This window comes from Algoriphagus yeomjeoni (assembly GCF_003259505.1).
GTDB classification, from domain to species: domain Bacteria; phylum Bacteroidota; class Bacteroidia; order Cytophagales; family Cyclobacteriaceae; genus Algoriphagus; species Algoriphagus yeomjeoni.
The window spans coordinates 57,672-115,342 of sequence record NZ_QLLK01000012.1; the positions used below are offsets into that span (position 1 = coordinate 57,672).

The window sequence follows — 57,671 nt, forward strand, 5'->3', positions numbered from 1 at the left end:
AGCCATTAAATGTGTTTGAACTGTCTTCTCTTAGCTTGGCTAATTCAAGGATATACCTTTCTTTATCCCCTGAGAAAAAAAGAGACTTGCCTTTGAAATATTTTCTCACATCCTTCTTATTGAGCCCCAGACTTTTAATGGCTTGTTTTTTCCGCCTAACAAGAACAAATTCACCTCCATACCAATAGAAAAAGTCTGAGAACTCTTCGAATTTGTGAGTGAATTTGCCTACCTCCTTTATTGGATCTTTAGTCTTATAATATTTTTTCAATACTTTGATCTTGCCATCACTCTCCACCCTATAGAACCCATTCTTATCGTGCAGATAGGTTTCATTCCCTACATACTTCCTAAAAACGCTCCCATCTTTAAGTTGAAATTCTTCCACCTTTTCAGCGTTTATTAAAATCTTTTGACGGTGAATTGGATGAAAAGTAATTACTTCATCAGCGTTTTCATCATATATCAATGGGACCTCTGTGTACTTAATTTTATTGATGGACAGTGTGCCTTCTCCAAAAGTCCTGTCCAAATAATACGGGTCGCCTTCATAGTTTCTTGGCGATTCTTGATATTGGCCTCCCGTGATAAGCTCCTGAAAATAGGGAAGCTGATCTTTGTATAAAGACAAATAGGTCTGAGACTGCCCAAACGAGTTGGCAGCAATCAGAAAAAACAAAAGAAAAGGTGTGAAAAAGTTTATTTTTAGCATATGTTCGGCGCTATACTAGAGTAGAATATCCTCTCTTTTTCAAGGAATCATCTGAACGGTAAAAATAGTACTTAAATGGATTAACCCCCTCAACTTTCAATAAACCAATAATGGAAAGAAGAAACCTACTTAAATCTATGGCACTTGGTGCGACAGTTTTGCCTGTCGCCTCAGCGTTTGCTACCCCTACGAAGAAAAAGGAATCAACGATACAATTTTCTCTAAACACAAGCACCTTACGTGGCCAAAAACTGGACTTACATCAAATGATCGAAGTTGCCGCCAAGGCAGGTTATGATGGAATAGAACTATGGATCTCAGAATTGGAAGCATATCTAGCGACAGGAAAATCTTTGGCCTCCCTAAAGAAACTTTTCTCGGATGCAAAGCTGATCCCTGTAAACGCTATTGGCTTTGCCCCCTGGATGGCTCAGGATGTGGCCAAGAGCAAAGCAGGCTTTGAGCAGATGGAAAAGGAAATGGGAATGCTGGCGGAAATCGGATGTAAAAGAATAGCTGCCCCAGCGATAGGAGCAACCAATCCTGTTGACTTGCTGGCTGCGGGTGAGCAATATGCTAGACTATTGGAACTAGGCCGAAAAACCGGCGTAATGCCTCAATTGGAGTTTTGGGGAGCTTTCGAACCCTTTCATCAGTTGGGTCAGGCTTTGGCCACAGCAGCAGCAGCAAATGATCCCGATGCCCGTCTCTTGCCTGATGTATATCACTTATTCAGAGGAGGATCTGGATTCGAAGGATTGAAACTTCTCAATGGAAATGCCATCGAGGTATTTCATATGAATGACTTTACTTCCAAACCGAGGCTAGACCAAAAGGACAGTGATCGGGTTTATCCAGGTGATGGCATAGGCCCGATGAAAGAAATAGCTGCTACTTTAAAGGCAATGGGTGGCGATAAATTCCTATCACTTGAGCTTTTCAATGAAACTTATTGGGCGCAGGATGCTCAGGAAGTCGCCAATACCGGTTTGAAGAAAATGAAGCAGTTTTTTTAAGTCTAACGAAATCGAATACAAACGAAAAACCCTTTCAAATTCAATTTGAAAGGGTTTTTCGTTTTCTTAATCTTCCTTTTTATCTACCTCTTTCAAAAAAGATATCAGACCTGGAAAGAAATGCTCCGGATCGTCGTACTGACTGAGGTGGCTACCATTTGGACAAAGTAAAAATTGCCCATTCGGCAACTCCTCTGACATCCACTCCAAATGAGCTGGATCCATGGTGTCATGAGTGCCCGCTATGACTAAAGTAGGCACGGTAATTTGCTTTAAATCTGCCTTTCTGTCCCATCCTTCCAGCGAAGCCCCTGGCGTAATCCCAAATTCGCTATACCCCTGCATATAGACATAGACTTCTGGGTTCATCTCTCCCATCATCTTGTTTATTTCTGCTGGCCATTGATCAGCAGGCTTGCGAAGTACATGATAGGGATAATGATGCTCACCCAGCAATTCCATGTAGCGAGGATTTTCGAAGTCATTGTTCTTCTCTATTTCCATCAGCTCAGCAAATACTTCTTGAGGCATTTGAGGACCTAGAACTTCCTTAGCATATTTTTCATAGTCATCTAGGCTCGCCATCATATTGGAAATGATTAATCCCTTGAGATTTTCCTGATGTTGAAGTGCGTATTCTATCCCCAGCATGCCGCCCCAGGATTGTCCGTAGAGATAGAAATTATCTTTGTTAAGCCCCAGTGCAACTCGCACTTGCTCCACTTCATTCACAAAACGGTCGATTGTCCAAAGTGTGGAATCACTCGGCTGATCTGAAAATGCCGATCCCAACTGATCGTACCATATGAATTCGATTCCTTCTTGGGGTAGAAAGTCTATGAAATTCGAATATTGCTGATGAGTCATCCCTGGTCCACCATGAAGTAGCAAGACTTTAATGTCTGGATTGTCCCCTACTCGCTGGGTAAAAACATTGAATTCTCCCTTTGGAGTTTGTATTGGGATCATCTTGATACTTTCCTCAAACTCATCTAAAGTTGATTCTGACTCGATAGACTCAGTTTGATTGGATGCTTGACAGGAAGAAAAGATAATTGCTGCAGAAAGAAGTAGAAACCAACCCGTTTTCATAAGTAAGCCATTTTGTGAGTTGTTAATCTACCAGAAAGAAATCATAGATTCAACTTGAAATGAGGTTGATTTTTTTAAAGGACGCGGTAGTTTCTTGAATTAAGGAACATTGGGCATCATACTTTACTAAAGTCGATTAATTGTCTGTATCCTTTAATTTGAATTTCAGAATATGGGAAATAACTGATAAATAGATTTGAAGTATGCTGAAGTCATGTCCTTTGAGTCAATTTCACGATAGTAACTTTATCAGAAATTATACAATCGAAATCTTTGAATTTAATATTAGGATAAACACTCATAATTCCTTCTTCTAAATTATCCTCTAATTCAAAATATGAATTTGTCACCACTAAAACAGGAAATACATATAGGCAACCTGAAGGAAATTCAATTCCAAGATTTTGAAATTTTTCGTTCAACTTCGATGAAATAGTTTCATCAATTTCTTGCATGGAAAATCTTTCATCACTTTCAATTATCGCAGTCGAAATTTTTTTATCATCAGAGATAGATAAAACCAAAAAATAACCCTTGTACTTTTTCTTAAATTGTTCATTAGGCCTAATTTCCAAGATCAAATTTTGAATGATTAACTTCTTGAAATCTTGAGGAATTGCATATTCTTCTATTTCCTGCCCAAAATTCTGGACAGGAAATAGAAATAAAATTAATATGGTTATTATAACGGATCGCATGCAGTTCTTTTAGCTTTTTTATAATACTAATACCCCAATCCTATGAACTTGGAGTTAATTAGATTTTCAATCAAATGATAACCAAGTTATCCGCAAATAACACCTGGAAGAGTTCAGATTTATAAATATTTTTTCCTCTAATAACTATGTCTTCAATTTTGTTTGAGGCAAATAGATTGTTGAACAATTGAAATTCAGGAAAGAAGCCTTCGCAGCACTTAATCAACATATTAGCAAAATAAACTTGTTCCTCAGAATAAGGGTAATAACTGATAAAGGGATTGATCGATTCCTTGGAAAATTCATCAACCGTAGCAGTGAATTCTTTAAAAGGAATTATTGCTTGTGGCTTTTGACTGGTAAAATATATACCAACCAACTTCCCAATTTGACTGATGCAGAGGCCAATTCCCAAATTTCTTTGAAGAAGAATTTCTAGCTTGAATGAATAGGAGTGAGCTCCAGAAGAGCGATCCGTCACCCTTTTAAATTGGTCATTTTCCTTAATGCAGGCAACAAAAGAACACCAAGATTTTTCCAATTCAATTCTTTCATTTGCTAACTTTTCAAAGTTCCTCTGTGTCCTTTCGATATCGAATTGGTCTCTTTGATTGATTTCGATAAATTCCTCGTCGTTTTTTGCATAAAGATCATCTCTATGCATTGGATAAGAATAGTTTACTAACTCTTTGATGTAGAAATTCATATCAAATTAACAATTTGGACTATAGATGGAACTACAATTCGTGACATTCCTTTTAGGAAAGTTTGATGTAGTCGAACCTGGCGCGAAAACTTTGAGAAATTTATCAAAATACTCCACAAAATACGCTTTAGTATTAGTGTTTAGCGGGTTATGAGGCTGAGGAACTGTTTGAATTACACCAAGAGCTGATGCATTAGCAGAAAATTGAAGAATTCTTTCAGCTCCATATTTTGTAAAATACCAGTATGTCCCTCCATTTTCTGATCTTGAATAAAGATCTCCACTTAAAATTATATCAGGAAAAAATTGAAGCAAATAATCAATTGCAGACCCACTACCTGCAGTATTTATAATTGTTCCCGAATGTTCATAATTCATAGCAAAATCGCTAATTCCATTACTTAATGCAAAATAAAAATCAAATTGATTAATAGATTGACCATTTTCAAATTTTACACCATTCAAATTCCCTTCCCAAAATGAATTATCTGAACCTCCGGAAATATTTCCAAATGAATTAATGCAAAGTCTATCTCCAGGCCCTTCCTCTTCCTCCTCTTCGCAATCCACTGTCACTCCTTCCAAATTTCCTTCAGGAACTTCGCACTCTTCATCAGTTGGAGTGGGATCACCTCCACCACCTCCGCCCCCACCAGTATCACCAGGAGTAGGAGGAGCCATCACCAATTCACATTCCATTCCATTCGTTGTAGTACCAATTTCTTCCGGGGTTGTACACCCAATACCCTCAAAACAAGTATATTGGAACCAGGTGGTCTCAACTACGTAACAATAAAGTTGAAAGTTGGAGGTTCTTGCAGACGTTCCTGACCCCTTCTTTTCTTGGTTTTTTAAATCCTTAATCCTATGGGTTTTTACCCCATCTTTAATCCTCCAGCCACTGATGAAATCACCATTCCATCTGTAAAAACGATACACCCCAGAGAAATCCGTCAGAATTTTTTGATATCCACCCTCCATAAAATCTTTCAATTTGAATTTCTTATCCGGGCTATCTGGATAAATATTCAAAAAATAAGGGACATAACTCCCATCTTGCTTTGGAAAGAGAATTAAGGTTTGGAGTATTGATGTTTTTTCCAGCTTAGCTGTTTTCAAATGCTTTGGAATGGCAATTTCCTCAAAATCAAATTGAACCTCAATAACCTTCTTTCCATCCGATTGATGGTACACTTTGGATTTAGACCAGTCAGGCTTTCCTTTTCCATTTTTGAGCTTTCTTGCATTTTCGTGATCTTGAATTTGATTTTCAAAGCCTTCATACCAAGATTTAGCCGCTATTATATCTGAGTTTTCAAGCTCAGAAACATCCTCAATTTCCTGCTCAATACAGGAAGACGCAAGCAACCCCATAAAGACTGCCATCAAAATTCCAACTAACCTAAATAATGGTTTGGTTTGGTTTGGTTTGGTTTGGTTTATATAACATAGTATTAAAAATTTAATATCTCTAAGAACTTATTTTGGTTTCTATTTTGCAAGAAAAAACTAAAGAAATCTTTAGAAAATAAACTAACAGCATGTTTTTAAATATAAATGAGAAAAACCCAGATATAAAAAAATCCAAGCCTCTCGACCTGGATTTTTTAGACTTCTGACTTTATATTTCAGACCTTTTCAATCCAATCCACTCCAGTATCCTTCCAAGCTCTCTCATTTGCAGAGTTGATTACTGCTTCGCAAACTTTCTGCGTTTCAAATGCATCTCTGAACGTAGGATGGCAAGCTTCGCCTGCTTCTAAACTATGGAAGAAATCTGCCACTTGGTGAATAAATGAGTGCTCATAGCCAATAGAAGTGCCAGGAATCCACCATCTATCCATATATGGATGATCTCCATCTGTCACGTGAATTGATCTCCAGCCACGAACTTCTCCTTCGTCACTGTGATCAAAATACTCCAAGCGAGTCAAATCATGCAAATCCCAGCGGATGGAAGCATGCTCACCATTAATTTCAAAGGTATAAAGTGCTTTATGACCTCTAGCGTAACGAGTTGCCTCGAATAAACCCAGAGAACCATTATCAAAGTGGCAATGGAAAACACAGGCATCATCAATAGTTACCTTCTTCTTTTCTCCAGTACTTTGATGAACGCGCTCTTTGATGAAAGTTTCTGTCATGGCAGAAACATCTTTAATCCCACCATTCAGCCACATCGCAGTATCAATGCAATGTGCAAGCAAATCACCGGTAACACCAGAACCTGCAGCATCAGCATCCAATCTCCAAAGTGCATCTCCACCTTGCGGCAGATCTGGGCTAATAGTCCAGTCTTGCAGGAAGTTTGCCCGGTAATGGAAAATCTGTCCTAGCTTGCCAGAGGCTACGATTTTCTTAGCAAGTGTCACCGCAGGAACTCTTCTGTAATTGTACCAAACGGTGTTTTTCACACCCGCTTTCTCCACAGCTTCCACCATTCCTTTTGCCTCAGCAACAGTTCTTGCAAGGGGTTTTTCGCATAGAATCATTTTACCCGCTTCGGCCGCGGCAATTGCAATCTCAGCGTGTGTATCATTTGGAGTACAAATGTCCACCGCATCGATATCATCTCTTTTTAAGAGTTCTCTCCAGTCGGTTTCCACAGATTTGTAGCCCCACTGATCTGCAAAAGCCTGTGCTTTTTCCTCTCTTCGTGAGCAGCAAGCCTGCAAAACCGGAACGTATTCATATTCTGGAAAAAAGTCAGGAACTCTCTTGTATCCGTTTGTGTGGATTCGGCCCATTAGTCCAGTACCGATGAGTCCTATTCTTATATGTTTCTTATTCTTCATTATTGTAAAATTTTAAAATTGAAAGATTGGAAGATTGGGTTGAAAGTTGCAAAGTAGGAAGGTTGAAGAGTGTTGAATCGACTAAGGTTTGATTTAGAATTAGTGATTCAAAATTCCCCAGCCACACCCATCTTCGTTCGCATATTTTTCAGATTTCTGATTTCTGATTTCTGATTTTAGCTTTCAGCTTTACCAACCGTGTGCATTTCTCACTTTCACCAATGCCGCAAGGATGTCATTCCAGGTTTGTTGACTTTCCATGACAGAATTTGGGAACATACAGCCATCCCAGCAGATATGCTTGAAAGCTTTGGTCAATTCACCTTTATCATCACGTAGCCAATAACCCGCATCATGAGCAATATCTAAAACTCCATTTGGATCGGTAGCTTGACAATGTCTTCCTGTCTTGTCATGTGAGCCTTGTCCGAATACTGAACCATCGTTTTGAGCAACATGAAAATCAATTGTCCACGGTCTAAGTGCATCAGTTACGGTTTTCAAAGCAGCTTTTACTGCCTCACGGTCATTCAGATCTGCATCCTTTGGCAGGATTCTATGCTCAGGAGCATTATAGCCCATGGTATAAAGAAAAGTATGCGACATGTCTGCCTGGAAACCAATGTTCGGACGATCGACCATCTCAAGTAGCTCAACCATGTATTTCCAGCTGTGCATCGCACCCCAGCAGATTTCACCTTCTGTTGCAAGTTTCTCGCCGTAGCCTGCAGCCACGTCACATGCCTCTCTAAATGTTTCTGCAATGATTTTTGTGTTTCCAGCAGGATCCTTAGCCCAGTCTTCTACACCAGCAGCAGAATCAATTCTTATTACTCCATAAGGGCGCACTCCAAGATCTCGAAGTTTTTTCCCGAATTCACAGGCATTGCGAACCATGTCAACAAAAGTCTTACGCTGATCAGCCGTTCCCATCGCAGAGCCCGCCCAAATCGGAGCAACTAATGAGCCTGCAACCAAATTATGTTTTTGGAGCTTTTCTGCAAGGATCTTGGTTTCATCCGAATTATCCAATTTGAAATGTGGCTCTAGCAAACCTAGATCTACTCCATCAAATTTCACCCCATCAACTTCAGCTGCTGCTGTCATTGCCAGAAGGGAATCGAAAGGAATTACAGGTTCAGAATCTGCTCCTTTGCCTACGATTCCAGGCCAGGTAGCATTGTGTAGTTTTGGGTAATTGTTCATTGTATGTGGTTATTATGTTAAAGGTATTTTTTATTGTATTTGTCACCATGATCAAGTTGAGAGATGTCGACGGTCCACTGACCACAGTCCACCGAGGCTCAGTGGACTATGGACTGTTGACCGTGGACAATCCTATTTCACAACCAAATCCGGATTATCAGGACCAAAATGCTTCAGCATGACAATAGGGTCAGTCTTAGAGTGGTTGGTAATTTTCACACCAGCTTGAGCAGCTTTTTCAGAGACAAAATACTCATCATGTGTCAATTGGCCAAAGCGGATAAGCGCAGGAGTTTCAATGTCCCAATCATTCATTTTCCCAAAGCCCTGCATCATGATCATCCCGTATGCTGCTGCATCTTTGATCGTTACCGATTGCCCAGGGAAAACAGTTAATTCCTTGGCACTGTAGTCATGAGAACGGTAGCAAATCCATTTGTCATCGTATCCTTTTGCGTTCATTTCCGCTCTGTCTTCCACTGGAATTGGCTCCATGTAATGGTTATCCATGATGTTCGGATTCACATTCAAATCCCAATCAATCATCTCTACCAGCAATTCATAGTCTCCCCAGCGATCTTTTGGTGTAGCATTCCAAAGCAAATCATCTGGAATGATAGCTTCGTTCACCAATGACTGATACATCGCAAAAATATCTGAAGCTTTCTGTGGTTCGTAAGTACACAAGCTACCAGGAGCATGAAGCATTCCCGGAGGAACGTTCCAACCCGTTCCTGGCTGAAGTCTGAAGGCCTGAGAATAGTTGGTGATTTTATTATCGCCTTTGTTGAAATTCTTTAGGCACTCAAGAATGGTTTCCTTAGATGTTCCTGGAGCGATTCCAAAGAAAGTATATGGAAAGTCTCCGCCGTGATTATTGACTTGAGGAGGAAAATAATAGGCCTCAGGCTTACCATTTTGTCCAGTCAATTTCCCAAACTCATCACTCGGGTGAATATGGTGCGGAAGTGGCCCCATGTTGTCAAAAAACTTAGAGTACATAGGCCAAGACTTGTACTTATCCCAAAGTCTACTACCAATGATCTCTGCCCCTAGTTCGTCAATCGCATCTTTCAAGAGGAAAAGCTCTGTTTTTCCTCCATCTTCCAAAGCAATGTGACTTAGGCCTTCATTCTTGCTGGTCAGCGGGCCATTTTCCGCCGGCGTTGTAGAAGAAAACCAACGTTCGTCAATTCCTCCACGCTCACCTCCGAGGCTGTAATAATCATCGGGATGAAGTTTGATCCTTCGTCCTGGCACACAAAATGACCGAGGCACCCAAGTTGGGGTTAATCTTAGTATTCCTTCTCCCTGTTCGAGAGCTTTTTTTGCTAAACTCATGGGTTTATTAATTTGAGATTTGATATTGATTGAAAAATTGGAATATTGAAAAATTTGAAAATTCTTCATACCGCCCCAATTTTAAATTTTTGCCATTTTACATTTTAAATTCTTTTACTGAAGCCCCCTTTAGCACTTCCATCTTGATTTCATAAGTCCTGCTTTCTCCAGGCTCAAGCAAAATCAAAGTGTCATCTTTCCTTGCAGCAGCTTGACCGATTGGAGGATTTGTTGCCGGTTCGAGTGCAGTCACGTATTCATTCTTACCCCAATGCTGCCAATTGATAAGCCATGGCATTTGCTTTTTGGAAAAAGAAATGCTTAAACCCAATTCCAATGCATCGTTCATATAGCCACAAGTGACTTGGTCGTTTTTGTCTGATTTTGGATCAATGAAAGCTACATCTTCACCAAAAGCCGAGTGGGATTCCAAAGGAGCCGAGCATTTAGTGAACCTATTTTTCTTATTGAAATCAGACATGGAATCGTCTGATTCTCTTTTTTGGATTTCTCCATTCCAGACTATCCGAGTTCCTTCATTGATCAAAGGCCAACCGCAATTGATATGATATAAAACCATATGGGGAGCAGGGGAATTACCTCGGTTGAAAACCTCATCCTTTATGGAGATTTCAGCCTTCCCTAAGGATCCGGAAATAGTTCTTTTCAATTCCAGACTTGGACCAAAAGTCGTTGTCTCGCGAATTATTCCGACGATTTCAAAATTCAGATCTCCAGAATAAATATCTGGTTGCTTGATGGAAACCAATTCTGCTGGAGTATTACTGTAGTTTCCATGCAAGCCTCTGCTTCCAGTTTCATCTTCGTTCGGAGGTCCCATGGAAGATATTCCGCAAGTAGTAAGCAGTCCACCGCCAAATGTTCTCAACCAATCTATTCCTTGATTGGAAAAAGGTTGGGAAGATACATGACCTGCATTGCTGATCCATGACAGGCTATGCTCATTGTGAAAGGCATCCAGAATATCCATTCCCCGATCCAACACCACTTTATATCGAAGTCCTGAACCAGTATTGATCCATGCGATTCTAGTTCCACGTCCTGCTCCGTTATCTAGAATTGAAGTTTCTATTCCGCCAAGCTGACGAAAATTGGACAATTTATCTTTCCAATTGGATGGATCTGAGAGGTTCATTAGTGGGTTTTAGACTAGTCTGTAATCTATTAAAAAGGCCTTCCGACACTGTCCTGCCCTATATGGGTCAGATTTGAAAGCACGGGAATAAGTTATGCAACTTATAAGAGAGAATGTAGCCATTAATAAAAAAATGGAGAGACTTTTGGTTGGATTATCTGCGTCACTGCGAGGCCTGAGGAAGGAACAACGAAGCAATCTGCTGGGTTGGGTTCAAGTCTTCAGACTTGGACCAAAAATATTGAAGTCTTCAGACTGCTAAATATTCTATCTTCTTAATAAAAAAACATTCCCGTTTTAAGTACCTTAATCTTAGCCTAGCTAAACTTTTTAAATGAGCAGAAAATACAAAATCCAAGACCAAGACAAGCTTTACTTTGTGACCTTTACGATTGTGGAATGGATCGATCTATTTACACGAAAAGCTTACAGAGACATTCTTATAGATTCTTTAAAATACTGCCAAAACAATAAGGGCCTAGACTTATGTGCCTTTTGTATCATGTCAAGCCATATTCATTTGATAATGGGCAGAAATGGTGAACAGACTATTGAGGCAATTATTAGAGATTTCAAAAAGTTTACAGCAATCGAAATTCTGAAATCCATTCAAGGAAGTCCTGAAGAAAGTAGAAAAGAGTTTTTACTTCATCACTTTAGGCAGGCCGGAGCTAGAAACCCAAATAATTCGACCTTTCAAATTTGGCAGCAACACAATCATCCAATTGAACTTAACTCAAATGACAAAATTTCTCGTTGCCTAAACTATATCCACCAAAACCCAGTAGTTGCAGGTATTGTGTTTTCTGCTGAGGATTATGTTTACAGCAGCGCATCCAACTATGCGGGGTTACCAGAAAAGTTAATTGAAGTGCTTTTAATTGAATAAATCAGCAAAGCTTGTTTCTAGTCTCCCTGGCTTGGACCTGATGCAAATGCAGCCTTCAGACTGTTCTTTTGCAGTCAGGAGACTGCATTAAAATAAGTCCAAGTCTGAAGACTTGAACTAAAGCAAGATTAAAAAAATGGCCCAAGTTTTTAAACAAGGGCCTTTAGAACATTGTAGCTAAAGTTCAACATAAACAGTCGGCTACTGTTACTTGGGTTAGGAAAAACTAATTTCCAATCAATCCTCGCTCTCTTCCTCTTCGAATAGATGTACCTCCGCATCAAATTCAGCTTCCATAAACTCATCTCGAGCAATCCAGTATTCTGAAGTGATTAGCTGATATTGTTCACCTTCTATTTTTCTCAACACCCAAATAATGGAATCCGCTTCTTCGAAATTGACTTTGCCTTCCAATTGATCTGGAAAAAGACGTTTAATCAAGTTGCTATCATTTAGCGTGTGCTGCAACGCCTTCAACACAATCTCTTTGGTGATTTCTTCAGCACCTTCATCCTTGCTATTAATTTCAAATTCAGCAATTGTCGCTTTGGCACTTGGAAATTTACCGTTGTAAGCTTTGTGCAAAAGCTGGTTGATATTGAATAACTGATGATGCAAGTCTATTTTCGGATATTCTTCAGAAATTTTATCCAAAACCATATCGTGAGACATCTGATCAATCTGACCTTCATTGAGTTCTTCTGACAGCCTATAATCGAGCAAAATCGCAGCTGCTTCAGCAGGTTCAAAATCAGAGATTGCCATATTCAGCAACTCCTTTAACTCCGCAGTAGAGGAATTAGCTGCATCAGGAAAACCAAAACGGTCAAGTAATTCAATCAAGTCTTGATTGCTCCAACTTCCAGGTAATTCATCTACTGTTTGTACTTTATTAATGATGATATGGTAATTCATGGTTTGTGGTTTAGATAATAAAAAGTATCCCCAACAAGAGATACTACTAGCTCAGCTTACGCCTATTCTTTTCAACGAAGCTTTCAAGATGGTGTTCAGAAAGACTGGGGAGTTTGGTTAAAGTAACTATCTTTAAAAACTATAGGTTTAAGAAACTTTTTACCTTTATGATACCGGAGAGGAAGCATACAATGATTGCTCAGTTGGATATTTGGGATGTTTTTTTCCATAATGTATAGATGTTGATTAGGGTTTTCATTTGCACAGCTACATAACTTTTCATTTTCAGGTCATGCTTTTCGAAGGTGCGATTAATTAAGTTGCAGTAGGGGTTAACCTGGTATTTGATCATTCGAAAAGTCTAATCTTTCCTCATTATTCTCATTCAGGTCAAAACCACCAATCGTCTGATTGCATTCCTCTAAATCCAAGCAACTGACCGTATCCAAATTAGACATTAATATCAGAGCTTTTCCCATATCAATTAAAAGGTAGCTTAGAACTTAAGCTAGTCCAAAGCTGGTTTGATCCCAAATTGACGAAAAAAAGGTCCAAGTCCGAAGACCTGAACCTCTCAAAATTTTAAAGAAGAAAGATTTCAGCTTAAATCAACGTTATCTTAAACTTCAAATCCCCTTCAACTGGCCCTATTGGTTTGTATTTAAAATTAAATTTATTGGAATAATAATCGCCGCGAATCAGAGTATCTATTCTTCCTTTGGCCTTAAACTTATAGATATTTAGAAGGACTATTTCCCCATTTAATTCTCCCTCAATATCCAATTTATAGTAATGGATATTATCCCCGCAACCCGCAAAGTCAATTTCTTCTTCATAAGGAGTATTCAAATCAAATTGAGGCACTTCATACTGGCATTCTTCTAAACCAGAACACCCAATACAGCACAAAATGGCAATTAAACTTATTATATTTTTCATATTAATTGCAGTTTAAATCACAACCAACTCTTTGAGAATTAGACATCAATCTATTACCAGAATCTAGAGGTTAAATCCAATTCTTTTTCTTTTTCGTCAGCCGCCCAGAATTCATGAGCGTCCGCAACTCCTTTAGCTAATTTCCCGGAACTGAAATAACATTTAAAGCAGTCCAATAGGCAAGCCTAAAAGCATCAGCACAATTATTCTGCGCTTCTTTTACTTCAGAAATACTCTATAACCTATTTGAAGTTTCATCAGCATGAATACTATTCCTGGAAACTTGATAGATAGTAAAAGATCGAGGTTATTCCGTATTATCTCTCTTTCACAAGAATTAATTTTTTGAATTAATCTTTCAAATTTTGCAAAAATACCGTAAACATATTCCTCACAATCCACCCTCAGCCCTATGATATTTTCATCAGGAACTTCACAGGGATCAGCTACAGATAGTCCAAGTCTTAAGACTTGAATTAAAAAAAAAAAAATGGCTCAGGTTTCTCAACCAAGGCCAATTTCTATTCATTTTTACAACTTAATTACTGCTTCAGCATAATATCCTTGTACTGAACTGTCATCGGCGGACCTACATGAACCTGCACACCAAGGTATCCTGAAGCCAATCTGTTTTTAGGATCTTCATCATGAACTTCTGACATCAATTGGCCATTTACATAATGCTTCAGCACATTGCCTTTGGCTACGATGTGAATACTGTTCCATTCACCTGCTTTGATCAAAGAACCAAGCTCAGCTCGGTCGCCGATTTCCTTTTCTACATTAAGACCTTTCCAGGCATTTCGCTCTACAAACTCACGAACTCCCACACCATCAGGCTGAGGAGTAATTTTAGTTTCTTGACCTCGGTAAGCAAGAGTGGCCCTCTTACGCTCTTCATAGTTCTGACCAGTATAATTATTCTTACCGTCAATATCAGCTTGGTAACCTTTCAGTGCAAAGGGAACGTCTTCTACTAGTTCACTTCTATAGTTAATTCCAGAATTCCCACTTTCAGAGATTTTAAACTCAGCCTTCAGCTCAAAATCTCCCGGCTGTCCCCCTTGCCAAATCAGGAAGGTATTGGCTTTCAATAGCGTCTCTGGAGTGATTGTACCAGTAATTGCTCCATCTTCTACAGTCCAATAAACAGGATCTCCTTCCCAGCCAGCTAGTGTTTTTCCATCGAAAATAGGCTCAAACTCAGCTTCTGCACTAATCATTGATTCGACAGCAGTAGTTTTCTCCGAAGGCTGCTGGCAATTCACCAATCCAATCACCATCATTGCTCCAAATCCAAGCGCTTCAATTCGTAACCATTTAGACTTTAATAGATTTTTCATTCTTCTGCTTGGGCTTTAGTTTGATACACTTCATGATTTGGATTGCCGCCTGAAACTAAATAGGCCATCAAATCCTTCAGCTCTTCCTCATTCAATCTATTGATCATGCCAGGCATCATGATGGATATTTTAGAATCTTTGACAAGTACCACATTACTTTTCTCCACTTTACGCAAAACATCTGGAGAGAATGGATTCTGAGAAACTGAGTAGCTGGTGCCATCTTCGTTGATTATTCTACCCATCACTGAGCTTCCATCTTTCAACTCAATCACACTGGCTACATATTGCTCAGAGATCTCATCACTTGGGTTGATCGTAGCTTCCAAAATATCTTTTGTAGAAAATCGTGTTCCTAACTGGGATAAATCAGGTCCAATGATTCCACCTTGACCCCCCATCGTATGACAAGAAAGACACTGAGACGCCGCAAACATTTCTTTTCCTCTAGCCAAATCTCTTCCGCTCAAATCTGCCATTAATGGTTCTGCTTCCTCCACGGTCCATCTTCTGCCAGGCCCTTCTGGCTGAATATCCGTATTGATCAGGTCATTTCCATTTCCTGTCAATAGTGCAGCTCCAGAAAGTTCATTGTATTTATCGAAATCACTTTTCGCTACATGCGACAATGCCATCTTTCTAGCTCTATCAATAAAGCCAACATAGCTACGGCCTCCTTTATATTTGAACGCATCCTGAATCCAAGAAAAATATTTCTCATGAAGCTCTGGTGTCCAACCCTCTTCAGCCCCACCAAGAACTGTAGCAAGATATGTCTGCTGTGCTGGAGGTACATTTGCCAGCATATTTGCTATGTCCAATCCGTACTGAGGGTTTCTCATGATTAAATCGGAAGATGATGTAAATGTCTTCTGATAGTCAGGATCATCCTTCGCATTTTCAAGTAAAGCCAACGTCTTTTCCACAGCACTTGGAGCATCCAAATACACTAAAAGTACAGCTAATGCCCGGTCAAGATTATTATTGTTTGCTGGGAAATTACTGTCCAAATATGCCACTAAATCAGATTTCAAAGAACCTGTTGGCTCACCTTGTCTAGCCAAAATCAACTCAAAAGCTCTAAGTAAATTCTGTTTTCCTGTTTCATTCAAACTCTTATAATCAATCCCCATCAAAGCTCGGATCATTGGTTCTCCAGCTCCTTTGTCCGAATGTCTAGCCAAGGCAATCATTGCCATGGTTAATTTTGCAGGATCAGTTTCTGCCAATGCTTTTGCTTTCCAAGTACTAACTGGCTGATGTTCTACTGCAATACGGGCAGCGTACTGCACAAATCTATCCGGGCTATTCAAGTGTGACCAAGCCAGCTCAAGTCCTGAAGCAGGGGCTCCATCTACATGCAATGCTTCCAGTTCACGACGGGTTTTTGCTTCAGCAGGAAGATCGGCCATAGTCAATGAATCTTCGTCTCCTTCTATGTCTCCTTCATAATAAACTCTGTACAGATCTGATTCTAATCTCCTACCGCCAGTCATAAAGTACATGGCTCCGTCAGGGCCAATAACCCCATCTGTCAGTGGCAAAGGAGAACCAGAAATAAATTCTTCTGCATTGGCTTCATAGGTACCTCCTTTCGGACTCAAAGTCATAGAATAGATTATTCCAAAACTCCAATCAAATGCAAACAGCGAGTTTCTGTATTTAGCAGGGAATTTAGCACCTGTACCAAACATCACATTGGTAGGAGATCCCTGTCCGATATTCTGTGTCGCAGGTAAATTATCAGGGTAGTTTGGAGACCATTTTTGATTACCTGTTCTCCAGCCATATTCACTTCCCGAGGTCACATGACAGATTCTAGTTGGACGGTACCAAGGCATTCCAAAGTCCCACTCCATATCAGAATCGTATGTAAATAGATCTCCAACTTCGTTGAAGGCAATATCAAATGGATTTCTATATCCAGCTGAAATCAGCTCCCAATTTTTACCTTCTGGGTCAATATTTGCCACCCATCCACCTGGAGCCATTCTGCTGTTTGCGTGTCCTCTTGGATCTTTGATTTCCGGGAAAAGATTGTCTTCCTGCCATACATTTGGAAGTCTGTAAGAATCCATTTCTGGCACATCTGTATGATTTCCAGCTACTATAAAAAGAGACTGGCCATCTGGTGATAGCTTGATGCTATGAGGTCCATGCTCACCTGGCTGACCAGTGAAGCCTTTGATCTTAGTCACCGACTCATATTGATCATCCCCATCCAAATCCTGAATTCTATATAAACCAGTACTTTCTTCAAAAGTCTCATTCCCATTGTGATTAACCATCACATATAGGCTATTAAACGCGTACAGTAATCCTTGGGCATAGCCCATTCCTACCTGTGGCTCTGCGACATTACCGATGATAAGTTTTTCTACTTTCGGGGTTAGTGAGTCACTTCCTATTTCAGGGATTTCTAGCCTGTAGAGAAAGCCATATTGATCTGCAGTGATCAGTCGATTCTTATCATCGAAAGTCATCGCGACCCATGACCCCTCGTCCATTTCTCCTGGACTTAAGAGGTGCTCCGCCACAAAGCCATCGGGCAGGTTTAGCTTATCTAATTTTGGGTTTCCAGTAAGCTGTCTTGTTTTGGATTCTTCTTCGTTATCAGACGCGCAGGATACTGAAAAGAGAGTCAGCACTGATAAGAGAAATAAATTCCTTATTGAATAATTTAGTCGCATAGGGTACGTGTTAATTGATATCAGTAGTTAGAGTTTTAAGTTGAACAATAATTATTCTATTGTAAAACCATACATAAATTAAATGAATCTATCGGAAAATTAATCTCAGAATCCAATAGCAAACCCAAGCTATAGCTCACTCCCAGATAGGTTCAACTTTGGTTAAAAGAAATTTTCTGGTGAGTTTATGACAAACACTGCCATTTTCTATCCTGCACCATCCTGCGATCACCTAGTGTAAAATAAGGACCATACCCTGTGATACCAGTAACCCAACTTATCTGCATGTTGGGCTAGAAGACAAAAGACCTCCAGATACCTCTATTGAGTTAGTCTAATTGCTAGTTAGCTCAATTCCTTTGAAGCCTTACCCTTATTTTCGCAAAATTCGCATAGAAATAAGCAGGACATTTCACAGATAGAACAGGACAGATAAAACAAATTTTCAGAGCTTTATTGGTGACGATTTACCATTTATGAAAAACTCCTAACTCAATTTTTCCCTACTAGGCAAAAGCCCTAATAAAGATTGAATATCCGCAGGTTTATCCCTATTATTAAATCCCTAATGCTTATATAAAGAATATGCTTCGACAGAAACCCATAAACCTCTTCGTCCTGTTACTACTAGGACTGATTTCTTTTCAATGCACCCAGAAAGAAACAATTGAATTAAAACCAAACGCAAGAATCGCCCTAATAGGAAACAACTTAGCGTCTAGAATGATGGACTATGGAAATTTCGAGACGGAAATGCACCTCCGACATCCTGAGAAAAATCTCTATATCAGAAACCTTGCTGACCCGGGAGACACGCCAGGCTTTAGACCAAGATCAGGAACCAATGATCCTTGGGCTTTCCCCGGGGCTGAAGCCTTTCAAACAGAATATGCTACGCCTTCGGGCAGCATAGGTCATTTGGAAAAACCTGATGAGTGGTTGACCAGACTGCAGGCAGATATAATCATTTCCTTTTTTGGATACAATGAATCATTTCAAGGTGTAGATGGAGTAGAAAACTACAAGGCTGAATTGGACGCATTTATCAAGCACACCCTGCGTCAGAAATATCACGATACGCTTTCTCCCAAGTTGGTCATCGTGTCACCTATAGCTTTTGAGGATCTCTCCGAAAAAATCGACGTCCCAGACGGCAAAACTGAAAACGAAAACCTGAATCTCTACACTGTAGCAATGCAGGAAATCGCAGAGAAAAATGAAGTAATGTTTGTAGATGCCTTCAACCCAAGCAAACAATGGTATCTGGAATCTGAAGAAGACCTTACAATTGACGGTTCGCAACTAAATGAGGCAGGCTATAAAAAATTAGCTGTGCTTCTAGCAGATGAGATTTTTGGTGAAACACCAATCAAAAATGAAGCTAACCGTGAATTGGTGCATGAAGCTGTTCAGGAGAAAAACTGGTTTTGGAGAAATGACTATAAAATCCCCAATGGAGTCCATGTATTCGGAAGAAGATACGATCCTTTTGGTCCGGATAATTACCCGTTTGAACTGGAAAAAATCCGCCAAATGACAGCCATACGCGACACGGCGATTTGGATGGCAAATCAGGGGGAAAGAAAAGACTTGGCTGCTGCAGATGCAAAGACTAAAAAATTGCCTGAAGTAGAAACGAATTACAATCCGGAGAGGAATGGAAATCTGGAATACCTGTATGGAGAGGAAGCACTTTCCAAGCTAACCGTGGCGCCTGGCTACAAAATCGAACTTTTCGCATCCGAAGAAGAATGGCCAAATCTTGCTAACCCAGTGCAGCTTTCCTTTGACAACAAAGGCCGGCTTTGGGTAGCAACCATGCCAAGCTATCCTCATTATAAGCCGGGAGATTCACGTCCAGCAGATAAATTGTTGATCTATGAAGACACAGACAATGACGGGAAAGCGGACAAAGAAACAGTGTTTGCTGATGACCTTCATATCCCTGTTGGATTTGAGCTAGCGGCAGAAGGGGTTTATGTATCTCAGGGAAATAATCTGGTGATTCTATACGACGACAATAACGACGATAAGGCGGACCGAAAAGAAATTCTACTCAGTGGATTTGACGATCACGATACCCACCATGCGATTTCGGCATTCACTACCGATGAGTCGGGAGCGATTTACATGGCAGAGGGCGTTTTCCTTCATACCAATGTGGAAACTTCCTATGGTCCAGTCCGAGCGACAAATGGTGGTTTCTACAGATATACACCTAGCAGACATAAGCTGGAGCGGGTAGCTCAAGTAAGCATTCCTAATCCTTGGGGAATTGCCTTTGACGAATGGGGACAAAACTTCTATGCAGAGACCTCTGGTCCAAATGTGAATTACATGATGCCAGCTTCCTTACTCCCCCGCTATGGTAACGCAAACAATAAAGGAAGAAACCTGATTCAGAAGGATCAGATGGTTCGCCCTACTTCAGGATTGGAATTTATTTCCAGCAGACATTTCCCAGATGATGTTCAGGGTGACATGATAATAAATAACACCATTGGTTTCCTTGGGACTAAACAACATCAGATGATCGATGAGGAAATCGGTTTTTCTACCAAGTGGAGACAGGATTTGCTTTCATCTACAGATAGAAACTTCCGTCCGGTGGATATGGAAATCGCTCCTGACGGCTCACTATATGTAGTCGATTGGCACAATATCCTGATCGGTCACATGCAGCACAATGCCCGTGATCCTCTCAGAGATCACCAGCATGGTAGAATCTATAGAATCACCTACCCTTCCAGACCATTAGTCACTCCTGCCAAAATCGACGGGGCAAGTATTCCGGAATTATTGGAAAATCTCAAACTTCCTGAATACAGAACCCGCTACAGAACTCGCCGGGAACTGCGCGGAAGAGATCAGCAGGAGGTCTATGATGCAGTCGCTGATTGGGTAGAAAAACTGGACAAAAACGATCCTCGCTATGAACATCATGCCCTTGAAGCACTTTGGGTTAGTTGGGGAATCAACAAAGTAAATACCGATCTCTTGGAGCAATTGCTACAAGCAGATGACTATAGAGCCAGAGCCGCGGCAGTGAGAGTGCTACGCTACACGGGTCATCAGGTTACCAATCAAAAAGAACTGATGACCGAGGCGATCAAAGATGAAAATGGACGTGTACGTCTAGAAGCAATTGTAGCAGCATCTTGGATGCCACGAGAGGCAGGTCTCGAAGTACTTTCCGCTGGAGAAGATACCGAAATGGAAGAATGGATCACACCAGCTTATGAAGCGGCAGTTGCCCATATTTCCGGATTGTCTGTGAAAGAGAAAAAAGAAGAGGATATCAAGTCCTCTTTGACGGGTTCAGATCGAGAACTATTTGTTCTGGGAAAAGAAATATATGCCAGAGAAGGATACTGCAGTACCTGCCATCAGCCGGATGGCCAAGGGCTTTCTGCTTCAGGTTTCCCTCCACTTGCCGGCACTCCTTGGGTAACTGGCAACGAAGAGCGTTTGATCAAAATAGTATTGAAAGGTGTAATGGGACCAATTACAGTACTTGGGAAAGACTATCCGGGTCAAGTACCAATGACACCATTCGAAGGAATGTTGAATGACTCAGAGGTAGCAGCAGTACTCACTTTCGTAAGAAACTCCTTCGGCAATCAGGCTTCGGCTATTTCTCCTGATTTGGTGAAGAAAGTAAGAGAGGAAATCAAAGACCATGAAGGTTTCTACCAGCCTGCGGATTTGCTGAAAGTGCATCCTATGGAGAAGTAGTTTTCAGTGGGCAGTTTTGCAGTGATCAGTATTCAGTCTCAGTATTCAGTATTCAGTATTCAGTATTCAGTATTCAGTCTCAGTATCCAGCATACTGCGACTGCTCACTGCGACTGTTCACTGCGACTGTTCACTGCGACTGATCACTGCGACTGATCGCTGCGACTGATCACTTATTTCACTATCATTGCACCCATGACGCTTTTAGAACAAATTTCCCTCGCCCCAAAGACTATCGCTTTCACAGACGTGATGGCCCATATAGACGCCAATTTCAACTTCACTCCTACCCGCTTCACGAATGGCGACACTGTAAATGAAGCTGGCCAAAATAGTGGAAGTTGCAAGATTTTTTCCCTTGCGAAGCTTGAAAAATTAACTCATGAACAGACACTGGCTCTTTTTGGAGATTATTATCGATCAGACGTTTTAGGAAATCCAGAAGGTACGGATCACCAAAACATCCGAAACTTTATGAAAACAGGATGGGAAGGAATCAGGTTTGAAGGGGAGGCTTTGGCGGAAAAGTAGGGCTCAGTGGTCAGATTTCAGTATTCAGTATTCAGTCTCAGTATTCAGTATTCAGTCTCAGTATTCAGTATTCAGTCTCAGTATTCAGTATTCAGTATTCAGTCTCAGTATTCAGTATTCAGCATACTGCGACTGATCACTGCGACTGATCACTGCGACTGCTCACTGCGGCTTCGACTGACTACTTAATCTTCCCCCGCTTCCAGCCATTTCACAGTATTATTAAAAATTTCCCGCATTTCAATAAGCTTATTTTCATAGCCTTTCTTTCCAGCTAGATTGTTTTTCTCCAAGGGGTCCTTCTTAAGATTATATAATTCTTCATGGCCCAAATCATCTTGGTACCTGAAATATTTCCACTCCTTGGTTCTGACACCTTCGCTAGCGGCGATGATCTTGACTTTCCAGAGATGCTCAGCGACGAATTCATTTCGTTCGATGGCTGGATTTTCCCCAACTACATAGTCAGCGAGGCTTATTCCCTGGTATTGTTCTGGCAAAACACCATTTGCAAACTCAAGTACTGTTGGCGCTATATCTATATTCAGCGCAAAGTCCGTGATCTCTCTATGGCCTGGGTTTCTTGGGTCATAAATAATCATCGGCACGCGAAGGGAATTATCATACATCAGCCATTTTCCAGCGAGCTGCCGCTCACCTTGGAAGTAGCCATTATCTCCCATGAAGATGATCACCGTATTGTTATCCATCCCTTTTTCCGCCAGCGTCTTCCGGATTTTACCGATTTCCAGATCTACTTCTGAGATCATTCGGTAGTAGCCCTTCATACTTTGTTGGTATTTTTCCGGCGTATCATATCTCCAATACCAGCGTGTCCTATTCTCCCCAGTTTTCACATATTCTGGCTGCTCATCAAAGTACTTATCCTTGGCCAAAAGTGGCTTTGGAAACTTCACATTCTCATACAAATCAGCGACATCAGAAGACCAGAAGTATTGATCGGCTGCAGGGTCGTGGGCATGCGGCGCAGAGAAACTCAGCGAAAGCATAAACGGCTTATCTGCAGATTGATTCTTGATGAATTCCTGCGCTTGGTAGGAGGTGTATTTTGTTAGATGCACAGAATCACCATTGATGGTTTTGTAGAAATACCCTCTGCGATCCGGGTATTTCACGTCCCTATCGTAAGAATCTCCAACATCAAACAGGGTAGAAAACCCAGGGTAGTTCACTCCAAATTTTCCAAAAAACCCTGTCTCATAACCCAGCTTTTTTAATTGAGCAGGATAAGAATTTTGGGCATATCCTTCCTGCAGCTCTTGCCCGAAAGTATATCCGTGCGTCCTTTCGTATAGCCCTGTCAACACGCTTGCTCTACTTGCTGCGCAAATCGGAGTTGTGACAAAGGCATTTTTGAAATAGATTCCTTCCGCTGCCAGCCGGTCCATTTCTGGAGTTTGGATCAAGTCATTTCCGGAAAAACCTAAGGCATCCCAACGCTGATCATCGGTGAGGATAAAGATGATATTGGGTCTTTCCTGCTGCGCAAAAGAGTTGAAACTCACCAAAAACAACACGTAAAAAAGAAGATTGGGAAAGGGGCTATTATTTTTCATACGTTCTAAAATAGAAATAATAATGGGGATGAAGTGTCCTGTAGAATCCTATTCCGCTTGTAAAAACTCGTTAGATCTCAATAAAAAAAGACTGGCAAAACGCTCCAAGCCTAAGGCTCTCTTGCTTGTTTAATTTTTAGTTGTCTCCGGACTAAAGTCCGTCGTTACAAAATTTATCGAGGCTATGGCTTTTACTCAAGTGTCATCCTTTAATCCAAGGAAAAGCACTTAGGTATAAAAACTAACTCAATAAACATTCTCTCTGCTAATCCTCAAACAATACCTAGTTCATCCAAAGTCAGTAAGCTTGATATATATTGGTATGCTGGACTTCAGTCCAGTCAACTTACTATAACTATAAATCATCAAAGTGCCATAGGCAGGGCACATTGTCTCAATCGAGCTAAAACGACTATAATAACACTTAGTCCTATTCAGACCGATTAACATTTACTATTTTAACTTGCCCAAAGCCTGAAAAATGAAACCAAATAACCTCGCTCTCCTACTTCTTGGATTACTAGTTCTTAGTTGCTCCAGCGGAAAAAACTTAACCTCTGACTCCTCCACAAACAACTTTACTAAAGAAAACTTCCACCTCTATCTCCTGATGGGTCAATCCAATATGGCAGGACGCGGAAAAGTGGAAGCAATCGATACCCTAACCCATCCTCGCGTATTTATGCTCGATAAGGCTGAGAATTGGGTTTTGGCAAAAGACCCTATCCACTTCGACAAACCTGCTGCAGGCACAGGCCTAGGCCTGACTTTTGGGAAAATCATGGCCAATGAAGACAGCAATATCAAAGTTGGCCTAATTCCCACAGCAGTCGGTGGAACTCCGATTAACGCTTGGTTTGCTGATTCTCTATATCAACAAACCAATACCTATCCCTATGATGACATGATCCGAAGGGCAAACAAAGCGATGGAAACTGGTACTTTGAAAGGAATAATTTGGCATCAGGGAGAATCAGATTCCAATTCTGAGCAAGCAGTTAATGAATACACTAAAAAGTTTGATGCGATGTTGAATGCTCTCAAATCAGACCTAGGTCTATCATCAGTGCCTGTAGTGATGGGTGAAATTGGCTATTTCTTCTATCCCAAAGCAAAATATGCAGAAGATATGAATGGAGTAATTCGTCAAATAACCAATTCAAATGACTGCATTGGCTTAGTCACGGCAGAAGGGCTGAACCACAAGGGAGATGATACGCATTTCGATGCCGACTCTTACCGCGCACTTGGAGTACGATATGCCAGCGAAATGCTAAAACTGCAAACAAACTGTACTACCATTTTCAAATAAAAACAACTGTCAACCCAACCTATGAATTACTCAAAATACTACTTAAGTATCGTCTTCATTTTATTGTCAACAAGCATTTTTGCGCAGCAGGACCTAAAAGCATCCCACAATTACGGGAAATCTGTCGCGGTTTTTGGAGGTTCGGTTTCTGTCATACCAGAGAGTGATATAGCTAAAAACATGTGGAAAGAAAAGCTGGGAATGACCGTGACCAATTATGGTGTCGGGGGTGCTGGCTTCTCTTCTCTTCAGGGGAAATCTTTGCAGGAGCAAGTGGATGAAGCTGGGGTTTTTGACATTTATATTCTTTGGGCTTCCACTAACGATTACACTAATAATCGAGAAGTAGGCAGCTACACTGACTACTCGGAATTCGATGATTTTGATAAAGAGAAGTTGGTAACGCAAGCTGGTGGCATCAATTATTGCATCAAAAAAATTTATGAGATCAACCCAAAAGCACAAATCTACTTTTTCACGTCGAGCAAGGCATTCAATGATAGAGGAGCTTATGACCCATTTGTCGAAAATGGAATGGTGGAGCATGTGAAAATGCAGAAGAAAATCTGTCAACTGCACGGCATCCCGTATTTGGATCAGTTTACGCTAGGGGGATACAATATTCATAACAAGGACCTTTACTACACCGATCCTATTCACATGAATGAAGATGGTTACAAAAAAATAGGTGAGCTTCAGGTAGCTTTTTTAGCATTTCCAGATTAATGGAGACAAAAACTTAATCGTTTAATCCCTTTCCTTTGAGAATCTTAGGAATGAGTTTTTCTACTCTGTCCGCTCGGGTTTTGGCTTGTTTTGCTGAAGAAAAATGTAACAAATAGCCTCGCTGTCTTCCTGGAGTCAGCGAATAAAATGCCTCTCGCAAATCTGGGTCTGAATCAAGTTTGACTTGAAACTCATCGGGAATATCATATTCCCTCGTCTTTTTCAATTCCACTTTCAACCCCGCTTTTTCTACTTCTATTGCTTCAAAAATATAAGATTTCAGCTTTGACCCCATTTCCACTATTTCTTGCGGATTGGTAAATCGAATCTGACGAGCGCTTTGCACATTCTCAGTTTGCTGAATCAATATCCCCTCAGAATCATTAAGTAAAGCACCTTTGTGAAATAGAAGTGCGCAATATTCCTTGAACCCATGAATCAGCACCACATTACTTCCCTGATAGGTATAGCATGGGACTCCCCATTTCAATTCCTCCGTGAGTCCACAATCAAGAACCAGGGCTCTCAATTGCTTGTATTCTTCTTGCCATTTTGAAGCTTTATCGAAAAAAAAGTCAACTTTTGGATTCATTGTTTTGATGGTTCTTTTTTACCGCAGTGAGCGCAGAGCTTTACGCTGAGTGCACTATTGAGTAGTTAAAATTATGTTTCCTGGGTTAAAAGATTGAAGCCTTTAACAGACTAGTAGCCCTTCTATCTACAATCCTAACATCGGGAGTTGCTTCACCTGATGATAAGTCAGTGCAGCTTTGATGCAGTTTTTCAGTTCAGTTTCTGGGATTTCCTCATTCAATTTAAACACAATCGCCCGATTGCCTTCATATTCAAAAATCTCATCGTATGCCAGACGGAAACTCGGTACCAGCTTACTCGTGCATTTGAAATACATCGCATATTGATCGGGGCTTTTTGCTTTCCAGTCCATACGGATCGTACTTCCTTTTTTGGCCAAAAAACTAGGCTCACCCCATTTAAGCGTTTCCTCTAAACTTGGCAACCCAATCTCATCAGCAACCTCCAATACCAACCGGCGAAGGTTTAACATCTTATTCCGAACTGAGTCTGGATACTGTAAAAAAACTGTTTCAACTTCTGGATTTGATTTTAATTCCATGGTCCAATTATTTTATTTCTCGAAATCTAGCTTACGCTATAATTCATACAAATCTCTTATTCTAGCTATTCGAAAGCCCTTTTCCAACACTTGTTTAGTCTCTTCGCTAGTCGGATCAATCACAGGGTTCGTATGATTGAAGTGGACAAAAATGACCTTAGACTTTTCTTCAGCAGCTAAGCCAGCAAACTTCTCCATACTCTCCAAAATAAATGGATGAGGAATCTCAGACATATCCCGGTTATCGAGTTCCTTACCGCTAAAAAATGTTGCATCTACAAATGCATATTCCACTTTCTTGATCTCTTCCACTATATCCTTCTCCCACTTTTCCCATTTATCAATATCAGGGATAAATAAGGCACTCTTATTTGGCCCAATGATTTTATACCCCACAGTTTCGGAGAATTCATCCCTGTGCGGTACTTGAAGTGGAATCACTTGCAATTGCCCGGACAGACTAATAGGCTTTTCAGCCTCTATGGGAACCAGGTCAATGTTTTCATTACTGACCAACTGACTCCAAGGCCCATCATTCTCTAAGAATTGCTTCATTCTTGGCATGGCGAATACAGGCACTTTTTTGGCATCCCTCGCCTCCTTTCCCAGAAACATCAATCCGGCATAATGTCCGATATGGGCATGGGTAAGAAAAATCCCATCCGGCATTTCATCGTTAGATTCCACCCCAAAACTCTTCAATGCTTTGGCCTGTCTAGTGATGTCTGGAGTAGCTTCAAAAAGATATTTCTTACCAGTTGCAGCATCATATAAACCAAGAGAAACTACTTGTCTGTCTTTGTCTGGATTATCGAAAAGATCTTTACAACAAGCTTTTGTGCAGCCAATATGTGGAGACCCTCCATCCTGGATGGTTCCGAGCACAAGTATGGAAGTGGTTGCAGAAGATGTTACTGGGCTTTCTACTATAGCACTTTCAAACGAAGACTTGGATTGGCATGCGAAAGTGAGAATGGTAAAGAGAATAAAAGTTGGAAAACTCTTAGACATGAGTCATAGGATCTATTGTACACTTTTAGAAAACTGACTCTCAAGATAAGCATCAAATCCGATATGGACTGAATGAAAAACGCCTTGACATTTTAACCCTTACTGAGCAGCTCAAGATGTAAAATTGGATAAGGTTTGCCTGTCCCATCCAATTCTGAGCGACCGATGATTTCAAACCCATTCTTCAGATAGAATTGAGTTGCTTTCGGATTCTGTTCGTTCACATCCACTTTGCTGACTAGCTGACTCTTAATTGCATGGATCAATAAGGCTTTCCCAATTCCCTTTCCTGCATGATCCGGATGGACAAAAAGCATCTCCAGATTTCCTTCAGCCACACCAGAAAAACCTAAGATCACTCCATCATCATCTCGGACACAGTTCAAATCCACTGCTTTCAAATACTCTTTCAAGATCAGAGGTTTGAAAAATAAAATATCCTCCTCCTTCAAAAAATCATGCGTTGCACGTACGGATGCCTCCCACAGCGCTACAATTTCTGGATATTCTGACGGCGCTATTTTACTGATTGGGTAAGTCATAAACTTTTTAAGTGTGTCTCACTGCAAATAAGGCTGTGTTGGCTATTGAGTTATACTTTTTTCAAGATGATACCAAGCAGTTTTCGGTAGAAAAAAACCTACACCAATTCCGCTTTACCTATTTGCCTAGCGATCCCATCCCAAAGCGAGATTCTTTGCTGAAGAGCTTGTTTAGCCACTTCCAAAGTCTCCTCCCATTTCTGTTCATCTTCACCACATAATTCTGAGATCATTTTTAAAGATAAAGGGCCATGCTCATCGCCATCCAACTCAATGTGCCGCTCTAGGTAATAGCGAAGTTTATTGTAGTGAATATTCTCTGCATCGGCTTGCTTCAGAATAGAAATAAACATATCCGGAATCACATCTTCTCTTCCAAAAGTAAAGGCTGAAGCTATGAGATGAGGTTTTTGCGTGGCAATGACAGCAAATGAAAACTTCACAAAGTCGACAACACAGTCATCGACTTGGACATCTTCAAATGCTTCTGCAATCGTCCTTCCCTCTTGAATAAATTCTACAAAGCTGACAATCCGATTAGTGCTGGCACCAAGCTGACCCATGGCATCCAGATACATTTCATAATGGCTTTTGGGCTCGCCCAATTCATTGATATCACTTTCCTCACCATGAACGATCTCGTTGATAAATCTCGCCAAGGCTGGATTTTGGTTCGGTGTCCAAGGGATCTGCACAGTGGTCAACTTCATCTGAAGTGCTTTCAGCAAGGACATGAAATCCCAAACTGCAAAGGCATGATTCTCCATAAAAAGCCGGATATCATCGAGATTCTGAAGGTTAGTATAAAGCGGGTGATGTTGTAATTGGCTTCTCAAGCCAGAGATTTCCTGCTCTATCAGAGCAATTCTATTCGTATTAGTCATGCGTTCTTTTTGGGTGAGAAATTCGAATTGGCAATAAACCTTACGAAGCAACTCATTTACCCGGATGCAAAACTGAAAAATTTTAGGAAGAGTTTATCACTTAAAGCATTTTTTTACATCCTGGTTAAAAAACAGCTAAAAAACTAATTAATAATAACCAATATCCTCTCACCCCTTTTTCTCTAGCTCAAACAAAGTAATCTCCGGCCTCACATTTAACCTGACCTGCCATAAGTGACCAATCGCTCGGTTGATATACAGCGTACGTCCATCTTTCAGATCTATTTCTCCAGAAGAAAAAACAGGATTTTTTACTGGTAAAATAGGCGGATCCAAAAACGGAGGTTTTACTTGTCCTCCATGTGTATGACCAGACAAAATCCAACCTTGATACTGACGCCAAATATCTAAATCACATACATCCGGATTGTGACATAAAACCACGGAAGGCTGGGCAAAATCAGCTCGATTCATTATTTGATTTGGATTGAAATTCAAACCCCAGTAATCATCCAGGCCAATTATCGTTAAGCCATTCAAATCAACTTTATCATTCGATAGCATCTGAATTCCAGCCTGATCGAGTTGCGAAGAGATCTGATCTGCCACTTCCTGCTCTGACCAATTTTTACCATAATCATGATTCCCAAGAATCCCCACTGTTCCCGACTTTCCTTTGACTGCATGCGGTAAAACTTCGGCTAATTGACTGAACTGACGCTCATCTTCATAACTCACATAATCTCCCGTGTACACCACAAAATCCGGGTCTAGTTGCTGTGCTTTCGCAAAAGAATCAATGATGTATTGATAGTCAAACCTGTTTCCAATATGAACATCGCTGATCTGCATCAGTGTTTTCCCACTCAATTCATCTGGAAGGTTTATGATTGGCATTTTCTTTTTCACAAACTCCAGCCAAAACGGCTCCACCTGCCAAGCATAAAGTCCAGTGCCTACACCCAGAGCGCTGGCACCAATCAAGGTATTCCTGATAAACTTCCTTCTATTCACTGATGGAGTGGGGTATAGTTCTAAAAACTAAACCTAAGTAAAAGTCTATCAAAAAGCCAAAGGAGATAGTTTTGCTTTTGAACAACTTGTCTGAAAATGGATTTGAAAGCAATCTCAAGAAAACTAGCCATTGAAAAATTCCCTGATCTAACTACCATACGAATGAAGTTTCGTCCTTTTAATATCCCTCACTGATATATAATTAGAATTCTAACTCGGTTTAACATGATCACTTATTTTGTATTTTGGTCAACCGACCCATCAAAGAAATGACTAAACTTAGATTGACTTTACACCTAGCATTTTATGCTTTTTTAGCTATTTCCTCAATAGCCTGCACCAGCAAAGAAGAAGCAATTTCTCCACCGAATATCATTGTGTTTTTGGTAGATGACATGGGGCTTATGGACACTTCTGTCCCATTTCTCACAGATGAAGAGGGTAAGCCGGTAAGCTATGATCTCAATAACTATTATTCCACCCCGAATATGGAACTGCTGGCGCGTCAGGGCATTCGCTTTTCCAATTTTTATGCGCACTCGGTCTGCTCTCCATCCCGAACATCCATTCTCACCGGACAAAATTCAGCGCGTCACGGGGTCACCAATTGGATCAGATCTGAGGAAAACAACAGAACAGAATTTGGGCCTGATGATTGGAATTGGACTGGACTTAGCAAGAATTCAGTGACTCTTCCGAAGCTATTGCAGGAAAAAGGATATAAGACTATTCACGTCGGTAAAGCTCATTTTGGACCATTTGCTAGCGAGGGAGAAAACCCGCTGAACCTTGGCTTTGATGTCAATATAGCCGGAAGTTCCATTGGGCAACCAGGCAGCTATTTGGGTACGGAGTCGTTTGGACTTACTGGTGGAAATAAAGCTAGAGCAGTTCCAGGTTTGGAGAAATACCATGGGCAAGACATATTCCTGACGGAGGCATTGACGCTGGAAGCCAATGCGGCAATAGCTCAGGCTAAGGAAGAAGGGAAGCCATTTTTTCTAAATATGGCTCATTATGCGGTGCATGCACCATTCTATTCGGATCCGAGATTTGCGGAAAAGTACAAGGACTCTGGTATGCCCGAAAAGGCTCAAGCTTATGCTACGTTGATCGAGGGAATTGACAAGTCGTTGGGGGATATTATTCAGCACGTGAAAGAGCTTGGAATAGGTGAAAATACGCTGATCCTGTTTTTGGGCGACAATGGATCTGATGCGCCATTACCTATTGTAAATGACTACAGCAGTTCTACTCCGCTCAAAGGCAAAAAAGGGAACCACTGGGAAGGCGGGATGAGAGTTCCTTTCATTGCTGCCTGGATAAGTCCGGATTCAACTTCACCGAACCAATTAAATTTACCAATCGCCCAAAATGCTATTCAAACACAGCTTGGAACTATCCTAGACATATTCCCCACGCTGGCTAGTTTGGTTGATTTTGCTACTCCCGAAAAACACACCTTAGATGGTTCTTCACTCCACACTCAGCTAAATTCCAAAGAAAACACAAGTAGAGAGGAGTTATTTTTAAATCATTTCCCTCATGGAAATCACCGCTCAAATTACTTTACCAGCCTGGTGAGATCTGATTGGAAAGTCATATATCACTATCCCATCGATGGGAAACCTGGCTATGAGCTTTTTAACCTAAAAACCGATCCATTTGAAATGGAAAATCTAGCAGAAAGTAATCCAGCCCAACTGAAAATTATGATGGAAGTTATGTTATCAGAAATGTCTGATAAAAAAGCACAGTATCCGGAGAAAGACGGGAAGTCATTGGAGCTGATAATACCAAATTGAAAACAGGTAATTTACGATGTGATCAAAAAAATAGCCCAAGCATTATGCTCTGGGCTAAGAACTCAAGCTATGTATTTATCATTTCCCCTTCTTCACTTCACCATCACTTCAATCAATTTTCCAGCTTTTGAATCAGGGTATTCCATTCCCAGCAATTCAAAAATAGTCCGGGCTATTCTTGCTGACTCCCATTGCCCTTGGGATTTCATTTCACCGAAAGCAGGTGTATCGGGACCAATAGCCGCCATCCAGATTTGTCCGGCATCTGCTATGGAGGAACCGTGCCCTCTCCAAGAAGTTTTGCTTGTGCCACGTCCGTGATCTGTTGTGATGATCAAAGTAGTCTTGTCTTTGTACTGAGGATCTGATTGCACAAAATCCCAAATCTCCTTTATGTATGCATCTGTCTGCTTCGCCGACCAAATGTACTGATCGTAATGATTTTCATGCGCCCAGTCGTCTGTCTCGCCATAGGAAATATATAGTACTCTTGGCTTCTTATTTTTCAAAGCAGCCATAGCATAATTCTGGGTAAAAACGTCCAATCGGACTTCACCCCAAGGGCCACGGATTTCAGATTGCATCTTGTTGGTGAGTAACTCTTCTGGGCTTAGATTTTCGCCTTCGGCAATATCAAAACCTGCATTTACGGGTACTCCGCTACGTTCTTCATTTATTATGTAAGGAAAAACATCCCATGAGCCAAAAGCCAAGACTCTATCCTTGAACTCAGGTTTTTGGTTGAGATACTCAAGGAAAGTCACATTTGGGTTATTGATTTTATTGTTGCTTGTGATACGCTCATCATCGGCAAAACCACTCAGCACCTCATTGTATCCCGGATAAGAAAACCACATGGAATTACTGTTATTCACCATATTCCCATAAGCTCGGTTACCATAGATTTGACCATGATTGGCTATTGTATTCCATAAAAAAGGAAATAGCATTTCCCTACGCTTAATAGGATTTACGTCCCAAAAATCAGGCAATAAAGAGCCTGGAGATTCAATCATCCCAGTATCATCAACTAATAATGAATCTGCACCGGTAAAAACTTCCTGCCATCTCATTCCATCCAAGGTGATCAGAATGATGTTTTCGGTCTTGTAATCTTGGGCATTTACTGTTGCTATTTGAAAAAACAAGAGTGCTACAGCCACCCAGCTAATCGAGTTCTTAAACATAAGTAGTATTGAAATATTGAGACTTAATGTGTGAAAAGACAAGTTACCAAAAGTAATTGGATGCAGATCAAGGGTGATTATGTCTACTTTATCAAAAAATGAAGTATGCCAAGGGACTAAAATAAACCTGAAAATCGTCAGGCATAAAATTCAGTCTTTTAATCGCTTAATTCAAATGCCGAGATCGTATCTCAGGAATTTAAATTCGACTCCTGAGATACTCTAGTAAATGTAGAATTCAAAATTTAAGGCAAAAGATTAAATCCTCCTTTGGCAAGAATCACCGTATTTGCATCAAATGAAGCATTTGGTAATAGCTCAATCATACTATCGCTGGTCAAGCCAGTTTGTACCGGAATTTTCTCCAATCTAAATCCAGCTTCGGTTTTCTCACGCTGTACCAATACAAAGTTTTCTCCTTCTGAGGCTACCACAGCAGTCACTGGAACTACCCATGCTTCCTTCGGGTCCATGATCATCTTCGCCTCTACAAACATCCCCGTCACTAGCTTCGCTTCATCTTCCTCGTTGACCAAATCAGCATGTACGTTAATCTGACGCTCATTATTAATAGACTGACCCACCACAAGTACCTCAGCATCTAGGCTCGTATTCGAGAGATCAGGAATGGTAACCTTTACTTTTTGCCCCTTATGAATATTGGCCGCATCCTTCTCAAAAACCACCAACTCTATATGCATGTGTGCTGTATTGATCAGGGTAATTGCCTTGCCTGCTACGTCCAAGAAGGACCCTTGAACTAAGTGAATTGCATCCACAAACCCATTAATCGGAGAATACACAGGTACTTTGGATCGAATATTTTCTGGCTTTAATTGATCTGTATTGATGTTGATCATCGCCAGTTGACGCTTCAAACTTTCAGCCTTTGCTTTAGTAGATTGAAAGTCAGCTTCTGCTTTAAGGTAGTTTTTCTGCGAAGAAATCTTTTCTCCATACAGCGTTTTTTGGCGTTCATATTCTGATTCCAAATAACTTAATTGGCTATTTGCTTCCAGAAAATCTTGCTGCAAACGGATAAAATCTGGATTCTCCAGATAGAAAAGAACTTGCCCTTTTTTCACAGCTTCTCCTTCCAACAACTCCAATCCACTGACATATCCACCGAAATAAGCTGAAATTTCCTGTATGCCTTCAACCGGGACTTTTACCATGCCCTGCACAGAAATCCCTTCCGAAAACTCCTCGAGTTTCGGGCTTCCCCAAGACATTTTCATAGTCTCAAATTGCCTTTCTGAAACCGTAATAAAAGGGCCCGAAGTTGTCCCAACTTCCACTTCTACCCCCTCAGATTCGGAAGAACCAGATCCTGAGCATTGAAAGAAAAACAAGCTGCTCGCCAAAAGAGAAGCGGAAAAGAATGATTTTATGGTGTAGTTCTTCATCAGTTCAGAAGGTAGTTGATTTCCAAAATTGTTTGTTGATATGCAAATTTGCTCTGCAAGTAGTTTAGGGTGATCGTCCTGGAGTTCTCCATTAACTGGACATACTGGAGAAAATCAATTTCTCCCTCTTGGTAAGATCTCTGTGCTTGTTCCAGAATCTGAAGCGAGAGTGTTTTGCCCTCCTCTTCGTAATAAGTAATCACTCGAATATTCTGATCCAGTTGTCTCTGTAATTGCTGAGCGCGATTTTCCAGCTGGTTTCTATAGTGCTCTGCTTCCAATTGAATTTTTTGCTGCTGAAATTCACTGCTTTGAACGTTCGCTTTTTGAGCTCCATAAAATAGAGGGATAGACAATCCTGCGTGAAATCCTGGGTAAACTTTAGCATTTGCGCCTGGGTTTGTTCCGCGGAAGACATCCATCGTGATATCAGGAAGAAACTTTCGCTTTTCACTCTGAATCTGATAGCCAGATTGGCTCACCGCGCTTTGATAGTATTCCACGCCAGGATGAGTTGACCAATCTTGCATTAAGGAGGTATCGAGTTTAATTTCTTCCTCTGCAAGCTGCAAATCACCCTCCCAATTCAACACTAATTTCAGGTAATCCAGCGCCATCAGATAATTCTCATTCGCCTCGCTTTTCTTTAGCCCGATCTCTTGCCGCTTTCCGTCCGCAGTTAACTTCTCCAGATAGTTGCTTTCACCTGTTTCAAATTTTCTTGTGGCTGCGCGTGAAAATTCAGCATACAGAGAATCTAGATAGTTGTAATTTTCTATCAAGTCTTCCCAATACTTTACGGCTATAAACCCTTTACTGATTTCACCTTTCAGTTTTCTTTTCTGAAGTTCTAATTGACTGAGCTGCATCTCGGCTCCAGCTTCTAAAGCATTTTTCTGAGCCCCATAAAGTGTAGGAAAAGCCAGAGTTTGACTAATTCCCCACTTCCTGTTGAAAATTCCGTTTTCGGCGATGTCATTTCTATCTTCCGAATAATAAACATTAGTCTTATCAAGATTCCAGCCCAGACCTATCTTAGCATTTGCCATCTCTAATGATTTGCCTTCAGCCTGAAGGTTGAGATTTCGCTCCATGCCTATCTCCACTGCCTGCTCAAGTGTTAATGGGGTTTGCTGCCCATTTGCGGTGAAAGAAATTAATGAAATGAGCACTAAGGAAGTCAAGACTTTCTTGGAAGCTTTGGAAGCTCCGCCAGTTTTAGTTTTGAATAAAACGTACAAAACTGGAAGTACTATTAACGTGAGGAAAGTGGCAGAAATCAATCCTCCAACAACCACTGTCGCTAGTGGACGCTGAACTTCTGCCCCTGCTGAATTAGAAATTGCCATTGGCAAAAAGCCCAGTGCGGCCGCTGAAGCGGTAAGCAATACCGGTCTTAGACGCTCTTTGGCACCCCTAATCACCAAGTCTTTGATATTGATATAATGTGATTCCATGGATTTGAAATGCTCGATTAGTACGATTCCATTCAATACTGCGATACCAAATAGTGCTATGAATCCCACGCCAGCAGAAATACTGAATGGCATATCTCTCGCCCAAAGGAGAAGCACTCCACCAATCGCAGAAAGGGGGATTGCTGAGTAAATCATCAGTGCATCTTTGGTGGAAGAGAAAGCAAAATAGAGTAAAATGAAAATCAGGAAAAGTGCAACTGGAACGGCGATCATAAGTCTATTTCTGGCTTTTTGAAGGTTTTCAAATTGCCCACCATAATCGACCAAGTACCCTTCCGGCAATTCAATTTGATTTGCTACAATAGCCTGAATATCATCCACCACCGACTGCAGGTCTCTGTTACGCACATTCACTCCAATCACTACTCTTCGCTGGGTATTATCCCTTGAAATTTTCGCCGGTCCCTTGGTATAGCTGATTGTTGCAAGTTCTGAAAGCGGCACCGAACCCCCATTTGGAAGCTGAATGGAAGCTTGTTCCAAATTTTTGATGTCCTTACGAAAAGGCTCCGCAAACCTCACCACAAGGTCAAATTGCTTTTCGCCTTCGAAAACTGTGCCTGCTGTCATCCCTGCAAACCCCATAGAAACTACCTCATTCAGGTCAGAAATATTCAATCCGAACTTGGCAATTTTGCCTCGGTTGTATTCTATTTTCATTTGAGGCAAGCCATCCACTTTTTCCAAAATAATATCTGCAGCACCTTCTACACCCTGTATTGCAGCTTCAATTTCCTCTGCTGTAGCCAGTAGCACATCCAAATCCTCACCAAAGACTTTGATAGCCAAGTCAGCCCGAACTCCAGTAATCAGCTCATTAAAACGCATCTCTATCGGCTGAGTAAATTCAAATTCCATCCCCGGGATAATAGAAAGAGCTTCTTTGAATTTCTCTGCCAACTCATCCTTGGTTTCCACAGTGGTCCATTCAGAGCGAGGTTTCAACGTCACGATCACGTCGCTTTCCTCCATCGACATAGGATCTGTAGGAATCTCAGCTGCGCCTATTCTTGTAACAATCTGGTTTACTTCAGGAAATTCCTTTAAGATTTTTTCAATTTCAGTGATCGTTTCCACCGTATTTGTCAGTGTTGTTCCTGTCTTCAAAAAAGGCTGAATAACAAAATCCCCTTCGTCCAGCGTAGGCACAAACTCGGAACCCATCGTACTGAATATCATAATTGTGCCCACTAAAAGTCCAAAAGCTGCAATCAATACCACCTTAGCATGGTCCAGAGCCCAGGTAATCGCAGGATCATAAACTTTGGTAAGAGCGTTAATAATTCGAGTAGAAATATTCTTAGGACCTGGAGGTGTAGTCTTTAAGAAAAGAGCTGAAACAACCGGCAAATACGTCAGTCCCAAAATCATAGCCCCGACCAAAGCGAAGGAAAACACTTCAGCCATGGGACGGAACATCTTTCCTTCCACACCAGAAAGTGACAAAATCGGAATAAATACGATGATGATGATGATCTGTCCAAAAATTGCAGAGTGCATCATTTTAGAAGCTCCCTTAAAGGATATTTCATCTTTAGCCTCTTGCTTTTTGGCTTGAGAAAGACCAGCCAACTGATGATCTGCCCGGGTGAATTGGTAGGCAATGTATTCTACGATAATCACTGCCCCATCAATAATAATCCCAAAGTCAATCGCTCCCAGACTCATCAGGTTGGCATCCACACCGAAGAGATACATCATCGATAATGCAAAAAGTAATGCCAGCGGAATAACCGAAGCAACCACTAACCCGGACCTAAAATTGCCAAGTAGTAAAACGACAACGAATACTACAATCAAACAACCTAAAATCAGGTTTTCTGCAATCGTAAAAGTCGTTCTACCTATAAGTTCAGAGCGATCTAGAAATCCGTTTATCACCACACCTTCAGGAAGAGAATTCTTCATTTCTTCAAGGCGATCTTTCACCCGATCTATGGTCCCTTTAGAATCAGCACCTTTCAGCATCATCACCTGACCAAGTACTTTTTCTCCTTCTCCGTTTGCCGTGATGGCACCAAATCTATTGGCATGCCCAAAGCCCACCTCAGCTATATCACGAATATAAATTGGAGCATCATTTCTTACCTCAACTACTATATTTCCAATGTCTTCTAAGCTGGTAACCAACCCTTCTCCACGAATAAAAAAGCTCTCATTGGTTTTTTCAATATAGCCGCCCCCAGCTATGGAATTGTTTTTTTCCATCGCATGAAACACATCAGCGATGTCGATTTGCATGCCTTTCAATCGCTCAGGATTGATGGCAACTTCGTATTGTTTTAGAAACCCTCCCCAGGTATTTACTTCAACTACCCCTTCGATTCCGGAAAGCTGACGACGTACTACCCAATCCTGAATAGTCCGAAGATCAGTTGTGGTATACTCATTTTCGTAGCCAGGCTCTACATCGATCACATATTGAAAGATCTCTCCAAGACCCGTGGAGATTGGCCCCATCATCGGCGTTCCAAAACCTGCAGGAATGCTTTTTTCAGCCATTTTGATCCGCTCTGCGATCAACTGCCTCGGAAGATAGGTCCCCATTTTATCTTCAAAAACAATGGTGACTACCGAAAGTCCGAACTTAGAAACGGAGCGGATTTCGACTATTCCAGGCAGATTTGCCATCTCCAGTTCCACTGGGTAGGTCAGGTATTTTTCTACATCTTCAGTTGCGAGGTTTCTAGAGGTGGTGATCACCTGTACCTGATTTGTGGTAATATCTGGCACTGCTCCTATGGGGAGATTACTTAGAGAAAAAACTCCAAAACCTATCCAAGCTGCTATAAAAATGAATATGATGAGCTTATGCCCTATACTCCATTGAATGATTCTATCTAACATGTGGGAGGTAATAATTGAATCACAAAAATGGACTATTAGCTGCTCAAAGCCCTAAAAACTCTCTTAAGATTGCCTTAAATCTAGCTCTTAAAAAATCAATCGAAAGGAGCTTCCTTTACCTTTTTCACTTTCCACTTCGACCTGAATATCGGATTCTAGTGCGAGTTTTCTCACTATAGCAAGGCCCAATCCTGTACCTTGGACAGTTGTCCCTGTTTCATCAAGCTCCCTATAAAATGGATCAAAAATCTTAGCCAAAGATTCACTCGCCATTCCTTTTCCCTCATCTTTTACTAAAATAAATGGAGCACCTTCATGACTACCTACTTGCATCAAAATTTTAGTGGATGGAGCTGAGTATTTGATCGCGTTTTGAAGGAGGTTGTTCAGAATCATCTGAAGAGATTTCTCATTCACCAATCTGAAAATGGGCTTGGATAGATTAGTCTCAACCAGGATTTCTCTTCCAGATTCCTTGGCAGACTGCTCCGCAATATTTTGTGTAAACGAAATCAACTCAACTTCATCTCGTACCATTTTCCCCTTTCCAACTCTAGCTAGCGAAAGCAATTGATCGATCATTTCTGACATGCGGTCTATACTTCCTAAAGTCATTTTTATTTTTTCTACGTATTCTTCAGAACTTCTCGGCTTTCGAATCAGCACTTCTAAGGTGCCCCGCATCACTGACAAAGGAGTTCTCAACTCATGTGAAGCATCAGAGGTGAATTGCTTCTCGCGAGTCATTGCCTGCTCCAATCTTGCCAGCAATTCATTAATGGATCGGGTAAGCTGAGCAATCTCATCATTCGGCTCGGCCACAGGAATTCGCTCATTTAAATTGCTCTGTGAAATAAGATTGGTCTTCTGAATGATTTTCTGAATGGGCTGAATACTTTTTCCTGCCAGAAATCTCATTGAAAGAAACAAGGAAATAAGTATCCCTGGATAAAGTAAGAGTAATATATTTCTAAGATTTGTGAGCAATTCCCGGGCATCCTCAAAGGACTTCGCCACCAACATATAGCCTTCAAGTCTCCCAGAATGTCTTAGTGGGATTTGCATCTGACGAACTTCCCTGCCACCAGTTTTCAATGTCAGGGTCTCATTCATCTCACCTCTATCTAAAGAAAAACTCAGGTGATTTTCACCTAAATTTGGTGACTTATCCATAGAGTTTCCTTGCATGTCTACTATCTCAATGAAAATCGGATTAAGCTGTATCTGACTATGCTCCATCTCCTGCCATTCGTCTTTGTGCGCAAAACGAATCTCACCTTCTACCAAAAAAATCTGCCCCACATGCTTATCCGTCTCTAGTTTTAACTCCCGATCAATATTTTGAATTACAGTATAATCCACCACCAAATAAATAATCGCAAAGACCACCAATACGATCATGGCTGTAACCAAGGTTAACCTACTTGCTATGCGTTCTTTGTATGAAATGTTCATAATTCTTTGGCTATGTAGCCGACACCACGAACCGTATGGATGTAGTCTTCATTGGTACTGAAATGAAGTTTTTTTCGAAGTGAATTCATGAAAACATCAATCACACCCGTATTGTAATCAAAGTGTATATCCCATACCTCTTCGATAATCTGGGTGCGACGACAAACTTGATTTTTGTTTTTCATTAGGTATTCCAGCAAAGCAAACTCCTTTTGCGTCAGCTGGACTTCCTCCTCTTCAAGAAAAACTTGATGCCTGTTTGTATAAAGAGAAATGGGGCCAAGGGTATATTTCTCTTCTGTATTAACCTTCGACCTTAATTGCACCCGAATTCGCTCCAGTAATTCTTCGAAATGAAAGGGTTTTTTGATGTAATCATTGGCCCCAGACTGCAAACCTGTGATGGTCTCATCTACAGTATCTTTTGCAGTAAGAAAAATAACTGGTGTATCAGCAAATTGCTTTCGAAATTCCCTGCAAACCTCCACACCACTTTTTAGCGGCAACATCCAATCTAATAATAGGAGATCGTATTCACCACTCAAAGCAAGGTGAAGTCCTTTTTCTCCGTTTTCAGCAACATTCACCGCATAGGATTCCTCTTCCAGCCCTTGTTTCAAAAAGCTGGAAATTCCTGGTTCATCTTCTACGATTAGAATTCGCATGTTAATTTTTTTAAGCCACGAAGTGCACGAAAGTTCGCAAAGGTCGTCGCTAAGCAGAATAGCTTGAAGGGAAATTGATGTGGTTTCTTTTCCTTCCAATCTACTTTGTAATTGTTTTTGCTTCGCAAAAGTTAGCAAATCAAATCAAGGTCGGTAAATCTGAAGCTTAAGATTCTCTTAAATTGTTATGGGAAATGACAAAAGTCCCGTTAGGGACAAAATTACCGTCCTGGTTTGTATCTCAAAATCACTAAAAGAATTCTGGTCTGTAAGGATTCATACTAAAACGACAAGGTATATGACCGAGCCCAGCTTCTGGAGAAGCAGGACAGCCAACTAGAGTTGCGCCCACTGCGTCACCCTCTGTGAACTCTGAAGTTAAATAAAAAGACCCTCCGAAATCAGGGGGTCTTCTAAGCATTATGCCATTTCAGCGACTCTTGATTGAGCAGGCTTTTTCTTGGATGGTTTTTTCTTTCGCTTATTCCACCAGATCAACGTACCTGTAATCGGCAAAGAGGTGGCGATCAAGCAGGCCACAAACCAAAGGAACTTCGAAAATTGACCAAAGATATCACCTACATGTAGTGACTTAACCGATCTACCCACTTGCTGACGCCAAGGTAAATCTGAAAACAAATTAGCCTCCATTATTGATAAATCTGCAGCTGATAGCTTCAATTGATCTGAACCTGATCTGGCAAAAAAACCAGTTTTATATTTACTAACACTGATCGGATCTGAGGGATTGGAAGGAAGAGACACTCTGATATTTCCCTCATAAGGAAGCTCAGCATTAGTTTTTGCAAAAATATCCTCGAGCGAAAGAACTGCAGGAATACTTTCTGCTGCTTCTATTACTTCAGCAGTTGGTTCAGACTTTGGCTTTTCAGCATTTTCACCTCTTGGAGCAGGCTCTTGATAGATATCCCAGGTCTTTTGCCAGCCTTCTCTATACCAAGTGTAAGACCAAAAAGGCCCGGTTGCCGCCATTATAAATAAGGCAATCAATGAATAAAATGCCAGCGTATTATGCAAATCGTGATTTACTCGTTTCCAATTACCAGACCATTTTACTTTTAAGCCCTGCTTCCAGCTTTTTACCTTGTTAGGAACCCAGATTACTATTCCGGTAATCACACCAAGAAGAAATAGTAAGGTCGCCACCCCGTTAATAAATCTACCCAAGTCACGGTTACCCATGCTTTCCAAAATCGGCTCCTCAATTCTATCCAGCAACAACCATCTGTGAAGGCTGAACATATACCCCATGAATTCAGTGGTTGCAGTTTTATCTGAACTATTTCCCAAAATCTCAGCCGTATAGGGGTTCACATAAAAAGTACTTCCTCTGCCCTCTTCACCTTCCTTTTTTAAGGTAAACTGCACACTTCGATCTGTATCCTCATTCCACATCAATCCCACTACTTTCGATTCAGAGCTTTTTTCAACCTCGCTTTTCAATTCATCTGCTGATAGTCTAGTACCAGATTCCTCCACGAAGTATAATTCTGAATCCATAAACTCCCGGATTTCTGTATTGTACACGTAAATAGTACCACTAAGACATACTGCAATCACCACCAGTCCAGAAATCAATCCAGCATACAGGTGTATTTGGTCAAAAACATTTCGGATACTTTTCCAGGCAGTGGTTTTATTAGGCTGCATAAATGGTGTGTTCTAAGGAATTGAGTATTGATTCAGTTGGCAAAATTAAAAAAGTATTTAATTATTTAGATTTAATCTAAGGAAAAATTAAAATTCTTTTTTAATCAGACAGTTACAAGGAGCAGTGGGAAGAAAAGAATTCATACCTGATTGAAATCAACTTTGTAATTCAAAAATGAAGCGGATTTCGTATTTCGTTGATTTAGAGGAAATTGAAAAATTGAAGACATGGAATAAAAGTGACAGGCCCCGTATTAAACCATTTTTTACATTTTTATCAAAATAAACTATGAATTATATTCCTTTTATACCCACTTATTGATAATTTGGCATAGTTTATTAGCTTTAATTGAACATTTACAACCTAGTTTTATTATTTATTCAATTTAATGAAGTCAGTTACCAACTGAGGCGCCCCATGTCAGAAAAAGAAATAATCGAACTCCAATTAGTTGAAAGAATCAAAAAAGATGACGAATCAGCATTTATTGAAGTATATCATCTTTTCTGGGAAAGACTTTTCAATTTTGGATACAAAAAGCTGAGCAAAAAAGAAATTGTTGAAGGAATAGTTCAAGAGGTGTTTATTGATTTCTGGTCAAAAAGAGGGAAACTGGAAATCCACACTTCTCTCTCATCTTATTTATTCACAGCTGTCAATTATCGGATCATTAACCAATACAAATCGCAAAGCATACGGGACAAATATTCTGAAAAAGAAAAATCTAAAGGGGAACAAACCAGCTTATCAGTTGAAGAAAAGGTTCTCTACAACGATTTAAAATCGAACATCAAAAAGGTTGTAGGCGGATTTCCTCCTCAACGTCAAAAAGTCTATAAGCTCCGGTTCAATAAGGGATTAAGCTACATTGAAATCGCCCAAAATCTGGAAATATCGGTAAGTACGGTTGAGAAACATCTAATGCGGGCATTAAAGGACATTAGGATAAGTCTGAGAGAACTCACCTTATCATCATGTATCATCTTCGGCATAGACCACTTTTTAAACTATTGACAGCAGTCTATTTCTAGTAGCATTCTACCTAAAGAAGAACTCAATAACCTTTCATATAGTAGCATTTTCTTTGTAAATCGCTCAAAACACTTATTTGCAAAAAATCCAGATCCAGGGTAATTTCTATCAGTTTATTACCACATAAAATTCATTTTTAAAAAAAGTTGGTTTTATTTCCACCTTCAATGGAGGATAATCACGTGATAGTTGACTTATATGGTATAAGACAAAATTGATGACAGAAGAAAGTTCCAATTTATTTCAAGAAGAACACTTTGAGGCAGGGGAGATTCACGAATCGAACTACCTAGACCAACTAGATGAGGAGGAGTTAAAGGCCTTGAGAAAAAAAATCTTAGTAGGAATAAAGACAGGGATTAAAAGAAATGAGGAAAAAGCTAAAAGAAAAGCGAGAACAATTTACTACTCAAAGATTGCAGCATCATTTCTACTACTTATTGCCACAAGCTTTGGATTATGGCATTCAGTAAAACAAGAACTGGTACTTTATAAAACAGGGTCAAACGAGACTTTGAAAATCAACTTACCTGATGGCTCCACCGCTTTGCTAAATTCCAATTCTTCCTTAGCCTATAGCTACACTAGGATAAATGGTTTTGAAAGAAAAGTAGATTTAACCGGAGAGGCATATTTTGATATTGCAAAAAATGACGACATCAAAAGGTTTGTGATCAATGAAGGAGAAGTAATGGAAGTGGAGGTCTACGGTACTGAATTTAATTTTAAAAACCAGCACCCAGTTCACAAACTGACCCTAATAGAAGGAAGTGTAAAATTGGGGTATCAGGGAGAAAAAGGTGAGACAAATCGAATGGTAGTGCCAGGAGAGACGATAAAACTGAACTTAGAAAAGAATCATATTGAAACCAAAAAAGTCCCTGATCCACTAAGGCTTCTCGCTTGGCAGGATCGCAAGCTTCGCATGCAAAACGAAAGCCTGGAAGATATCCTAGGAGTGGTGACAGAATTATATGATTTGGAACTAATAGATCAAAAAATACCACCAACCAACCAACTTATTTCAGGAAGCTTACCTCTAACCGATAATCCCAATGAAGTGATCAATAATATCGAAGTACTTTTCAATACAAAGATCAACCTTGACAAAAATTTAATCAGAATACAATAGAGTACCGCTTTCCTTTCGGCCGGATCGTAAGCAAACCATTTACAATAGAAATTTTAGTTCGAGCAAACAGCTTTGGATAATCCTGAAGCTGGATAATTACACTAGTGATACCTAGGTTTTAACCAAACTCAGGTAATTGAATGATTAGCAATTAGCCCAAAATAAACGCGAGTAATCATTCTAACCACTAACCTATTAATCTATGCTCATCAAATTTACCCGTTATCTATTGGTTGCCGGGGTAACAGGAGTGCTGGCACTCCCAATCTCTGCAAAAGGCCAAAATCTCACACAATTTGCCAAAGGTCCAACTTCTAATGTGAAGTCGGTAAACAAAAATCTAGAATCAACTCTTAAAGAACTTGAGGATCTTTATGCTATTTCCATAGCCTACCCTTCTTCTTTAGTAGATCCTGAAACAAAAATTCCTGCTGCTATTAACTCCAAACTAACTGCAGAGGAAAACTTACAACGTATTCTTAAAGGAAGTCAGATCAATTACAGAAAAGGTGCAGGAGACTTTTATATGCTGGAACCTTCTCAGACCACAGCACCCACAACACCAACAGAACCTGCAAACAATTTTAGCTACCAAATAGCCACCAGGACTGTTGAGAATATAGAAAGAACCATTGAAGGTATTGTACTAGATGATGATCAAGTCCCAATTCCAGGGGCTAGTATTCTCATTAAAGGAACAATGAACGGCACTGTCACTGATATTGACGGGAAATTCTCACTCACTCTTAATGACGAAACTGAGAACCCCATTCTTATGGTCTCCTTCATTGGATTCACCACGCAGGAAATAACGGTGGGATCTACATCAACTTTCACCATCGAATTAGCATCTTCTGATCTGGCACTCAATGAGGTGGTAGTGACAGCTTTTGGACTTGAAAGAGATAAAAAAGCCTTAGGCTATTCCACCCAAAGTGTAGATGGTAGTGCTCTCACAGAATCACGTCCTTCTAACGTAGCAAACAGCCTCTCAGGTAGAGTCGCCGGTGTACAAGTAACAGGCAATTCTATGCCAGGAAGTGGCGCTCATGTAGTCATTAGAGGTTCATCTTCTGTAGCTGGCAATAACCAACCACTAGTGGTAGTGGATGGAGTACCGCTAGAGCAAACTTCCAGCAGGCAATACGGAAACGGGCTTTCTGAAATCAGTCCTGACAACATCAAGGAAATGACTATTCTAAAAGGCGCCACAGCTGCCGCATTGTACGGCTCACGTGCTGCAAACGGTGTCATCATGGTAACTACTAAAAATGGCTCAGGGACCAAAGGAATTGGCATTGAGTTCAATAGCAATATGACTATGGACAATCCATTAGTTAAACCAAATTTCCAGAATACGTATGGCGGAGGTTCTGGTTATAGAACTTGGTACGTAGATGGAAGAAACGGTTTTGATGCAGATGGGATTAGAGGAACGGCGGGTGTAGATGAAAGCTGGGGAGCACCGATGGATGGTAGTTTAGTTCCTCTATGGTATTCAGCTCCAGAGCGTGTGCCATTGCTTCCACAACCAAACAACTGGGAAGATTTTTGGGAGACCGGACAAAGCGTAACCAATACAATTGCCCTTTCGGGAGGAAATGAACAAGGCAGCTTTCGGCTTGCTATAGGTAGACTGGATCAGACAAGTATAATGGCTGACAATGACTACTATAGAAACAACTTCAAGCTGAACACTTCCTACAAGTTTGTCCCTAAACTTCAAATGAGTGTAAATGCAGAATACATAAAATCAGGATCAGACAACAGAGGTTTTACAGGTAGCCAGGACTTTATCTGGGCTCACAGACATACTGATTACACCAAGCTGAAAAATTGGGAAGAGTACTATGAAATCCAAAGACAAACCTTCCGACCAGGAGATAACTATCCATACGCAAACTGGCAGCACGAATACTTTTCAAATCCCTTTTTCAACCAAAAGTATCTACCAAACTCCAACGAGAAAGACCGCTTAGTAGGTAGCATCGCACTTAATTATGACATAAATGAGAATTTCAGCATCATGGCAAGATCAGGAACTGATTATTGGTCAGATACCCGCATCAACATCAACAGCGCTGAAAGCTTCAAAAACAATGTCAAAAGGTTTGGATCTTACACTGAAGCAGTTCTGAACAGTCAGGAAACCAATAGTGATGTAATCTTGACTTTCGACAAGGATTTGTCTCCAAGGCTTTCCTTAAAAATCCAAGCTGGAGCAAATAATAGAGTAAATAACTACAAAAGCACTTCGGTGAATGTAGGACAGCTGACAATAGATGGGCTTTACAACTTAGGTAACTACGCAAGCCCTGTCACCCCTTCAAGTACCATCAGAAAACAAGTAGTGAATAGTGTATTCGGGTCTGCACAATTCGGATACAACAATTACCTCTTCCTAGATGTAACAGGTAGAAATGACTGGTCTAGTACTTTACCGACCAACAACAATTCATTCTTCTATCCATCTGTAGCATTGAGTGCTGTTCTAACTGACATTTTCAATGTTCAGTCAGACTTTCTATCCTTTGCTAAAATAAGAGGGAGTATAGCACAAGTTGGTAACGACGCAGATCCCTATTTGCTAAATCAAGTTTATTCTTCAGAAGGTCTTTGGGCAGGTACTACCCCTACCTATGCTGAGTCCAATGAAATAGCCAATAGAACATTAAAACCTGAAATAACCACCGGGAAAGAGGTAGGCTTAGATTTGAGGTTTTTTGAAGGACGAGCCGGTATTGATTTCACCTATTACCACCAGTCGACTGTCAATCAAATCTTAGCAGTTTCTATCTCCACAGCTTCAGGTTATTCCAGCCAAATTCTTAATGCTGGTGAGATCACAAACCAAGGGATTGAACTGACAATTAACGCCACTCCTATAAGTACTGCATCTGGATTTAGCTGGTACACGGCTTTCAATTTTGCAAGAAACAGGAATAAGGTGGTTGAACTAGCCGAAGGTTTGGAGAACTACATTTTAGCAACTCAAAACTCATTGACTTCAGAAGCAAGGGTTGGACAGCCATATGGTTCTCTTTATGGAAGAAGATATGAGCGTAGTCCTGAAGGAGAAATCATCTATAATAATGGCCTGCCAGTTTTGGCAAGCGGGACTCATATTTTGGGTAACATTCAGCCTGACTGGATAGGCGGATGGAGCAACTCATTTTCATATAAAGGATTAGAGATCAACACATTGATTGACGTGAAAATGGGCGGAGATATTTTCGATGTAGGAACTGGTCTTGCCAGAAAAACAGGACAATATACTGAAACAGCTATCGGTCGAGAAGAAGGTGTTATAGGTCAAGGTGTAAAAAATATAGGCACTTCAGAAGAACCTGTTTATGTGCCAAATGATGTCATAGCAAGCACTGGAACATTCTGGAATTCTCAGAATCCGAGAACCTACCATGAATCAGGAATTTTTGACGGGACTTATGTAAAACTTCGTGAACTGTCTGTGGGATATGTATTCCCTAAAAACTTCCTGGGCAATAAGTTCATACAAACTATGAAGCTATCATTTGTGGGAAGAAATCTGGCGATGCTTTACAAGAACCATCCCCACATGGATCCAGAAGTTGATGACAAAGGCGGAAACGGACAAGGGTTCTCATATGGAGAAATGCCTTCTACCCGCAATTTGGGATTCAATCTTCACGTGACATTCTGATCTAATCTCCTACCTATTAAGAACTTATCATGAAAAGACTATATAAATCAACCATCGCTATACTTCTTCTCACTTTTGGTACGCTTACATCCTGCACCAAAGATTTTGAAGAAACCAACACCGATCCAAACAATCCAGTTTCTATTTCTCCTTCCCTCCTTCTGCCAAATGCAATACAAGTTGTAGTTGACAGATACTGGGGACACAGTACCAGATACCAGCGCCTGAATATAGATGCCGCTATGTGTTGGATCCAACATTTATCCAGAAACATCTATATCAATGCTGAAGGAGACAGTTATGAAATACCGCTTACTATTTCTTCAGGCACTTGGAATAGTATTTACAATGAATCGCTGATCAATTTCGAACGGGTTAAATCCCTAACAACAGCTGGAGCTGAATATGAAAACTCCAACTACTTAGGGATAGCGATGACCATGCAATCTTTCTCTTTTGCATACCTCACTGATGTATTTGGCCCTATACCTTATTCTGAATCTCTCAAAGGAACAGCCGAAGAAGCTATTAATTCTCCCGCTTACGATTCCATGGAGGAAGTTTATGCTGGCATTTTAGCTGATTTAATGGAGGCAAACGACCTTCTTTCTACATCGGGACCAGAGGTTGTTGGGGATATACTATTTAACGGGGATATCATGAGGTGGAAGCGCTTCACGAATTCTCTTGCCTTGAGAATAGCAAACCGCCAAGCAGCTAAAAAACCTGCAGAATCTAGTGCCATCATGACGCAGATTCTTTCTGACCCTGTAAAATACCCTATCATCGAGAGTAATGCTCAGGCAGCTGAACTAGTGCACTACGATGTAATTGGGAGCAGAAACAAAATGTTTGATGTATTCTCCACCCGATCAGATTGGAATATTAGTACTACGCTCATCAGTAAGCTACTTGAACTAGACGACGAAAGAATCACAGTTTATGCGCAGCCATTAGAAGATGGTTCCTATGCTGGATTGCCAAATGGACTCACAGATGCCGCAGCTGGCACCTTCAACGCTTCACGAATTGGACTTAAATATTTGGACCCTACGGCTCCCAGTGTTTTGATGACCTATGCTGAAGTGGAATTCATCAAAGCTGAAGCTGCATTGGATGGAGATATAGATGGGGATGCTGCTGCATTTCTTGAAAGCGCAATAAAAGCATCATTCCATCAGCAAGGATTAACCATGCCAGGTGATTATATGAGCAGAATAGGCGGGGTAACTAAAGAGAGTATCATGACTCAAAAATGGATTGCTCTGTTTGGACAAGGCGTTGAGGCATGGAATGAATACCGTCGAACAGGCTATCCTATGATGTCTACTCCACATCCAAGCTCTGTGTTTTCCAACGAAGGTGTACTTCCTACCAGAATTGAGTACCCTACTTCAGAATACTCTCTCAACAAAGCCAATCTGGACGAGGGCGTGAGTAAACTAGGCGGATCCGACAATATGAGAACTCCACTTTGGTGGGTAGAATAATCAAATCATCCTCTAATCATTCAACTCAATTTTATATGCAAAAGTCATTCAATATTTACCTAGTAGTGGCAGCATTCGCCACACTTGCTTTCACTCAATCTTGCGTGGAAGCGGAAGATTTGGTCACTCCAAATGTAGCATCACCAGTGTTGGTTCTACTGAACGGGACCTCTTTTAGCGCTTCCTCCTCAGTAACAGTTGGGTCCAAATTCCTTGAGCTGGACAAAACAAACATTCTAGATCACACCAAAGGTATTGACTCTATCCCTGTACCTAATCTGAACATTGCTGTTTTTATCAACAACACAAATGAAGTGGCAAAACTGACCACTGACTCAGATGGAAGTGCCGCCTTAGTAGTTTCTTGGGCAGACCTAGGCCTAGCAGACGCAAAGCCAGGAAATCAAGTCAGGTTAGAATTCGCAGGCACCTATAAAAATGTCCCTTTTAGAAAATACCACACCGTAAGAGTCAATTAACACTATCTATAAAATCAAAAAATCTATTAACAACCTTATTAAATCGTTATGAACAATTCTATCAACAGAAGAACTTGGATCAAATCCAGCCTAATGGCAATGGGAACAATGGCTGTCGCTCCAGCTTTTGCTCTACCAAAAAATAAAGCATTGGCCGCATATCAGCCAGATTCTATTCTAAATGAGCACATTCCAATGTTTAATTACAATGAAGCACGGATAGTTGCCAAACTAAATGCCAATGAAAACCCTTATGGCCCTTCGCCTAAAGTAATTAAAGCCATCTCTGACTCTATTTCCTTAGGAAATAGATATGGTCATGGAGAAGCAAAAGTTCTAATCGATATGATCGCAGAGAAAGAAGGTGTGACCCCAGATCACATTATGCTATCTCCAGGTTCATCAGATATATTGGAAAAAGTTGCATTCGTTCAGTTCATGAATGGTGGGAATGTCGTATCAGCGGATCCATCCTACATGTCACTGATGAATACAGCGCAAAAACTCGGTGCCACCTGGAAGCCTTCACTATTGACAGGCGACTATCAGCATGACTTAGAGGCAATGGCAAAGTCGGTGGATTCGGAGACTAATTTGGTTTATATCTGTAATCCGAATAACCCAACAGGCTCCATCACAGACGCTACAAAACTCAAAGCATTCTGCTCAACTGTCTCTGAAAAAACGCCTGTTTTCGTAGATGAAGCATACTTGGAGTTCCTTGACAAACCAGAAGAAAGCAGCATGGTAGGGTTGGTAGCCGAAGGAAAGGATGTAATCATAGCCAGAACTTTCTCAAAAGTTCACGGAATGGCTGGACTCAGAATCGGATACATGGTTGCACTTCCAGAGCGAATCGAAAGCATTACTTCTAAAGTAAGAAGCACCATGGGGCTTTGTGTCACTTCGCTCAATGGAGCCATTGCAAGCATGAAAGATCCAAGTTTCATCACGAGCTGTAGAAACATGAACACCGATTGTAGAGAATACACCAAAGGTGAAATCGCTTCACTAGGATATGATATTATCCCATCACACACAAGCTTCATGATCTTCCCTATTCGCATGGAAGGACAAGCTTTCATGAAAGGCATGTATGATAGCGGAGTTGGTATTCGCGTATTCAATATCGACGACAAACCATGGTGTAGAGTAAGCATGGGCACAAAAGAAGAAATGGAAATTTTCGTAGACGCTTTCAAAAAAGTGACAGCCTAGTAAGTAGAGAATCGTATGAGTATTGCACTTCAGAAGACTCTATCGCTGATTCTGTTGATAGTTATTGGGATATTTCTCCAGAAAAAACTACAAAATGAGGATCAGAAAAAGGGGTTAAAAACCATAATTCTAAACATAGCCTTACCGGCAATGATTTTTGTGGCTTTGTTGAAAATCGAAATCAATCCGGATTTACTTATTCTACCGGTATTGGCTTTGATCTTTAACATAGTAATGATCATCATTACCAAGTTCTCGCTTCCATTCTTTGGTATCAAAGCAGATAGTCCGGCAATGCGAACACTGATGCTGCTTCTCCCTTCTCTTGCTCCAGGATTAACATGTTTCCCGTTTATTGTAGAATACCTGGGAGATGATGTATTGGCTTGGGCCGCGCTGGCTGATATCGGCAACAAACTATTTGTATTAGTCCTAGCCTATTTATTAGCTATGTCTTGGTACTACAAAAACCAAAAGATAAAAGCTAAATCGAATGGTCAAAAAGTCAAAGAGTTGCTTTTAGCGATGGTAAGTGAACCAATCAACCTGGTAATTTTGGTAGCTATTGGTTTACTGAGCTTTGGATTACATATGGAAAGCATGCCAGCGTTCCTTAGTTCATCCATCCTGATGATGAAGGATATGATGACTCCATTAGTTCTCATATTCATTGGAATTGCAGTGGTTTTCAAATGGGATCAGCTTCGCATGATTGCATCTATTCTCACTTTCAGAGCAGGGTTCACTTTCTTACTAAGCGGATTATTCATCTGGCTTGTACCTATGCCTTCTGAGGCAGCAGTCTTACTTGCTGTAGTATTTCCTCAGAGTGCAGTGAGTTTTTGGCCTTTTGCACATATGTCTGCTGTCCGAAAGCTTGAATATGAAAATGACGCCCAAAAGGAAAATCCAACATTTGATCTTGACTTGGGAATCAACGTTTTAGCAGTATCAATGCCGTTTAGCACCTTGTTGATTCTAGGTGTTTTTACATCTGGCAGCTATTTCACTGCTCCACTTCATATCCTTTCCATTGGCGGGATGCTTGTCGGGGCTGCATTAATTCCAAAAGCAATTCAGTTAATTAAAAATGCTGATTTCAGCTTTGATAATTTGAGAGAAAAAGTACTAAAAGACAGTTCAGTTGAATAATACGATTTAGGTTAATTGAATAACCGATAGGTCTAGTAACCAAAAATGCCCAAGCAATTTGTTTGGGCATTTTTTATACTTATTGAACAAGCTTTTATCAGAACCTATCAACTCTGTGTCTGGGTTTGGTTTTGATGGGTATGATTATCTCTGATCCTGAAGAAATTGGCATCCACATTATTGGAAATAGCATTAATTTTCAATTGAAGGTTATCAAGATATTCGTGTAGGCCAAACCCTATAATCTCTCCTACTTCTGCAAACTCTAGCTTCGAACGCAATTCACCGATTGCCTTCTCGGATGAATTCATATATCCCCCACCTAGATTTCCAGAAATATTGTGAAGGCATTTCTCGGCTTCTTTAATACAGTAGTAAATCGATCTTGGAAAATATTTATTCAGCACTAAAAATTCCACAACATTTGCTGATTCTATATTTCCATATAATCTTCTGTAGGTATTGAAGGCTGTCACTGATTTGAGCAAAGCCATCCAATGAAGAAAATCAAGCGGCGTCCCGACTTGCTGGTCTGATGGAAGAAGAATATGATATTTAACATCCAATATTCTGGAAGTTTTATCTGCACGTTCGAGGTATTGACCCAGCTGTCTGAAATACCAACCTTCTACCCTAGCTACACTGCTGTCGGCTATGCCATAGATCAACAAAATCTGATTTTTCACCTTTTCGAAAAATGGTCTTGGATCTTCTTTTTTCCACACCTTTTTCTCTAAGCCATCTTGCATCATATAGTAGAGCTCATTGGCTTTCTCCCAAGTTTCCTTATTTAGATTTTCTCGAATGATTCTCGCATTCTCTCTGGCATTTTTGATGGTAGAGAGCATGGAGTTTGGGTTTTCAGCGTCAAAACCCAAGAAGAATAAGACCTCATTTCTCTCATAGCCTTTACATTTCTTCTCATAAAGATCCAAGTCACCAGTCGCCGCGATTAAAGGATGCCATTGCTCCTTTAGATCTATAGGCAGATCTTGCATCAAATTGAAATTGACATCTATAAATCGCGCATAGTTCTCTGCCCGCTCCAGGTATCTTCCCAGCCAATAAATACTATTTGCTACTCTACTTAGCATATGCTTTCTGTTTGTTTAATATAAAACCCAAGTATCCTTACTTCCTCCACCTTGGGAGCTATTCACTACCAATGATCCTTTCTTTAGTGCTACACGGGTTAGCGCGCCAGGAATCACCTCTATTTCTTGACCATATAAAATATAAGGTCTCAAATCCACATGCCGCCCACTGATGCCCTCATCAGTCAAAGTTGGGACAGTTGACAGTGATAAGGTAGGCTGAGCAATGTAATTGGTAGGGTTACTCTTCACCAACTCTCTGAATTTGGTATGTTCCTCTGGAGTAGCTTTTGGACCAATCAACATCCCGTAGCCACCAGCAGCATTGGTTTCTTTCACCACCAAGTCTTCAATATTATCAAGTACGTACTGCCTGTCTTCCTTCTCTCTACATAGATAGGTTGGTACATTATTCAATATAGGCTCTTCATCAAGGTAGTATTTGATGATTTTTGGCACATACGCATAAACCGCCTTATCGTCTGCTACACCTGTCCCAGGAGCATTTGCCAAGGCAATATTTCCAGCTTTGTAGGCTTCGAATAATCCCGGAACTCCTAACATTGATTTTGGATTGAAGGTCTCTGGATCCAAAAACGTATCGTCAATTCTTCGATACAGGACATCTATCTGTTGCAAGCCTTTGGTAGTCTGCATATAGACCCTTTTGTTTTCAACAATCAAATCCTCGCCATTTACTAATTCCACTCCCATTTGCAAGGCCAGGTAAGAATGCTCGTAGTAAGCCGAATTATATATTCCTGGTGTCAGAACTCCTACTACAGGTTTTGGCTTATCTGACAGGTTTTGAAGCATTTTCAAAAGTTTCGTAGGATAATTGGAAACCGGCATCACTCCTTTCTGATTGAATATATCAGGATACACACGTTTTATTATCTCACGGCTTTCCAACATATAAGAAACCCCGGATGGGCATCTTAGGTTATCTTCTAAAATATAGTATTCTCCATCCTTTGCCTTCACCAGGTCAGTACCGGTAATATGACACCAAATACCTTTTGGAGGAGTAAGACCAATGCAAGGCTCCAGATAATCCTTACTTTTCAGAATAAGCTCTGATGGCACTATTCCATCGTTAAGGATTTTGCGCTCATTGTAGATGTCCTGCAAAAACATGTTAAGAGCTTGAGTTCTTTGCTTCAAACCAGCTTCTAACTTTTGCCATTCTGAATTAGGAATAATCCTCGGAATAATATCTAAATGGAGGATTTTCTCCATTCCTTGATTATCGTGATAGACGTTAAAAGTCATCCCCATGGATCGCTGCGTTTGGTTTGCAGAATGTTGGAGATGATTCATTTTTCTAGAGCTCGTCTTTTTCAGATGACTATAAAATTCATCATAATGATCTCTAATCTTCCCGTCTTCAGAGATCATTTCATCGTAATGCTCTCCTGCGTTATATCCGTCAGTCTTCATAAGTTTATCTAAAATAAAACAAGCCTCAAAAAGATAGATGAAAAAGCCTAATTGTCAAAAAAAATAATAAAATAGGTTCGTATTTTTATCAAATTCCATATTATCAACAAAAATAATCAATAATACAGCTCAATAATTACCAATTCCTTAATTAGATCAACATTAAACCCACCTCACTTTCCTCTCTTAAGTTAAGTATTAATTTTCGGGATGGGAAAATTTATAAAGACAACAGTTGATTAAAAAACTCTAATTTCGAACCATGGTTAAGAGACTTTTAAAAATACAGGACAACTCTCTTGTGAAACGTATTACGGTTTGGAGACAAGTCAAAGATGGACTATTCATCGCTATAGGGGTGGTGATGGCAAGTATTGGCTTGAAAGGATTTTTACTTCCCAATGGTTTCTTCGACGGCGGAGCAATGGGTATGTCTTTACTTTTGGAAATGCTCACTCCGGTAAACCTCTCAGCTTTAATCATTTTAGTCAATTTACCATTTATCTTATTGGGAGCAAAGCAGGTATCTGTTCCATTCGCAATTAAGAGCACGTTGGCTATTTTTGGTTTGGCTCTACTCGTACATTTTATTGAAGTCCCAGCCATCACTGCAGATAAATTATTGATAGCCGTATTTGGAGGTTTTTTCTTGGGAAGTGGAATAGGTTTCGCCATCAGAGGAGGAGCGGTAATCGATGGGACGGAAGTTCTGGCAATCTCCGTAAGTAGAAAATCTAGCTTAACTGTTGGTGATTTTATTACCGTATTCAACGTCTGCCTATTTATCATAGCAGCGATTTTCGTGGATTTGGAAACAGCCATGTATTCCATGCTGACTTATTTTTCTGCTTCCAAAACAGTTGACTTTATCATCAATGGAGTGGAAGAATACCTAGGGGTAATGATCATGTCTTCGCACAATGAAGCCATCAAACAAATGATTTCCTTTGATTTAGGACGTGGAGTCACTGTCTTAAAATCAGATGGAGGCTATGGTGACAAAGCCAACCAACTTCCAGACAGGAAAGTATTATTCTGCGTAATCACCCGACTGGAAGTCACCAAAATGCTGGTGGAAATCGAAAAAATTGACGCTAAAGCATTTGTGATTCAATACCCTATCAAGGATACTAAAGGTGGGATGATCAAGAAGAGGCCGTTGCATTAGACATTCGTAGCTAGACTCAAGTATCAAGACTAAGATTTTAGAGCCAAGAGAAAAGAGCCAAGAAATTCGAATTGCAGTCGAGTTCTTGGCTCTTGGTTTTATTATCTGTTTCTCAACTATTAATTTTACCTGAACGATTTCTCTGCTTTACAGAAAGTCATACCTTTTTATAAAAGGTTTTTCCAACGCGACGAATATGATCGATCAGCTTTTCGTTCTGAATACGATCTAAACTTTGCAAATCAATTGTATGTGGAAAATCACTTTCATTGATATCCGCAAGCACTTTCCCTAGGGTAAATCGATCAATCTCCTGATCGGCAATAACTAGATCCAAATCGCTTCTGCTAGTGTAATTACCTTTGGCACGAGAACCATAGACGAGCACATGAGCGATTTGCGGATACTTTCGGAAAATGCCTATTAAAATATCGTGCGCTGAATTTGATAAGCCAAATTTCATCATATGATATTCAAGATAATGTCATAAAAAGTGCAGAAAGTACTGGTGAATACTTCTTCTGGATATCTGGAATCACCTCTTCCATAACGGCGAAATCATACGTATGGCTAAGCAAATTACGATCATTGATCATGTCGAGCCAGACTTCTATTTGATCAATATATTTAGCCTTGAAAGCCTCCTTCACAACCATTTTAGGAGATATCTGAGTAAGAACCAATCCATCAGACTCCATTCTATCCTTAAGCGTTTTCCATCCCAACTCAAGGGTAAATTCAAATCGCTGAATAATCCCTTCTTTCTCTAATTGAGAAGTTTTAGCGAGATCAAGTGATTGAATTTCTTCCAAAAGCTTCACTGCTTTTTCAAAATTCTCAAATCTTTGCTTCCAACGAATATCATTTTCCATACAGAAATCAATTTAAGGAATAATTTGATGTATGTTATAAATTGAGAAAGGGCGAATCATTGTTCGCCCCTTTCAATATCTTGACTCTTGGTTCTAAAATCCAAATTCTCAAGTCTAGCTACTTGATCCTTAAATCTTATTACTTAAGAAATTCCCGATCCACTAGCTGTGCCCTCATGCGGCACCATCAGCTTCAGCTTTCCGTCTTTGTCCTCGGCCATTAGAATCATACCTTCAGAGTCGATACCCATCATCTTACGTGGAGCAAGGTTAATCAACATGGTTACTTGCTTTCCTACCAAAAACTCAGGTTCGAAATGCTCAGCCACACCACTAAGGACTGTTCTTTCACCTAGCCCGGTATCTACTTTCAGCTTCAGTAACTTCTTGGATTTTGGCATTTTATCCGCTTCCAAAATTGTCACTACTCTC

At 40.5% G+C, this 57,671-nt stretch carries 46 protein-coding genes (2 of these 46 cut by a window edge); 15 read left to right on the forward strand and 31 right to left on the reverse strand.

Going from position 1 to position 57,671, the window contains the following annotated elements:
* Positions 1-712, reverse strand: partial view of a hypothetical protein gene (locus tag LV83_RS17575; RefSeq protein WP_111612872.1) — the 5' portion only. Its footprint begins 11 nt before the window's first position; 712 of the gene's 723 nt are visible here — the first part of the coding sequence; its start codon is at positions 710-712; its stop codon lies beyond the left edge, outside the window.
* 110 nt (positions 713-822) lie between these two features.
* Between LV83_RS17575 and LV83_RS17580 the strand changes: the two genes are divergently transcribed.
* The gene (locus tag LV83_RS17580; protein WP_211320501.1) at positions 823-1,728 is read left to right on the forward strand and encodes a sugar phosphate isomerase/epimerase family protein; all 906 of its coding nucleotides are present in this window, start codon (positions 823-825) and stop codon (positions 1,726-1,728) included.
* Positions 1,729-1,794: 66 nt separating this feature from the next.
* On the opposite strand, the gene LV83_RS17585 is transcribed toward LV83_RS17580, so the two are convergent.
* The 8 genes from LV83_RS17585 to LV83_RS17620 all read right to left on the reverse strand — a co-directional run bounded on the left by LV83_RS17585 (position 1,795) and on the right by LV83_RS17620 (position 10,722).
* Positions 1,795-2,820 carry a proline iminopeptidase-family hydrolase gene (locus tag LV83_RS17585; protein ID WP_111612874.1) on the reverse strand — a complete coding sequence of 342 codons (1,026 nt, stop codon included), beginning with the start codon at positions 2,818-2,820 and terminating at the stop codon, positions 1,795-1,797.
* A gap of 212 nt (positions 2,821-3,032) precedes the next feature.
* Positions 3,033-3,518, reverse strand: coding sequence for a hypothetical protein (locus LV83_RS17590; protein ID WP_111612875.1), 486 nt, complete (start codon positions 3,516-3,518; stop codon positions 3,033-3,035).
* A gap of 70 nt (positions 3,519-3,588) precedes the next feature.
* Complete coding sequence (locus LV83_RS17595) at positions 3,589-4,224, reverse strand: hypothetical protein (RefSeq protein ID WP_111612876.1); 636 nt, start codon at positions 4,222-4,224, stop codon at positions 3,589-3,591.
* 6 nt (positions 4,225-4,230) lie between these two features.
* Positions 4,231-5,610, reverse strand: a complete 1,380-nt coding sequence (locus LV83_RS17600; RefSeq protein ID WP_146613748.1) for a hypothetical protein — start codon at positions 5,608-5,610, stop codon at positions 4,231-4,233.
* 242 nt (positions 5,611-5,852) lie between these two features.
* Positions 5,853-7,019: a Gfo/Idh/MocA family protein gene (locus LV83_RS17605; protein ID WP_111612878.1), complete on the reverse strand. Its 1,167-nt coding sequence runs from the start codon at positions 7,017-7,019 to the stop codon at positions 5,853-5,855.
* 189 nt (positions 7,020-7,208) lie between these two features.
* Positions 7,209-8,225 carry a sugar phosphate isomerase/epimerase family protein gene (locus tag LV83_RS17610; protein ID WP_111612879.1) on the reverse strand — a complete coding sequence of 339 codons (1,017 nt, stop codon included), beginning with the start codon at positions 8,223-8,225 and terminating at the stop codon, positions 7,209-7,211.
* Positions 8,226-8,357: 132 nt separating this feature from the next.
* Entirely contained in the window at positions 8,358-9,566 is a 1,209-nt protein-coding gene (locus LV83_RS17615) for a cupin domain-containing protein (RefSeq protein WP_111612940.1), read from the reverse strand.
* 97 nt (positions 9,567-9,663) lie between these two features.
* Positions 9,664-10,722: an aldose 1-epimerase family protein gene (locus LV83_RS17620; protein ID WP_111612880.1), complete on the reverse strand. Its 1,059-nt coding sequence runs from the start codon at positions 10,720-10,722 to the stop codon at positions 9,664-9,666.
* A gap of 334 nt (positions 10,723-11,056) precedes the next feature.
* Here LV83_RS17620 and LV83_RS17625 point away from each other — a divergent pair, with 334 nt between their 5' ends.
* On the forward strand, positions 11,057-11,611 hold the full coding sequence (locus LV83_RS17625) for an REP-associated tyrosine transposase (RefSeq protein ID WP_111612881.1): 555 nt from the start codon (positions 11,057-11,059) through the stop codon (positions 11,609-11,611).
* 237 nt (positions 11,612-11,848) lie between these two features.
* Here the strand turns inward: LV83_RS17625 and LV83_RS17630 are convergent, their stop codons facing one another.
* The 4 genes from LV83_RS17630 to LV83_RS17645 form a co-directional block, all read right to left on the reverse strand.
* On the reverse strand, positions 11,849-12,526 hold the full coding sequence (locus tag LV83_RS17630) for a hypothetical protein (RefSeq protein WP_111612882.1): 678 nt from the start codon (positions 12,524-12,526) through the stop codon (positions 11,849-11,851).
* 603 nt (positions 12,527-13,129) lie between these two features.
* Positions 13,130-13,465, reverse strand: a complete 336-nt coding sequence (locus tag LV83_RS17635; protein ID WP_111612883.1) for a hypothetical protein — start codon at positions 13,463-13,465, stop codon at positions 13,130-13,132.
* A gap of 542 nt (positions 13,466-14,007) precedes the next feature.
* Positions 14,008-14,688 carry a 3-keto-disaccharide hydrolase gene (locus LV83_RS17640; protein ID WP_245947090.1) on the reverse strand — a complete coding sequence of 227 codons (681 nt, stop codon included), beginning with the start codon at positions 14,686-14,688 and terminating at the stop codon, positions 14,008-14,010.
* A 116-nt stretch (positions 14,689-14,804) separates the two neighbouring features.
* The gene (locus LV83_RS17645; RefSeq protein ID WP_111612885.1) at positions 14,805-17,498 is read right to left on the reverse strand and encodes a c-type cytochrome; all 2,694 of its coding nucleotides are present in this window, start codon (positions 17,496-17,498) and stop codon (positions 14,805-14,807) included.
* A 585-nt stretch (positions 17,499-18,083) separates the two neighbouring features.
* On the opposite strand from LV83_RS17645, the gene LV83_RS17650 reads away from it, so the two are divergent.
* Together LV83_RS17650 and LV83_RS17655 are read left to right on the forward strand one after the other, a co-directional pair.
* Entirely contained in the window at positions 18,084-21,233 is a 3,150-nt protein-coding gene (locus LV83_RS17650; protein WP_211320502.1) for a PVC-type heme-binding CxxCH protein, read from the forward strand.
* A gap of 195 nt (positions 21,234-21,428) precedes the next feature.
* Entirely contained in the window at positions 21,429-21,764 is a 336-nt protein-coding gene (locus LV83_RS17655; protein WP_111612887.1) for a HopJ type III effector protein, read from the forward strand.
* Between the two features lie 185 nt (positions 21,765-21,949).
* Here the strand turns inward: LV83_RS17655 and LV83_RS17660 are convergent, their stop codons facing one another.
* Entirely contained in the window at positions 21,950-23,341 is a 1,392-nt protein-coding gene (locus LV83_RS17660) for a sulfatase family protein (protein ID WP_111612888.1), read from the reverse strand.
* Between the two features lie 481 nt (positions 23,342-23,822).
* Here LV83_RS17660 and LV83_RS17665 point away from each other — a divergent pair, with 481 nt between their 5' ends.
* Positions 23,823-24,653 (forward strand): sialate O-acetylesterase, encoded by an 831-nt coding sequence (locus tag LV83_RS17665; RefSeq protein ID WP_111612889.1) that lies wholly within the window; start codon positions 23,823-23,825, stop codon positions 24,651-24,653.
* 21 nt (positions 24,654-24,674) lie between these two features.
* Positions 24,675-25,379 (forward strand): SGNH/GDSL hydrolase family protein, encoded by a 705-nt coding sequence (locus LV83_RS17670; RefSeq protein ID WP_111612890.1) that lies wholly within the window; start codon positions 24,675-24,677, stop codon positions 25,377-25,379.
* A 13-nt stretch (positions 25,380-25,392) separates the two neighbouring features.
* Here the strand turns inward: LV83_RS17670 and LV83_RS17675 are convergent, their stop codons facing one another.
* The 6 genes from LV83_RS17675 to LV83_RS17700 form a co-directional block, all read right to left on the reverse strand.
* Positions 25,393-25,971, reverse strand: a complete 579-nt coding sequence (locus LV83_RS17675) for a YdeI/OmpD-associated family protein (protein WP_111612891.1) — start codon at positions 25,969-25,971, stop codon at positions 25,393-25,395.
* Between the two features lie 126 nt (positions 25,972-26,097).
* Positions 26,098-26,514 carry a DUF1801 domain-containing protein gene (locus LV83_RS17680; RefSeq protein WP_111612892.1) on the reverse strand — a complete coding sequence of 139 codons (417 nt, stop codon included), beginning with the start codon at positions 26,512-26,514 and terminating at the stop codon, positions 26,098-26,100.
* A 36-nt stretch (positions 26,515-26,550) separates the two neighbouring features.
* Complete coding sequence (locus tag LV83_RS17685; protein ID WP_111612893.1) at positions 26,551-27,525, reverse strand: MBL fold metallo-hydrolase; 975 nt, start codon at positions 27,523-27,525, stop codon at positions 26,551-26,553.
* 92 nt (positions 27,526-27,617) lie between these two features.
* Positions 27,618-28,067: a GNAT family N-acetyltransferase gene (locus tag LV83_RS17690; RefSeq protein ID WP_111612894.1), complete on the reverse strand. Its 450-nt coding sequence runs from the start codon at positions 28,065-28,067 to the stop codon at positions 27,618-27,620.
* 98 nt (positions 28,068-28,165) lie between these two features.
* Positions 28,166-28,951 (reverse strand): DUF3050 domain-containing protein, encoded by a 786-nt coding sequence (locus LV83_RS17695; protein ID WP_111612895.1) that lies wholly within the window; start codon positions 28,949-28,951, stop codon positions 28,166-28,168.
* 168 nt (positions 28,952-29,119) lie between these two features.
* Positions 29,120-29,965 (reverse strand): metallophosphoesterase, encoded by an 846-nt coding sequence (locus LV83_RS17700; protein ID WP_111612896.1) that lies wholly within the window; start codon positions 29,963-29,965, stop codon positions 29,120-29,122.
* Between the two features lie 269 nt (positions 29,966-30,234).
* Between LV83_RS17700 and LV83_RS17705 the strand changes: the two genes are divergently transcribed.
* Entirely contained in the window at positions 30,235-31,770 is a 1,536-nt protein-coding gene (locus LV83_RS17705; RefSeq protein ID WP_111612897.1) for a sulfatase-like hydrolase/transferase, read from the forward strand.
* A 92-nt stretch (positions 31,771-31,862) separates the two neighbouring features.
* On the opposite strand, the gene LV83_RS17710 is transcribed toward LV83_RS17705, so the two are convergent.
* From LV83_RS17710 to LV83_RS17735, 6 genes are all read right to left on the reverse strand, one after another.
* On the reverse strand, positions 31,863-32,957 hold the full coding sequence (locus LV83_RS17710) for an alkaline phosphatase family protein (protein ID WP_111612898.1): 1,095 nt from the start codon (positions 32,955-32,957) through the stop codon (positions 31,863-31,865).
* Positions 32,958-33,202: 245 nt separating this feature from the next.
* Positions 33,203-34,363, reverse strand: coding sequence for an efflux RND transporter periplasmic adaptor subunit (locus LV83_RS17715; RefSeq protein WP_111612899.1), 1,161 nt, complete (start codon positions 34,361-34,363; stop codon positions 33,203-33,205).
* A complete protein-coding gene (locus LV83_RS17720) occupies positions 34,363-38,688 on the reverse strand; it encodes a CusA/CzcA family heavy metal efflux RND transporter (RefSeq protein WP_111612900.1) in 4,326 nt (1,441 codons plus the stop codon). Before LV83_RS17720 ends, LV83_RS17715 begins: the two co-directional genes overlap by 1 nt.
* An 87-nt stretch (positions 38,689-38,775) precedes the next feature.
* Positions 38,776-40,143, reverse strand: a complete 1,368-nt coding sequence (locus LV83_RS17725; RefSeq protein WP_170124581.1) for a sensor histidine kinase — start codon at positions 40,141-40,143, stop codon at positions 38,776-38,778.
* Complete coding sequence (locus tag LV83_RS17730) at positions 40,140-40,808, reverse strand: response regulator transcription factor (protein WP_111612902.1); 669 nt, start codon at positions 40,806-40,808, stop codon at positions 40,140-40,142. The genes LV83_RS17725 and LV83_RS17730 overlap by 4 nt, the downstream gene beginning before the upstream one ends.
* 420 nt (positions 40,809-41,228) lie before the next feature.
* The gene (locus tag LV83_RS17735) at positions 41,229-42,479 is read right to left on the reverse strand and encodes a PepSY-associated TM helix domain-containing protein (protein ID WP_111612903.1); all 1,251 of its coding nucleotides are present in this window, start codon (positions 42,477-42,479) and stop codon (positions 41,229-41,231) included.
* A gap of 418 nt (positions 42,480-42,897) precedes the next feature.
* Here LV83_RS17735 and LV83_RS17740 point away from each other — a divergent pair, with 418 nt between their 5' ends.
* The 7 genes from LV83_RS17740 to LV83_RS17770 all read left to right on the forward strand — a co-directional run bounded on the left by LV83_RS17740 (position 42,898) and on the right by LV83_RS17770 (position 52,665).
* The gene (locus tag LV83_RS17740; RefSeq protein ID WP_111612904.1) at positions 42,898-43,494 is read left to right on the forward strand and encodes an RNA polymerase sigma factor; all 597 of its coding nucleotides are present in this window, start codon (positions 42,898-42,900) and stop codon (positions 43,492-43,494) included.
* A 235-nt stretch (positions 43,495-43,729) separates the two neighbouring features.
* Positions 43,730-44,644 carry a FecR family protein gene (locus LV83_RS17745; protein WP_111612905.1) on the forward strand — a complete coding sequence of 305 codons (915 nt, stop codon included), beginning with the start codon at positions 43,730-43,732 and terminating at the stop codon, positions 44,642-44,644.
* Positions 44,645-44,846: 202 nt separating this feature from the next.
* Positions 44,847-48,326 carry a SusC/RagA family TonB-linked outer membrane protein gene (locus tag LV83_RS17750; protein ID WP_111612906.1) on the forward strand — a complete coding sequence of 1,160 codons (3,480 nt, stop codon included), beginning with the start codon at positions 44,847-44,849 and terminating at the stop codon, positions 48,324-48,326.
* 29 nt (positions 48,327-48,355) lie between these two features.
* Positions 48,356-49,816: a SusD/RagB family nutrient-binding outer membrane lipoprotein gene (locus LV83_RS17755; protein ID WP_111612907.1), complete on the forward strand. Its 1,461-nt coding sequence runs from the start codon at positions 48,356-48,358 to the stop codon at positions 49,814-49,816.
* 35 nt (positions 49,817-49,851) lie between these two features.
* On the forward strand, positions 49,852-50,295 hold the full coding sequence (locus LV83_RS17760) for a hypothetical protein (protein WP_111612908.1): 444 nt from the start codon (positions 49,852-49,854) through the stop codon (positions 50,293-50,295).
* A gap of 48 nt (positions 50,296-50,343) precedes the next feature.
* Positions 50,344-51,513 carry a pyridoxal phosphate-dependent aminotransferase gene (locus LV83_RS17765; protein ID WP_111612909.1) on the forward strand — a complete coding sequence of 390 codons (1,170 nt, stop codon included), beginning with the start codon at positions 50,344-50,346 and terminating at the stop codon, positions 51,511-51,513.
* A gap of 15 nt (positions 51,514-51,528) precedes the next feature.
* Positions 51,529-52,665 (forward strand): AEC family transporter, encoded by a 1,137-nt coding sequence (locus tag LV83_RS17770; protein ID WP_111612910.1) that lies wholly within the window; start codon positions 51,529-51,531, stop codon positions 52,663-52,665.
* Between the two features lie 107 nt (positions 52,666-52,772).
* On the opposite strand, the gene LV83_RS17775 is transcribed toward LV83_RS17770, so the two are convergent.
* Both LV83_RS17775 and LV83_RS17780 read right to left on the reverse strand, forming a co-directional pair.
* Positions 52,773-53,759 carry an alpha-E domain-containing protein gene (locus LV83_RS17775; protein ID WP_111612911.1) on the reverse strand — a complete coding sequence of 329 codons (987 nt, stop codon included), beginning with the start codon at positions 53,757-53,759 and terminating at the stop codon, positions 52,773-52,775.
* A 15-nt stretch (positions 53,760-53,774) separates the two neighbouring features.
* A complete protein-coding gene (locus tag LV83_RS17780) occupies positions 53,775-55,199 on the reverse strand; it encodes a circularly permuted type 2 ATP-grasp protein (protein ID WP_111612912.1) in 1,425 nt (474 codons plus the stop codon).
* Positions 55,200-55,461: 262 nt separating this feature from the next.
* Here LV83_RS17780 and LV83_RS17785 point away from each other — a divergent pair, with 262 nt between their 5' ends.
* Positions 55,462-56,367: a YitT family protein gene (locus tag LV83_RS17785; protein ID WP_111612913.1), complete on the forward strand. Its 906-nt coding sequence runs from the start codon at positions 55,462-55,464 to the stop codon at positions 56,365-56,367.
* Positions 56,368-56,524: 157 nt separating this feature from the next.
* Here the strand turns inward: LV83_RS17785 and LV83_RS17790 are convergent, their stop codons facing one another.
* From LV83_RS17790 to metG, 3 genes are all read right to left on the reverse strand, one after another.
* The gene (locus LV83_RS17790) at positions 56,525-56,833 is read right to left on the reverse strand and encodes a nucleotidyltransferase family protein (RefSeq protein WP_111612914.1); all 309 of its coding nucleotides are present in this window, start codon (positions 56,831-56,833) and stop codon (positions 56,525-56,527) included.
* A 7-nt stretch (positions 56,834-56,840) separates the two neighbouring features.
* Entirely contained in the window at positions 56,841-57,239 is a 399-nt protein-coding gene (locus LV83_RS17795; protein WP_111612915.1) for a nucleotidyltransferase substrate binding protein, read from the reverse strand.
* Between the two features lie 143 nt (positions 57,240-57,382).
* On the reverse strand, positions 57,383-57,671 hold the end of the coding sequence (gene metG, locus LV83_RS17800; protein ID WP_111612916.1) for a methionine--tRNA ligase. 1,772 nt of this gene lie beyond the right edge of the window; 289 of the gene's 2,061 nt are visible here — the last part of the coding sequence; its start codon lies off the right edge, out of view — the gene reads right to left on this strand; its stop codon occupies positions 57,383-57,385.

Coding starts and splice junctions, on each gene's coding strand:
- LV83_RS17685 (WP_111612893.1), bottom strand. CDS start 27,525: ATGTCTAAGAGTTTTCCAACTTTTATTCTCTTTACCATTCTCACTTTC.
- LV83_RS17735 (WP_111612903.1), bottom strand. CDS start 42,479: ATGCAGCCTAATAAAACCACTGCCTGGAAAAGTATCCGAAATGTTTTT.
- LV83_RS17580 (WP_211320501.1), top strand. CDS start 823: ATGGAAAGAAGAAACCTACTTAAATCTATGGCACTTGGTGCGACAGTT.
- LV83_RS17585 (WP_111612874.1), bottom strand. CDS start 2,820: ATGAAAACGGGTTGGTTTCTACTTCTTTCTGCAGCAATTATCTTTTCT.
- LV83_RS17630 (WP_111612882.1), bottom strand. CDS start 12,526: ATGAATTACCATATCATCATTAATAAAGTACAAACAGTAGATGAATTA.
- LV83_RS17725 (WP_170124581.1), bottom strand. CDS start 40,143: ATGAACATTTCATACAAAGAACGCATAGCAAGTAGGTTAACCTTGGTT.
- LV83_RS17650 (WP_211320502.1), top strand. CDS start 18,084: ATGCTTCGACAGAAACCCATAAACCTCTTCGTCCTGTTACTACTAGGA.
- LV83_RS17590 (WP_111612875.1), bottom strand. CDS start 3,518: ATGCGATCCGTTATAATAACCATATTAATTTTATTTCTATTTCCTGTC.
- LV83_RS17635 (WP_111612883.1), bottom strand. CDS start 13,465: ATGAAAAATATAATAAGTTTAATTGCCATTTTGTGCTGTATTGGGTGT.
- LV83_RS17750 (WP_111612906.1), top strand. CDS start 44,847: ATGCTCATCAAATTTACCCGTTATCTATTGGTTGCCGGGGTAACAGGA.
- LV83_RS17680 (WP_111612892.1), bottom strand. CDS start 26,514: ATGGAATTAAAATCAAATCCAGAAGTTGAAACAGTTTTTTTACAGTAT.
- LV83_RS17765 (WP_111612909.1), top strand. CDS start 50,344: ATGAACAATTCTATCAACAGAAGAACTTGGATCAAATCCAGCCTAATG.
- LV83_RS17775 (WP_111612911.1), bottom strand. CDS start 53,759: ATGCTAAGTAGAGTAGCAAATAGTATTTATTGGCTGGGAAGATACCTG.
- LV83_RS17655 (WP_111612887.1), top strand. CDS start 21,429: ATGACGCTTTTAGAACAAATTTCCCTCGCCCCAAAGACTATCGCTTTC.
- LV83_RS17660 (WP_111612888.1), bottom strand. CDS start 23,341: ATGAAAAATAATAGCCCCTTTCCCAATCTTCTTTTTTACGTGTTGTTT.
- LV83_RS17790 (WP_111612914.1), bottom strand. CDS start 56,833: ATGATGAAATTTGGCTTATCAAATTCAGCGCACGATATTTTAATAGGC.
- LV83_RS17740 (WP_111612904.1), top strand. CDS start 42,898: ATGTCAGAAAAAGAAATAATCGAACTCCAATTAGTTGAAAGAATCAAA.
- LV83_RS17785 (WP_111612913.1), top strand. CDS start 55,462: ATGGTTAAGAGACTTTTAAAAATACAGGACAACTCTCTTGTGAAACGT.
- LV83_RS17780 (WP_111612912.1), bottom strand. CDS start 55,199: ATGAAGACTGACGGATATAACGCAGGAGAGCATTACGATGAAATGATC.
- LV83_RS17755 (WP_111612907.1), top strand. CDS start 48,356: ATGAAAAGACTATATAAATCAACCATCGCTATACTTCTTCTCACTTTT.
- LV83_RS17730 (WP_111612902.1), bottom strand. CDS start 40,808: ATGCGAATTCTAATCGTAGAAGATGAACCAGGAATTTCCAGCTTTTTG.
- LV83_RS17770 (WP_111612910.1), top strand. CDS start 51,529: ATGAGTATTGCACTTCAGAAGACTCTATCGCTGATTCTGTTGATAGTT.
- LV83_RS17615 (WP_111612940.1), bottom strand. CDS start 9,566: ATGAGTTTAGCAAAAAAAGCTCTCGAACAGGGAGAAGGAATACTAAGA.
- LV83_RS17645 (WP_111612885.1), bottom strand. CDS start 17,498: ATGCGACTAAATTATTCAATAAGGAATTTATTTCTCTTATCAGTGCTG.
- LV83_RS17600 (WP_146613748.1), bottom strand. CDS start 5,610: ATGGCAGTCTTTATGGGGTTGCTTGCGTCTTCCTGTATTGAGCAGGAA.
- LV83_RS17705 (WP_111612897.1), top strand. CDS start 30,235: ATGACTAAACTTAGATTGACTTTACACCTAGCATTTTATGCTTTTTTA.
- LV83_RS17690 (WP_111612894.1), bottom strand. CDS start 28,067: ATGACTTACCCAATCAGTAAAATAGCGCCGTCAGAATATCCAGAAATT.
- LV83_RS17595 (WP_111612876.1), bottom strand. CDS start 4,224: ATGAATTTCTACATCAAAGAGTTAGTAAACTATTCTTATCCAATGCAT.
- LV83_RS17605 (WP_111612878.1), bottom strand. CDS start 7,019: ATGAAGAATAAGAAACATATAAGAATAGGACTCATCGGTACTGGACTA.
- LV83_RS17760 (WP_111612908.1), top strand. CDS start 49,852: ATGCAAAAGTCATTCAATATTTACCTAGTAGTGGCAGCATTCGCCACA.
- LV83_RS17610 (WP_111612879.1), bottom strand. CDS start 8,225: ATGAACAATTACCCAAAACTACACAATGCTACCTGGCCTGGAATCGTA.
- LV83_RS17670 (WP_111612890.1), top strand. CDS start 24,675: ATGAATTACTCAAAATACTACTTAAGTATCGTCTTCATTTTATTGTCA.
- LV83_RS17665 (WP_111612889.1), top strand. CDS start 23,823: ATGAAACCAAATAACCTCGCTCTCCTACTTCTTGGATTACTAGTTCTT.
- LV83_RS17625 (WP_111612881.1), top strand. CDS start 11,057: ATGAGCAGAAAATACAAAATCCAAGACCAAGACAAGCTTTACTTTGTG.
- LV83_RS17640 (WP_245947090.1), bottom strand. CDS start 14,688: ATGATTAGTGCAGAAGCTGAGTTTGAGCCTATTTTCGATGGAAAAACA.
- LV83_RS17745 (WP_111612905.1), top strand. CDS start 43,730: ATGACAGAAGAAAGTTCCAATTTATTTCAAGAAGAACACTTTGAGGCA.
- LV83_RS17715 (WP_111612899.1), bottom strand. CDS start 34,363: ATGAAGAACTACACCATAAAATCATTCTTTTCCGCTTCTCTTTTGGCG.
- LV83_RS17620 (WP_111612880.1), bottom strand. CDS start 10,722: ATGAACCTCTCAGATCCATCCAATTGGAAAGATAAATTGTCCAATTTT.
- LV83_RS17795 (WP_111612915.1), bottom strand. CDS start 57,239: ATGGAAAATGATATTCGTTGGAAGCAAAGATTTGAGAATTTTGAAAAA.
- LV83_RS17675 (WP_111612891.1), bottom strand. CDS start 25,971: ATGAATCCAAAAGTTGACTTTTTTTTCGATAAAGCTTCAAAATGGCAA.
- LV83_RS17710 (WP_111612898.1), bottom strand. CDS start 32,957: ATGTTTAAGAACTCGATTAGCTGGGTGGCTGTAGCACTCTTGTTTTTT.
- LV83_RS17720 (WP_111612900.1), bottom strand. CDS start 38,688: ATGTTAGATAGAATCATTCAATGGAGTATAGGGCATAAGCTCATCATA.
- LV83_RS17695 (WP_111612895.1), bottom strand. CDS start 28,951: ATGACTAATACGAATAGAATTGCTCTGATAGAGCAGGAAATCTCTGGC.